The organism is Nocardia anaemiae NBRC 100462 (assembly GCF_001612725.1).
GTDB classification, from domain to species: Bacteria; Actinomycetota; Actinomycetes; order Mycobacteriales; family Mycobacteriaceae; genus Nocardia; species Nocardia anaemiae.
On record NZ_BDAZ01000017.1, the window covers coordinates 288,358 to 345,346 of the forward strand.

59 protein-coding genes and 1 pseudogene (1 of these 60 cut by a window edge) are annotated in these 56,989 nt (G+C 65.5%); 27 read left to right on the plus strand and 33 right to left on the minus strand.

What is annotated here, in order from left to right:
- On the minus strand, positions 1-293 hold the 5' portion of the coding sequence (locus tag NA5_RS12200) for a DoxX family protein (RefSeq protein ID WP_062985067.1). It extends 145 nt beyond the left edge of the window; the window shows 293 of its 438 coding nt (coding positions 1-293); the start codon lies at positions 291-293; its stop codon lies off the left edge, out of view.
- 98 nt (positions 294-391) lie between these two features.
- On the opposite strand from NA5_RS12200, the gene NA5_RS12205 reads away from it, so the two are divergent.
- The 7 genes from NA5_RS12205 (at position 392) to NA5_RS12245 (ending at position 5,627) form a co-directional block, all read left to right on the plus strand.
- Positions 392-955, plus strand: a complete 564-nt coding sequence (locus NA5_RS12205; RefSeq protein WP_062985068.1) for a TetR/AcrR family transcriptional regulator — start codon at positions 392-394, stop codon at positions 953-955.
- A 37-nt stretch (positions 956-992) separates the two neighbouring features.
- A complete protein-coding gene (locus tag NA5_RS12210) occupies positions 993-1,355 on the plus strand; it encodes an SUKH-4 family immunity protein (RefSeq protein ID WP_062985071.1) in 363 nt (120 codons plus the stop codon).
- A gap of 1,672 nt (positions 1,356-3,027) precedes the next feature.
- Positions 3,028-3,360: a hypothetical protein gene (locus NA5_RS12220; RefSeq protein ID WP_062985074.1), complete on the plus strand. Its 333-nt coding sequence runs from the start codon at positions 3,028-3,030 to the stop codon at positions 3,358-3,360.
- On the plus strand, positions 3,357-3,575 hold the full coding sequence (locus NA5_RS12225) for a hypothetical protein (RefSeq protein ID WP_062985076.1): 219 nt from the start codon (positions 3,357-3,359) through the stop codon (positions 3,573-3,575). Before NA5_RS12220 ends, NA5_RS12225 begins: the two co-directional genes overlap by 4 nt.
- A 45-nt stretch (positions 3,576-3,620) precedes the next feature.
- On the plus strand, positions 3,621-4,139 hold the full coding sequence (locus NA5_RS12230; protein WP_062985078.1) for a hypothetical protein: 519 nt from the start codon (positions 3,621-3,623) through the stop codon (positions 4,137-4,139).
- A gap of 33 nt (positions 4,140-4,172) precedes the next feature.
- Entirely contained in the window at positions 4,173-5,276 is a 1,104-nt protein-coding gene (locus NA5_RS40305) for a hypothetical protein (protein WP_157110349.1), read from the plus strand.
- 21 nt (positions 5,277-5,297) lie between these two features.
- On the plus strand, positions 5,298-5,627 hold the full coding sequence (locus NA5_RS12245; protein WP_218020081.1) for a hypothetical protein: 330 nt from the start codon (positions 5,298-5,300) through the stop codon (positions 5,625-5,627).
- Between the two features lie 19 nt (positions 5,628-5,646).
- Here NA5_RS12245 and idi read toward each other — a convergent pair whose 3' ends face one another.
- From idi to NA5_RS12285, 8 genes are all read right to left on the minus strand, one after another.
- The gene (idi, locus tag NA5_RS12250; protein ID WP_062985086.1) at positions 5,647-6,255 is read right to left on the minus strand and encodes an isopentenyl-diphosphate Delta-isomerase; all 609 of its coding nucleotides are present in this window, start codon (positions 6,253-6,255) and stop codon (positions 5,647-5,649) included.
- A complete protein-coding gene (locus NA5_RS12255; protein ID WP_062985088.1) occupies positions 6,252-7,271 on the minus strand; it encodes a UbiA prenyltransferase family protein in 1,020 nt (339 codons plus the stop codon). The genes idi and NA5_RS12255 overlap by 4 nt, the downstream gene beginning before the upstream one ends.
- A complete protein-coding gene (locus NA5_RS12260) occupies positions 7,271-8,083 on the minus strand; it encodes an SDR family oxidoreductase (RefSeq protein WP_062985090.1) in 813 nt (270 codons plus the stop codon). Before NA5_RS12260 ends, NA5_RS12255 begins: the two co-directional genes overlap by 1 nt.
- Before the next feature lie 2 nt (positions 8,084-8,085).
- On the minus strand, positions 8,086-9,051 hold the full coding sequence (locus NA5_RS12265) for a DUF1702 family protein (protein WP_062985098.1): 966 nt from the start codon (positions 9,049-9,051) through the stop codon (positions 8,086-8,088).
- Positions 9,052-9,091: 40 nt separating this feature from the next.
- Positions 9,092-10,168, minus strand: coding sequence for an enediyne biosynthesis protein (locus NA5_RS12270; RefSeq protein WP_062985099.1), 1,077 nt, complete (start codon positions 10,166-10,168; stop codon positions 9,092-9,094).
- A 29-nt stretch (positions 10,169-10,197) separates the two neighbouring features.
- Entirely contained in the window at positions 10,198-12,135 is a 1,938-nt protein-coding gene (locus NA5_RS12275; protein WP_371856403.1) for a CRTAC1 family protein, read from the minus strand.
- Positions 12,136-12,203: 68 nt separating this feature from the next.
- Positions 12,204-13,583, minus strand: coding sequence for an aminotransferase class I/II-fold pyridoxal phosphate-dependent enzyme (locus tag NA5_RS12280; protein ID WP_062985101.1), 1,380 nt, complete (start codon positions 13,581-13,583; stop codon positions 12,204-12,206).
- Positions 13,580-19,915 carry a type I polyketide synthase gene (locus NA5_RS12285; RefSeq protein WP_062985253.1) on the minus strand — a complete coding sequence of 2,112 codons (6,336 nt, stop codon included), beginning with the start codon at positions 19,913-19,915 and terminating at the stop codon, positions 13,580-13,582. Before NA5_RS12285 ends, NA5_RS12280 begins: the two co-directional genes overlap by 4 nt.
- 271 nt (positions 19,916-20,186) lie before the next feature.
- Between NA5_RS12285 and NA5_RS12290 the strand changes: the two genes are divergently transcribed.
- The gene (locus NA5_RS12290) at positions 20,187-20,726 is read left to right on the plus strand and encodes an ester cyclase (RefSeq protein WP_157110351.1); all 540 of its coding nucleotides are present in this window, start codon (positions 20,187-20,189) and stop codon (positions 20,724-20,726) included.
- Here NA5_RS12290 and NA5_RS12295 read toward each other — a convergent pair.
- The 6 genes from NA5_RS12295 to NA5_RS12325 form a co-directional block, all read right to left on the minus strand.
- Complete coding sequence (locus NA5_RS12295) at positions 20,710-21,432, minus strand: TetR/AcrR family transcriptional regulator (RefSeq protein WP_084484064.1); 723 nt, start codon at positions 21,430-21,432, stop codon at positions 20,710-20,712. The two genes, NA5_RS12290 and NA5_RS12295, sit on opposite strands and share 17 nt — an antisense overlap.
- A gap of 27 nt (positions 21,433-21,459) precedes the next feature.
- Positions 21,460-23,094, minus strand: a complete 1,635-nt coding sequence (locus tag NA5_RS12300; protein WP_062985106.1) for an MFS transporter — start codon at positions 23,092-23,094, stop codon at positions 21,460-21,462.
- Positions 23,095-23,309: 215 nt separating this feature from the next.
- Positions 23,310-23,660, minus strand: a complete 351-nt coding sequence (locus tag NA5_RS12305; protein WP_062985108.1) for an HPF/RaiA family ribosome-associated protein — start codon at positions 23,658-23,660, stop codon at positions 23,310-23,312.
- A gap of 132 nt (positions 23,661-23,792) precedes the next feature.
- Entirely contained in the window at positions 23,793-25,061 is a 1,269-nt protein-coding gene (locus NA5_RS12310; RefSeq protein WP_084484079.1) for an MFS transporter, read from the minus strand.
- A gap of 315 nt (positions 25,062-25,376) precedes the next feature.
- Entirely contained in the window at positions 25,377-25,754 is a 378-nt protein-coding gene (locus NA5_RS12315) for a P-II family nitrogen regulator (protein ID WP_062985112.1), read from the minus strand.
- A gap of 364 nt (positions 25,755-26,118) precedes the next feature.
- Positions 26,119-26,703: a TetR/AcrR family transcriptional regulator gene (locus NA5_RS12325; protein WP_062985115.1), complete on the minus strand. Its 585-nt coding sequence runs from the start codon at positions 26,701-26,703 to the stop codon at positions 26,119-26,121.
- Positions 26,704-26,794: 91 nt separating this feature from the next.
- Here NA5_RS12325 and NA5_RS12330 point away from each other — a divergent pair, with 91 nt between their 5' ends.
- A complete protein-coding gene (locus NA5_RS12330; protein ID WP_062985116.1) occupies positions 26,795-27,514 on the plus strand; it encodes an SDR family oxidoreductase in 720 nt (239 codons plus the stop codon).
- Positions 27,515-27,577: 63 nt separating this feature from the next.
- On the opposite strand, the gene NA5_RS12335 is transcribed toward NA5_RS12330, so the two are convergent.
- Positions 27,578-27,724, minus strand: a complete 147-nt coding sequence (locus NA5_RS12335; RefSeq protein ID WP_063813334.1) for a DUF1059 domain-containing protein — start codon at positions 27,722-27,724, stop codon at positions 27,578-27,580.
- 125 nt (positions 27,725-27,849) lie between these two features.
- Here NA5_RS12335 and NA5_RS12340 point away from each other — a divergent pair, with 125 nt between their 5' ends.
- Positions 27,850-28,056, plus strand: a complete 207-nt coding sequence (locus tag NA5_RS12340) for a hypothetical protein (RefSeq protein ID WP_062985254.1) — start codon at positions 27,850-27,852, stop codon at positions 28,054-28,056.
- Positions 28,057-28,493: 437 nt separating this feature from the next.
- Here NA5_RS12340 and NA5_RS40310 read toward each other — a convergent pair whose 3' ends face one another.
- From NA5_RS40310 to NA5_RS12360, 5 genes are all read right to left on the minus strand, one after another.
- Entirely contained in the window at positions 28,494-28,658 is a 165-nt protein-coding gene (locus tag NA5_RS40310) for a hypothetical protein (protein WP_157110353.1), read from the minus strand.
- Between the two features lie 80 nt (positions 28,659-28,738).
- A complete protein-coding gene (locus tag NA5_RS12345) occupies positions 28,739-29,506 on the minus strand; it encodes a 3-oxoacyl-ACP reductase (RefSeq protein ID WP_062985120.1) in 768 nt (255 codons plus the stop codon).
- 10 nt (positions 29,507-29,516) lie between these two features.
- Positions 29,517-30,875, minus strand: a complete 1,359-nt coding sequence (locus NA5_RS12350; protein ID WP_062985121.1) for an aldehyde dehydrogenase family protein — start codon at positions 30,873-30,875, stop codon at positions 29,517-29,519.
- Entirely contained in the window at positions 30,872-31,612 is a 741-nt protein-coding gene (locus NA5_RS12355) for a gamma-glutamyl-gamma-aminobutyrate hydrolase family protein (RefSeq protein ID WP_062985123.1), read from the minus strand. Before NA5_RS12355 ends, NA5_RS12350 begins: the two co-directional genes overlap by 4 nt.
- A complete protein-coding gene (locus NA5_RS12360; RefSeq protein ID WP_245672198.1) occupies positions 31,593-32,957 on the minus strand; it encodes a glutamine synthetase family protein in 1,365 nt (454 codons plus the stop codon). The genes NA5_RS12355 and NA5_RS12360 overlap by 20 nt, the downstream gene beginning before the upstream one ends.
- Before the next feature lie 377 nt (positions 32,958-33,334).
- Between NA5_RS12360 and NA5_RS12365 the strand changes: the two genes are divergently transcribed.
- The 5 genes from NA5_RS12365 (at position 33,335) to NA5_RS12385 (ending at position 39,623) form a co-directional block, all read left to right on the plus strand.
- Positions 33,335-34,171, plus strand: coding sequence for an SDR family oxidoreductase (locus NA5_RS12365; RefSeq protein WP_062985127.1), 837 nt, complete (start codon positions 33,335-33,337; stop codon positions 34,169-34,171).
- Between the two features lie 70 nt (positions 34,172-34,241).
- A complete protein-coding gene (locus NA5_RS12370; protein WP_062985129.1) occupies positions 34,242-35,291 on the plus strand; it encodes a 3-oxoacyl-ACP synthase III family protein in 1,050 nt (349 codons plus the stop codon).
- A 3-nt stretch (positions 35,292-35,294) separates the two neighbouring features.
- Positions 35,295-36,206, plus strand: coding sequence for a beta-ketoacyl-[acyl-carrier-protein] synthase family protein (locus NA5_RS12375; protein WP_062985131.1), 912 nt, complete (start codon positions 35,295-35,297; stop codon positions 36,204-36,206).
- A 105-nt stretch (positions 36,207-36,311) separates the two neighbouring features.
- On the plus strand, positions 36,312-38,456 hold the full coding sequence (locus NA5_RS12380; protein WP_169811283.1) for a LuxR C-terminal-related transcriptional regulator: 2,145 nt from the start codon (positions 36,312-36,314) through the stop codon (positions 38,454-38,456).
- Between the two features lie 132 nt (positions 38,457-38,588).
- Entirely contained in the window at positions 38,589-39,623 is a 1,035-nt protein-coding gene (locus NA5_RS12385) for a DUF4389 domain-containing protein (protein WP_062985135.1), read from the plus strand.
- Between the two features lie 4 nt (positions 39,624-39,627).
- Here the strand turns inward: NA5_RS12385 and ligD are convergent, their stop codons facing one another.
- The gene (gene ligD, locus NA5_RS12390; RefSeq protein ID WP_062985137.1) at positions 39,628-40,581 is read right to left on the minus strand and encodes a non-homologous end-joining DNA ligase; all 954 of its coding nucleotides are present in this window, start codon (positions 40,579-40,581) and stop codon (positions 39,628-39,630) included.
- Positions 40,582-40,781: 200 nt separating this feature from the next.
- Entirely contained in the window at positions 40,782-42,125 is a 1,344-nt protein-coding gene (locus tag NA5_RS12395; RefSeq protein WP_062985256.1) for an MFS transporter, read from the minus strand.
- Positions 42,126-42,253: 128 nt separating this feature from the next.
- Between NA5_RS12395 and NA5_RS12400 the strand changes: the two genes are divergently transcribed.
- Entirely contained in the window at positions 42,254-43,135 is an 882-nt protein-coding gene (locus NA5_RS12400; RefSeq protein ID WP_062985141.1) for a LysR family transcriptional regulator, read from the plus strand.
- 104 nt (positions 43,136-43,239) lie between these two features.
- Positions 43,240-43,770: a phenolic acid decarboxylase gene (locus NA5_RS12405; protein WP_062985143.1), complete on the plus strand. Its 531-nt coding sequence runs from the start codon at positions 43,240-43,242 to the stop codon at positions 43,768-43,770.
- A 5-nt stretch (positions 43,771-43,775) separates the two neighbouring features.
- Here the strand turns inward: NA5_RS12405 and NA5_RS42165 are convergent, their stop codons facing one another.
- Complete coding sequence (locus NA5_RS42165) at positions 43,776-44,300, minus strand: cytochrome P450 (protein WP_245672199.1); 525 nt, start codon at positions 44,298-44,300, stop codon at positions 43,776-43,778.
- A gap of 255 nt (positions 44,301-44,555) precedes the next feature.
- Here NA5_RS42165 and NA5_RS42840 point away from each other — a divergent pair, with 255 nt between their 5' ends.
- The gene (locus tag NA5_RS42840; RefSeq protein WP_062985147.1) at positions 44,556-45,005 is read left to right on the plus strand and encodes a hypothetical protein; all 450 of its coding nucleotides are present in this window, start codon (positions 44,556-44,558) and stop codon (positions 45,003-45,005) included.
- Positions 45,006-45,150: 145 nt separating this feature from the next.
- Here NA5_RS42840 and NA5_RS12420 read toward each other — a convergent pair whose 3' ends face one another.
- The 3 genes from NA5_RS12420 to NA5_RS40320 all read right to left on the minus strand — a co-directional run bounded on the left by NA5_RS12420 (position 45,151) and on the right by NA5_RS40320 (position 47,252).
- Positions 45,151-45,759 carry a SanA/YdcF family protein gene (locus tag NA5_RS12420; RefSeq protein WP_062985149.1) on the minus strand — a complete coding sequence of 203 codons (609 nt, stop codon included), beginning with the start codon at positions 45,757-45,759 and terminating at the stop codon, positions 45,151-45,153.
- A gap of 24 nt (positions 45,760-45,783) precedes the next feature.
- Positions 45,784-46,803, minus strand: a complete 1,020-nt coding sequence (locus NA5_RS12425) for an ArsR/SmtB family transcription factor (RefSeq protein WP_062985151.1) — start codon at positions 46,801-46,803, stop codon at positions 45,784-45,786.
- 299 nt (positions 46,804-47,102) lie between these two features.
- Positions 47,103-47,252: a hypothetical protein gene (locus NA5_RS40320; protein WP_157110355.1), complete on the minus strand. Its 150-nt coding sequence runs from the start codon at positions 47,250-47,252 to the stop codon at positions 47,103-47,105.
- A gap of 78 nt (positions 47,253-47,330) precedes the next feature.
- On the opposite strand from NA5_RS40320, the gene NA5_RS12430 reads away from it, so the two are divergent.
- Complete coding sequence (locus NA5_RS12430; RefSeq protein WP_157110356.1) at positions 47,331-47,675, plus strand: cupredoxin domain-containing protein; 345 nt, start codon at positions 47,331-47,333, stop codon at positions 47,673-47,675.
- A 4-nt stretch (positions 47,676-47,679) separates the two neighbouring features.
- Here the strand turns inward: NA5_RS12430 and NA5_RS12435 are convergent, their stop codons facing one another.
- Positions 47,680-48,267, minus strand: coding sequence for a hypothetical protein (locus NA5_RS12435; RefSeq protein WP_245672200.1), 588 nt, complete (start codon positions 48,265-48,267; stop codon positions 47,680-47,682).
- 160 nt (positions 48,268-48,427) lie between these two features.
- Between NA5_RS12435 and NA5_RS12440 the strand changes: the two genes are divergently transcribed.
- The 4 genes from NA5_RS12440 to NA5_RS12455 all read left to right on the plus strand — a co-directional run bounded on the left by NA5_RS12440 (position 48,428) and on the right by NA5_RS12455 (position 50,468).
- Complete coding sequence (locus NA5_RS12440) at positions 48,428-48,586, plus strand: ribbon-helix-helix protein, CopG family (RefSeq protein ID WP_062985155.1); 159 nt, start codon at positions 48,428-48,430, stop codon at positions 48,584-48,586.
- A gap of 20 nt (positions 48,587-48,606) precedes the next feature.
- On the plus strand, positions 48,607-48,951 hold the full coding sequence (locus NA5_RS12445) for a VOC family protein (RefSeq protein ID WP_062985157.1): 345 nt from the start codon (positions 48,607-48,609) through the stop codon (positions 48,949-48,951).
- A gap of 4 nt (positions 48,952-48,955) precedes the next feature.
- The gene (locus NA5_RS12450; RefSeq protein ID WP_062985159.1) at positions 48,956-49,804 is read left to right on the plus strand and encodes a class I SAM-dependent methyltransferase; all 849 of its coding nucleotides are present in this window, start codon (positions 48,956-48,958) and stop codon (positions 49,802-49,804) included.
- 181 nt (positions 49,805-49,985) lie between these two features.
- Positions 49,986-50,468, plus strand: coding sequence for an MspA family porin (locus tag NA5_RS12455; protein ID WP_169811284.1), 483 nt, complete (start codon positions 49,986-49,988; stop codon positions 50,466-50,468).
- A 30-nt stretch (positions 50,469-50,498) separates the two neighbouring features.
- Here the strand turns inward: NA5_RS12455 and NA5_RS40325 are convergent, their stop codons facing one another.
- The 3 genes and pseudogenes from NA5_RS40325 to NA5_RS39235 form a co-directional block, all read right to left on the minus strand.
- Positions 50,499-50,834: a hypothetical protein gene (locus NA5_RS40325; RefSeq protein ID WP_157110357.1), complete on the minus strand. Its 336-nt coding sequence runs from the start codon at positions 50,832-50,834 to the stop codon at positions 50,499-50,501.
- Positions 50,835-51,408: 574 nt separating this feature from the next.
- Positions 51,409-51,981, minus strand: a complete 573-nt coding sequence (locus NA5_RS12465) for a hemerythrin domain-containing protein (protein WP_062985259.1) — start codon at positions 51,979-51,981, stop codon at positions 51,409-51,411.
- Between the two features lie 171 nt (positions 51,982-52,152).
- A pseudogene (locus tag NA5_RS39235) lies at positions 52,153-52,508 on the minus strand (Rv2640c family ArsR-like transcriptional regulator).
- 96 nt (positions 52,509-52,604) lie between these two features.
- Here NA5_RS39235 and NA5_RS12475 point away from each other — a divergent pair.
- Positions 52,605-53,114, plus strand: a complete 510-nt coding sequence (locus tag NA5_RS12475; protein WP_062985168.1) for an ArsI/CadI family heavy metal resistance metalloenzyme — start codon at positions 52,605-52,607, stop codon at positions 53,112-53,114.
- A 4-nt stretch (positions 53,115-53,118) separates the two neighbouring features.
- On the opposite strand, the gene NA5_RS12480 is transcribed toward NA5_RS12475, so the two are convergent.
- Together NA5_RS12480 and NA5_RS12490 are read right to left on the minus strand one after the other, a co-directional pair.
- Positions 53,119-54,054 carry a MaoC/PaaZ C-terminal domain-containing protein gene (locus tag NA5_RS12480; protein ID WP_157110358.1) on the minus strand — a complete coding sequence of 312 codons (936 nt, stop codon included), beginning with the start codon at positions 54,052-54,054 and terminating at the stop codon, positions 53,119-53,121.
- A gap of 63 nt (positions 54,055-54,117) precedes the next feature.
- Positions 54,118-54,699 (minus strand): helix-turn-helix domain-containing protein, encoded by a 582-nt coding sequence (locus tag NA5_RS12490; RefSeq protein WP_062985261.1) that lies wholly within the window; start codon positions 54,697-54,699, stop codon positions 54,118-54,120.
- 87 nt (positions 54,700-54,786) lie between these two features.
- Between NA5_RS12490 and NA5_RS12495 the strand changes: the two genes are divergently transcribed.
- From NA5_RS12495 to NA5_RS12505, 3 genes are all read left to right on the plus strand, one after another.
- Positions 54,787-55,284, plus strand: coding sequence for a DinB family protein (locus NA5_RS12495; RefSeq protein WP_062985263.1), 498 nt, complete (start codon positions 54,787-54,789; stop codon positions 55,282-55,284).
- 21 nt (positions 55,285-55,305) lie between these two features.
- Positions 55,306-56,322 carry an alpha/beta fold hydrolase gene (locus tag NA5_RS12500; protein ID WP_062985174.1) on the plus strand — a complete coding sequence of 339 codons (1,017 nt, stop codon included), beginning with the start codon at positions 55,306-55,308 and terminating at the stop codon, positions 56,320-56,322.
- A 308-nt stretch (positions 56,323-56,630) separates the two neighbouring features.
- On the plus strand, positions 56,631-56,828 hold the full coding sequence (locus NA5_RS12505; RefSeq protein WP_062985176.1) for a hypothetical protein: 198 nt from the start codon (positions 56,631-56,633) through the stop codon (positions 56,826-56,828).
- The last annotated feature ends 161 nt before the right edge of the window (positions 56,829-56,989 follow it).

The window sequence follows — 56,989 nt, forward strand, 5'->3', positions numbered from 1 at the left end:
CCCGCGGCGGCCAGTTTGGCGACGGGCGGGATCAAAAGGCCGATGGCGCCGCCGATTTCGAGCAAGCCGGTCAGGGTGACCCAGCCCGCGGGGTTGGGCAGCCGCGGCGGAACCATGGCGACCAGTGCGCCGCGCTTCGGTTCGATGAAGTGCGCGCTCGAGGTGAGGGCGAACATCGCGGCAAGTCCGAGTGCGGCGGCATGCGGCCAGGAGTCGAGCCAACCGAGGTTGCCGAGCCAGCCGATGAACCGAGCGAGTCCGGCGATGACGATGAGTACAACCAGCGGTGCCATCAGAGTCTCCTGGGGTCGAACACCTAATCTTGACAGTGGCTAGATTAGGTCGCAGCTGGAAACTTGTCAATGACTAGATTTTCGGCGACCATCGAGACATGGCGAAGAGCGGCTATCACCACGGCGATCTGCGGGCCACCATCCTGGCCGCGGCCGCCGATCAGATCGCGACCGATGGCGTCGACGCGGTATCCCTGCGTGGGTTGGCGCGCCGGGCCGATGTTTCGCATGCGGCCCCAGCGCACCACTTCGGTGATCGTGCAGGGCTACTGACCGCACTGGCCATCGAAGGTTTCGACCTGCTCGCCGCGCAGTTGGCCGCGGCCGGTCCGGACTTTCGCGAGGTCGCGGTCGCCTACACCCGCTTCGCCCGCGACCATCCAGGACATTTCGATGTGATGTTCCGCCGCGGAGTCCTGCACGCCGACGACGAGCGCCTGGTCGCCGCTCGCACCGCCGCCGGTGCGGCGTTGCGCTCCGGGGTCTCGGTCATGCAGCCCGACAACACCGACGAGCAGCACCGAGCCACTCGCCTCGCCGCCTGGTCGCTGGTGCACGGCTTCGCGGCACTGTGGCGCGAAGGGGCACTGCAGGATTCGGCGGACAGTGCCGATCCCGAAGCCCTGGCTCGCCGGATGATCGCCACCGTGCACTTCGAATGACCACGGCCCGTTGGCCTTTGGCCGTAAGTTCTCTGGCATGGATATCCACGCCTACCCCACCGAGGCGAGCACCCCGGTGGATCTCTCCGAGGCACAACGCCTCGCCGACCACTACCTGTCCACCGAGGACGGCATCAGCAACATGCTCACCGAATTCGAGGGCGGCTTCACCGTCGTCGCCATCTTCTCGCCGCCGACGGGCATCGACCCGCACAACCCTCCACTGCCCCCGACCATCGGCGGCTCGGTCTGCGTCATCGACAAACCCACCGGCGCCATCTCCTACTGGCCCACCTACCCCACGGCGGTAATTGCCGAACAGTACACGCAGGCAAGGCAATCCGGCCGACTGATCATCGAGGATGGTTGGCCGGACGACGACGCGCCTGAAGTCGACTGAGGCGTACCGCCAGCCGGGTCAAGTACTGCACTTCTCCGACGCCCCGACGATCGAGCGACTTGGCCCGCCGATCGCCGCGACCGCTGGGGTGCGGTGACCGGGAGCTTTTCGGCTTCAGTGGGATTCGGTCGGGGGCTACAGCCGCGGGCTAGGCAAAATGGGAGGCGATGGTGGCGCGGTCGGATTCGGTGGCTGGAAGTTGCATCCACGCGAACCAGCAGGCATCCGCATCGGAAAATCCGTTACCGGAATAAGGATTCAGAAGAAGGGGTGACACCGCCGGGTCGACGCCACAGGCGCTACACCCGCGAAAAGGATTCGGTGACAATGCAAGCGCTGTATCGCGCGGGGGCCGCCACTAACACGTATCGCTCACAAACAAGACGGCACCATCGAGCATACCCTCACCCGGACACTAGCCCCATCGGAGCGAAACCGATTGTGTACCAACAACTTCCGGTCAATGACCGGAAGGGGCGGTTTACCAGCCGCCGCGCCCGCTGAGCATCAGCTCAATCTCAACAACCCGCCGCTCCAACCGCGCCGAATAAATACCATCCGCAGCCTTCCGAGCGGCACCGATAGTCTCCTGCGCCGCGTCGAAATCTCGGTTTCGCGCGTACGACTCCGCCAGCTGGAGAAGTGAGTTTTGGCCGCGACAGCCGACAGGCTGACCCCTTGTGATTCGCGGGCCAGCCGATGCAGTGAGCCGGGCTTATCCATGGATCTGCGGCACCGATCTGTGGACGCTAGTGGACGCTGAACTTCTTCTGTGTCAAGCCTTCTGACACGAGACTACTACTCAGTGCACGTCAGCCGACGTTTCATCAGGAAGCCCGACGACCGTGCACCGCGCCCATAGCCCGGATATCGGCCGATTCTCATGCGTTCATCGGCACGCCAACATTCGGGACGGGTGCAACTAGTCGCCGTACTGAGGGGGTCACGATGTCCAGACCAGATCTACCGCACCGCCCAGCATTCGTTGGCCCGCCGATCCCATGGCCGGTCGACCGCCGTTGCGACGTTATCGAGCAGTGCATCAACGCTCTACACGAGTGGCAACCCGAGCAAACCCACACCGAACCCGACGCAGAGGTCTAAACCGATGGACCGCATACCTTTTGGCGATACCGCGATGTCCCGCTGCCATTTTTACAGGCGGGCGTGTGATCTGCCCGCGAACATCGACCCGCCTCAGCTCGGCCGAATCGTGATGAAGGTCGAGCACGTAGGGGCGCTGACCATGCCCGCTCACCTCGGTAAGTCAGTGAAAACCCATATGCAGCAGCGAGGTTCGGACGTTGGCCCGGTCTGCTCACACCCACGCCAGAACAGGTGGACATTCCTCATTCGACCGGACATCCCGGATGATGTACGCCTGTTCGCCGAGATGTACCGCCTCGATGTCCAGGTCATACGAGCGGGCGGCACCGTGGCGTTACCGTCGCCAGCCGACCAAGGCACACAGTTCCGACGCTGGATCGAACCGCCACGCTGCACGTTCCGGCCGTCCGGGCTCGCGGTGGTCGACGCGATCCGGGCGTGCTCAGGCCAGTACCGGCCCGTACGGAGGTGGGCTGCCCATGTCTGAATGCGACTGCGGGCCATGGCTCAAACACTTCACACCTGATGACTCCGCCCCGGTCCCCCCGACACAGGCGCAGCGGCCATGACAGTAAATACCCTGGCGCCGAAGGCGATCGGTGTTCTTTCCCTCGATCTGAGCGGCCCGCACCGGTTGCGGGACGAACGAGTGATCACCGAGTTGGCGCAGCGACGCGGTTTCGCGCTGACTGGTTTGGTGACCATCGGTGACGACACGTTCATGCCGACAGCTCTCATTGTCGGGACGGCACGCAGCAAGGGAGCGGCAGCGGTTATCGCGCCGAGCATGGCCCACTTCAGCAGCCGCGTCCGGGCTATCGCTGTGGCGTGTGACTTGATCACGCCGACAAAGTTCGTGGCCTGCACCAGCACCGGCCGATTACGGGAGACGTCATGACGGAACTGGTTTCCCCGCGACCGGACGTACCCGACATGCATCTGAGCGTGTTTGTGCACGGGGTGCGGATGGACTTCGCCGCATGTCGGACCGCCGCACTGACTTTCATCGAGGAGCATCGGGCACGTCACTACGTCGACGCGGTAAATGTGCTCCCTGGCGACACCACCGGCCTTCAGCGCCTACCGAATGAACGTCTCTACCTTTCACCGTGAGATGAGAGACTGACCGGGCACCGACAGTGACGACCATATGGAGGGATGATCGGCGTGGGAAATGACGAACAGATCGGTTTCGATATCGAATTCGATGACAAAACCCAAGCGTTCTTGGATTGGGTTGCACCGGAGCGGATGGAATCGGAGATACGAGCTTTCCTTACCGAAACAACGCCCGGCGTCGCTGATTATGCTGATACATGGTGGAAACCGCCAATGACGAAAGAGATCTTGGAGGCGGTCAAAGAATTATTCCGCGACCGCGAAGGGTTCTTTGCACTCGCAAATCGGGAAGCTGCGGACCGATTCATCCGATTCTACGGTGAGTGCTTTGTTCGACGTGCCGGGATGAAATGGACCAACCGCCCCGAGTGGAGTGGCGCACCACTGTATACCGATTTCAGTCCGGCCGTAGACGACGGCAACGGCGAGGATGTTAGAAGTCTGGTCTCCATGTCGGATTACTTGTTCCTCGAAGATGATGGTCCAGACATGGCGGATTACGTGATCACGTCGGCTGCCCGCGACATGCGGGGAGCCCGAAAGCGCACAAAGAACTGATCTAACACTGCATAAACGGGGGTGGGTACAGCCGTGCCCGACGAATACGATGCCATCCGATCAGAGCTGTCCAACTACGAAAAGGGTCTGTATTTCGAACTCGGGCGGGCACATATACGCGGCGAAACCCCTGAAAAAGGATGGGTGCGGCAATTCAAGATAGAAACCGGCAAAGGTGCTCGTATTCTGGATTCGGCCCGGACCGAAGGCCGAGGCACGCGCGGTGTGGAGCGCAAATCCGGACGGGTCAATGAGCGGGATGCACGAGAGCAGTTACAAAAGGAGCGGGCAGGACTCGACTCCAGGCAGCTGACTCACAGCACATGGGAAACGGTCGAAGGTGAAAAAGTCCCGGATAAAGTGCGCGAGGACATGCACGCATTGGAACGTGACTTCCCCGGCAGGTTCCGTCACGAGATCGTTTCCCGCGCCGATGCGGCGCGGGCGATACGACTCGGGCAATCCCTCGTGTCCCAACAGCTCGAATTGATCAGGGCTTACGAGCTGGTGCGTGCCGACCGTGCACGTAAACGGTTAGGGAAGATCCGGGAACTCGTGCGAGGGCGGGAGGCCAAGGCGAAAGACGAACGCGCTCAAGAGAAAGAGCCTCAGCATCGAGGAATAACGAAAGAGCGGGACGAACAGGTACGGGAGAACAAGGCGCGAGACGAACGCGCCAGGGTCGAACCCGAGCCTGCCACACGGGTAGTGCGGGAACTTCCGACCTGGGCGCACATACTCACCCGAGAAGACAACCGAGATACCGCGCAACCGCCCACCCGTGCTGACCGTGACGCGCAAGCGCTGGAGATGCCCAGCCTTGAGATCAAACCGGGACGCGCCCAAGAACCCCCGGCACCGCCACCCGTCCCGCAACGAACGCCGGAGCAGGAACACGAAAGCGCCCGAGCACGAGCTATACAGGAACGCAACAATGCGCGAGCACTAGCACGAGAGAATGGGCTATCACCGCAGATAATGGGCATCCTCGGACTCAACAGCAATGAACCGCCGAAGATGATTAACGTTGACCAGGCCCGAGCACACGCCGAGTCCGAACGGGACCGGTCGATACATCAGCAGCGCGAACGGGAACGGGCTGAACGCGAACGTGAGGGTCGACACCGTGGCGAGTAGCGCTGGAATACAAGCCCCGCTGTGCCGGATTCGGCTACCCCGATCCCGGAACCCTGCGTGTGGGTTGCCTGCCGGGTGCGTCGCGGATCGAGCGGGCTTACCGATCAGTCCCGCGAATGGGCGGCCTTGGACGGCGTCTACGGCGTGTTCCTGATGCTGACCATGATGACCGGCGCGCACATCACCGCAGAGGGCATCGCGGCCGAAGATCGGCGGGGCAAGGTAGCAAAAATGTTCAGCTACTTGAACGAGCGCCCCGACGAACCACTGGACCTCGTGGCGCTACGCGCGGACTATCCGAAGCTGATGGACCTGGCAACCTGGCTGCGCGAAACAAACTGGAAGCCATGAAAACCCCCTCTCGCGTAGGTTAAGAAGACCCGCTGACCGAGCCCTCGGTTGAGGACCTTCTTGTTGTCCGTATCAGTGAATCAGCTGCACGCGTGGCGATCTCGAGGACACCTCGCAGCCAAGGGGTGTAGGAGACAGGTGCCGTTGAGATACGTCCGAGCAGCTCGGTGGGGTCGACCCAGGCGCATTCGGAGACCTCGGCCGGGTTGGGGTGGGGCAGGTCGCCGGATATGACGCCGATCAGCACGTGGTCCCACTCGTGCTCTACCTGATCGCCGCGTGGATCAGCGGCCCGGTAGCGGTAGATGCCCGCCTCGGTCAATTCCGTGACGGTCAGGTTCAGCTCCTCCATCAGCCGGATCGATGCGGCGGTGATCACGTCCTGGCCCGGTGCGGGATGGCCGCAGCAGCTGTTCGAAAAGCGTTGTGGGAAGCGGGTTTTGACTGCCGCTCGACGCTGTAGCAGGGTCCGCCCTGACGCGTCGTACAGCAGTACCGAGAAGGCACGGTGCAGCTGCCCGGGCGGGCGGTGTGCCTCGGCCACCGAACGTGCTCCGATCGCGCGGCCGTGCTCATCGACCAGCTCGACGAGCAGCGCCTCACGATCGGGGCGAATCTCGGTGCTCATAATGATCGTTGGCAGAAGACGGCGGCCGCGGGCACGACGGCTGCCCAGGCAACGAGCGCGACCATATATACGAACAGTTTCGCCTGCGATCGGACCAGCGGCATGGCCTCGTCCAGTGGCTTGCCCCAGGTGCCGAGCTGGGTCCGGCCGAGGTAGCCGATGACGATCAACACGCCGATGGCATACACGAGCAATGTCGGGGTAAATCCCACCATGGCGACGACGGCCCCCGCCACGAGTGCGGCGCCGACGGTGACCCTCGTCATCGACTCGAACAGCGAGAGGCGCAGACCCAGCGCAACCACCGAGGTCCGGAATCCGTGCTCGGTGTCTTCCGGAATGTCTTCCGCGGTGTTCGCGACGAAGACTCCGGTGGTGGTCAGCCCCAAGCCGAGAATGGCGATGAGCGCGGGTATTTCGATCGGCCGGTCGTAGAGCCGGAGCACGACCACGCCCGGAAAGACCATGGTCATGATGTAGGTCCAGGGGATCTGCCAAAATCCGGCTGCCTTGAAATGCCATGGCGGCAGCGAATATTCGAGCAGTAACAGGGTGCCGACCGGAATGATCAGCAGCAGATCGAGATGCCCGGTCGCCACGGCGAGGTAGACGGCCGCCACGCCGATACCGGCGGTGGTGAGGTAGATCTGCCAGGCCACGAATCGCACACCGAGATCTCGAACCATGCGGGAGAACTTGGATTTGTATTCGACGTCCACCCAGCGATCGGCCAGGCAATTGGCGACGTGCAACAGTTGTATGGCGGCGGCCAGCATCACCGCGGCAACGATCATCGGCGCCGACCAGATCTCGGCTCCGGTGTGCGCACTGAACAGCACATCGGCCACCATGACCGCACCGGACATCGGCGCGATTTCGGGCCGGGTCAGCCACAGCGCGTAATTGATCTTCGTGCGCAGCGGCAGCGGACGCCCCTGCTCGCCGGGGCCCGCGGTGAAAATGCGGCGCAACTGCGCACGCAACGAGGCTTGCCCGCCGGTGGCTGTGGTGGACATCAGGTGTGCTCCTGGCGTGCTCGTTGCCGTGCGCGGGCAATACTGCGGCGGAAAAACGGCCGGGACAGATCCTCCGGAAGATTGGCCCACCGCATGAAGAAGGTGGTCAGCGGATCCACGGTGATGTGATGGCGGCCCCGCTCCAGCCCGCGCACCGCCGCTTCGCCGACCTTGTCGGCGGGCATCGGCTTGATCGAACCGGTAATGGCCTTGGTCTCGGCCGGTTTGCGCAGGTTCTCCCTGGCGAGTCCGGGAGTGTCGGTATCGGCCGGGTACAGCACCGATACCGTCACCCCGTCCGGCTCTACCTCGTAGCGCAGGCACAGGCCGAGCTGACGGACGCTCGCCTTGGTCGGCCCGTAGCTCGAATATCCGGGGATGCCGAGGAAGGCAGCCGTCGAACTCGTCAGCAGGACATGGCCTTCGCCACGTTCGACCATGCCGGGCAGTACACACCGAATGGCATTGACCGAACCGAGATAGTTGGCATCGCTTTGGATGCCGAACTCATCGCTGTCGATATCGAGGAAGAGGCCGGGCAGGGTGAGGCCCGCGCAGCAGGCGATTACCGCGCAGGCTCCGTTGCGTTCCTCCAGTTCCTTCACGGCGATCGCCAGCCCGGCTCGGTCGGTGACATCGGCGGTGCGCCAGTCTGCCCCGATCCGCTCGGCGGTGGCGCGCAGCGGCTCCTCCCGCCGGGCGATGACCGAGACGCGCGCGCCGCGCAGTGCGAACGCGGTGGCCACGGCGGCTCCGATGCCGTCGGAGCCGCCGGTGACGATGACATGCCTATCCGTCCAGCGCACAGTCATTTTCAGCTCCCGCCGGGTACGGCGAGTTCACCGAGACGGTCGCGCCAGGCGTGATAGCTGGCGGCCGTCCCGTCCTCCGGTATGCCGACGAAAGCCTTATCGATCAAGGCCGCGGCCTCGTCGATGGTGCGGCCGGTGTAGGTCCGCACGGCGACCTCGGTATGCGGAGTAGCGCTGTCGGCCTGCTGCCGGATCTTCGCGACCATGGTCGATCCCGCCGCCAACTGCTGATGGAACTGCGGCACCAGGGATCGAATCGCTTCCAGGTCTTCGACTTCCATACCACCGGCGAAGGTGGTCGCGATGCCGATGCCGTTCCACAGGTCGGCGTGCCTGCTCGGGTCGAATTCCGCGATTCGCGATGCGACGCCGCCGACCGAGCCGCCGCCGATGAACCAGAGTGCGCGCCCGATGCCCTGATCGGCGGCCCGTTTCAGCGGTGCGGTGTCCCCCATCCAGGACGGGTACCGCTCGTCGACGTGCTGGCGGTCGATGTATTTCTCGGTGCGGAAGAAGGCGTTGTAGAAGCCGTATCCGTCGATCGCGAGCCAGCGGTACACCGGATGCTTCGGAAAGACCTTCTTCCAAATCGGTTTCGGAATCTTGCCCATCGCCAGACCCACGCCGACATACATGGTCAGGTCGTGTTTGGCCGCAGGTCCGGTGAACAGGTCCGCGGCGCGATGGCCGAACGGGGTGATCGAATCGACCGCGGCCAGACCCGTCGCGGCGCCTTCGAATGCGAAGCCATGGTACTGCTCGGGCAGCTGTTGGATCTGCTCGATCAACTCCGCGTTGTTCTTACTGCAGACCGCGAGATGGATGCTGGTGGACAGGTGGGTGGCGACCCGCTCGAGTTCGGCGGCGGTCGCGGGACTCGGCGTCGCGAAGCCGGGCCGTTTCATCGGTTCCTGCTGGATGCGCGTGCCGAGCAGGGTGGAGCGAAGTGGCCCGATCAGAGATGGCATATGATTCTCGATTCTCTTGCGGCGGTGTCGGTTCCGGTTGTCATGACCGCACCGGTTCCTTCTCCGGTTCGACTTCGTCCGGCTCCGCTGCCGTCGCAGACTCCTCCGCTTCCGCAGGCTCGTCCGCCGCCGCGACTGCCTCGTGCACGTCCACCACCGCGACGGTCGCGCGATTGGCCAGCCATTCCCGAATATTGCGGGACCACCAGAACATTCCGCGACTCGCGCACACGATCACCAGCGCGAAGAACAAGCCGAAGGAGACGTGCAGGGCCATCAGCACGCCGTACATCACGCCGACCGAGGCGCCGAAGATGATCTGGTCGCGCTTGGCGAACGGTGTCGTAGCCGGGTCGGTGATCATGTAATTGGTGTAGAGCACGAAGGCGATACCGGTCATCGGCAGCAGCGCCGCGATGATCGAGATGTTGCTGTCCAGCAGACCGCGCACCACCGCCTGCAGCACGTACGCACCCAGCCAGGCCATGATCAGCGGTGTCTTCTTGGTCAGCTTGGCGTTGAGCATGGTGCCCGCGCCGAGCAGACCGAGCACGATCAGCGCGTCGGCCGGACCCGAGACGTTCTCGACGAAGTGATACGGACCGACCACGGCGATCGTCGGGAAGACCAGCAGCGCGACCACGATCCCGAAGTTCGACGGGTTCATGAAGTGCTTGACCTTGCCGTTGATCTTGGCCCGCAGCACCCATTTCGTGCCGACCGCGACCGTGATGCCGAACATGATCGGCAGGAACTGGTCCGCCGCGTACATCAGGAAGTTGAAGGCGACGCCGGTGATGTGCGCGGGCAGCAGGAAGACGATCAGACCGCGAAGTCCGTTGCCCCGGTAGCCCGCCGGGCGGCGATAGGCCCATGCCGCAAGCGTTTCCAGGATCATCTCGACCGCATACGCGGTGCCCGCGCCGAGGAAGGGCCACAGCCACGGCTGCTCGAATCCGAGCCACAGGAAGCCCAGAATATTGAAGATCGTCAGCGAGGCCGCGAAGTTGCGCAGCGCGAGATAGCGCGGATCACGTCCTTCGATATTGATGCCCAACCACTTTCGCCGCCAAGCTTGCGCCGATGTGGGCGCGGCGCCGTTGGTGCTTTCTACCACGGCTGTTCCGTTCGAATGTGCTTGAACACTCACTGGTGCACCTCCCGGGCATCGGAGTCGAGAACGAGGGTGTGTTGCCCCGGTCGCAGCTGCAGCTGCTGGGTGTGCACGGCGCCGTGGTTATCGCGCCACGCGAGTTGTACCGACAGTGCGGTCGCCGGATCGATATCGCCGAGTCCGACGTGGATATCGGTGGACCGCTTGCCCGCGTGCCCACTGCCGCCATCTACCTGGGCCACATGGGTTTTGCCGTCCGGCATCGTCACGGTGACCTCGGCGCCGAGGGCCGGAGACCCGAGCACGGGCTTGCCCGCGACCGTCGTCTCGCCGGCGGCAGCGGTGCTCGGCGGGGTGAGCAACCGCAGGCCGAGGTACTGCCCGGGATGCGGTGCGTCGTTGCGGTAGAAGACCGGAGCTTCCCACTGCCTCGCGACCGCGAAGCTGAGGTTGCCGGTTCCGGTCGAGTCACCGACCGCGATGCCGCGGGTGGGTGTCGCCGCGAAGGTGTCCAGGGCGGGCGAGATATTGGTGAACTTGCCGCTGTCGTCCTGGGCGAAGAAACCGATGCGGTTATTGCCCGCCAGGTCGGATTCCTCGGTGAACTTCGGCCAGGCCCACGGGTACTTGGTGAAATCGTCGTTCATCGTGGCCATTTCCTGCACCTGCGGCCACCGGGTGCTCGAACCCTTGAACATCCCGTTGGTCTGCACGATCTGCGGTCGGCCGCTGTTGTCGAAGTCGGCGACCTTGGTATCCCAGCACCAGCCGTCCCAGGCGATGCCCTTCTCCACGGCCCGGTTCTTGAACGGTGCGATACCGGACTCCAATTGCGCCGCAGCTTGTTTCGGATCGGCCGCGGTGTTGTAGAAGGCGAGGTTGGCCTCAACGATGCCCCACCGCTGCGCGATATTGCTGACGAACAGATCGGGCATACCGTCGCCGTCGAGATCGGCGAAATCCGCGCCCATGCCCTTGAACGAATCATGGCCGAGCACAAAGGACTTCGGGTCGGTCGGGCCGCGTTCACCTTCGGCGAGGCCGAAGCTGATGTGTCCCGGTGTCGACTTGTTCACGAACAGGCGGTCCGGGCCCATATCGTTGGCGACATACAGTTCGGGTAGTTGGTCGCCGGTGAGGTCCTGGGTCGCGGAAGCGAGTGTCCAGCCGTTCGCCTTTCCTTCCGGGAGCGCGTTGACGACCTCGCGGTACACCGCGGTCGGCTCGGCGCCGCCGGTGCTCTGCTGGAAGGTGAGGATACGGTCGGTACCGGCATTGGTCGCGGTGGAGAACGATTCGTTCAGCGTCAGGCTGTGCTGACCGTCCGGACCGATGAAATCGCTGTCCGGGAAGTAGTTTCCGAGGTAGACATCCGGGTTGCCGTCACCGTCGAAGTCGGCGACGGAGGCGGCCAGGGTGAACCAGCGCGCGCCCTGATAGCTGCCGTCCGCGGTGGTCGGTGGCTCCACCATTTCCACCGGCCGGAAGGCCTTGTTGTCCAGGTGCTTGGCACCCGCGCGCGGCAGATACAGGATCGGGGTGCGCCCGCCGTAGTACACCATCAGGCCGATGCGCCCCGAGTGGTCGAAATCGCCTGGGACACAGCCGGTCGGGGCCATCCGGTCGTCGGTCGGCAGCGGCGCCGGATCGAGCACGAACGGCGCGTAGCGGCTGGTGTCGCTGTCCGGTGTCGGCGTCACGATCACCGTATCGGATCGAGAATCGACCAGGCACAGATCATCGGCGCGGCCGTTGCCGTCGATATCGTTGATCGCCGCCGCGGAGTTGACCGACGACATCCAGGCGACGACATGCTCATACCGCGGCTCGATATGCCGGATCTTGTGCTCGGGCAAGCCGGGTGGCAGCGCGATCGGCATCTCGGTGAAATGGAACCGGCTCGCCAGCGGGCTATTCGGATCGGTCTCGACCGGGGCGATCATGGCCGAGTGGGCCGGTACGAACAGCACCGCCATCAGCGTTACCGATGCCAATGGCACCAACGCTTTTCGCAATAGAGAAGAACTGACCGGCAATTTCACGAGTGGTGACTCTCTTCCGTGGGGAGACCGTCGAACACCGACCGCAGGGTGTCCAACGCATGATCGAGCTGCGCCTCGGTATGACGGCAGTTGATGAAGAACCGCAAGCGCGCCTCGCCCTCGGGCACCACCGGATGCCCGATGGCATTGGCCATCACATTGCGCTGCAGCAGTTCCATCGAGGCGCGCACCGCGGGTTCGTTCGCGCCGGTGATGATCGGGGTAATCGGTGTGGCCTGGCCGTTGCCGGTGTCGAAACCGAGTTCGCGGGCCCGGCGGTGGAAGTACTCGGCGTTGTGCCGCAGTGTCGCGACGCGTTGCGGCTCGTCGTGCAGCACGGCCAAGCCCTCCAGCGCGGCCGCCGCCGCGGACGGCGCCGGTGAGGCGGTGTACATGCTCAGACCGGCGGCGGAGTATTTGAACCCTTCGACGAGTTCGCGATTGGCCGCCAGATATCCGCCGACGCTGCCGAGCGCCTTCGACAGTGTGCCCATCCAGACATCGACGGCGTCGCCGGGCAGATCGAACAGCTCACGCGCGCCGAACCCGCGCTCGCCGAGAACACCGAACGAATGCGCTTCGTCGATCATGATCGAACAGTCGTATTTCCTTGCCACCTCGATGATTTCGGGTAGCCGGACCACATCGCCGTCCATGCTGTACACGCCCTCGATCAGCACAAGGGCCCGATCGAAGCTGCGCCGCGACATCGCCAGAATCGCGTCCAGCGATTCGGGATCGTTGTGCCGGAAGGTGACTCGTTTGCAGCCAGCCCATTCGGTGCCGGAGACGATGCTGTTGTGGATCAGCGAGTCGCACACCGCGATATCGCGCTTGCCGAGTAGGAAGGCGACCGCCGCCGCGTTGGTGAGGAAGCCGCTGGCCGTCACGATGGCGGCCTCGGTGTCATAGATCCGCGCGAGCTCGCGCTCCAACTCCCCGTAGAGCGGTAACTCCCCCGCGACCATCCGAACCGCGGCCGCGGATGTCCCGTAGCGACCGATCGCGGCAATGGCGGCGGCATGGACTCGCGGCTCGGCGGCCAGATCCAGATAGCCGAAACTGCTGAAGTTCAGCATGTCCCGATTGGCGAAGCTGGTCACCGCCCCGCTGATGCCGTCGTGCGGCAGGTAGTAGGGATTGAGTACGCCTGCCTCGCGCGTCCAGGCGTCGAAGGCGGCGAATTTCGCATTGGCCTCGAGCACACCCGGATGATCACGGAAGGAGGTCTGCGGGCTCGGACCGCGAGCGGTCCGCACATCGGCCGAACCGCGGTCGTGTCCGGGCGCCGTCGCAGTGGCCGCACCATTGCCCGCATCGTGCTTGGCCATCAGGGCACGGGCGAGCGCACGGGGATCGATGCTCTCAGTTGTCATGCGGTAGTCCTCACGCTGCTGTCGGTGGCGGTACTTGCTTCTTCGTGCGCGATTTGCGCGGCGATCTTGACGCCGAGGCCCGCCAGCGAAAGTCCGGCCCCGATCGAGAGGACCGACATCTTGACGCCGAGGCTTTTGACCACGCGCGCACCGAATTCCATGGCCATCAGCGAATCGAGTCCCAACTCCATGGTCGGCGTGGCCAGATCCACGGTGTCCGGGTCGACGCCGAGGACCACCCCCAGTTGTTCGGCGAGCAGACAGGCGACCACCTCGCCGCGGAATTCCGGGTCCAGCGCGAGTATTTCGGCCCGCAGTGCGCTCGTGCCCGCCGCGCCACCGCCCGCGGCGGTGACCAGTTCGACGAACCGAGGCGCGCGCGCCGACGAGCGGTGCGCGAGGGCCCATTGCGCCCAGTCGATATCGAGCAGAGCGAGCTGGGTGATGTCGAAACGCAGACATTCCCGCAGCAGCACGGTCGCGAAATCCATATCCAGTGAGCCGTATCCGGTCATCTCGGCATAGCGCGATACCGCGCGGGAGTCGGCCATACCGCCGTCGCCGCGCATGAATCCCCAGTCCACCGACAGCGCGGGCCTACCCTGTGCGCGCCGGGCCCATGCGAGCGCATCGAGCGCGGAATTGGCTGACGCATAACCCAATTGGGGCGCGAGCCCGGCAATGCCGCTGGCCGAGGAGTACAGCACGAACAGGTCGAGCTCGACGCCCGCGGCGGTGGTGGCCCGATCGAGATTGGTCGCGCCGAGCACCTTCGGATCGAAGATCTCGCGCAGGGACTCGGCAGTGACCTCCGGAATCTCGGTGTTGTTGACCACGCCCGCGGCATGGATCACACCGCGCAGCGGCGCACCGCTGGCCTGAATGCGCGCGATGAGCTCGGCGACCGCGTCGTAGTCGGCGACATCGACGCGTTCCTCGCGCACGTCGACACCTTCGTCGGCGAACCGCGCCAACTGTTCGCGCGCTGCCTCGGTGCCGGCGCCACCGCGGCCGACGAGCACCAGGTGACGCACTCCGGCGCGCACCAGCTGACGCGCGGTGGCCAGGCCGAAGGCACCGAAGCCGCCGGTCACCAGATAGCTTGCGGCGGGGTCGAATTCGAATTCACCAGGGATGTGGCGCACCGCCGGTTGCTCTTCGCGCAGATCGAGCACGACCCGACCGATCTGGGCGGAGCGCGCCACCGTTTCGAAGGCCGCGGTCAGCTCGTCGAGTGCGAACGGTGTGTTCGGCAGTGCGGTGTACTCGCCATGGAACATCGCGTCCACCACGCGCCGGGCCGCCCGGCGAACCTGCTCGGGTCGTCGGGCCAGGATGCGGTCGATGTCGACGGCGAAGAATGCGAGATTCCGGTCGAACGGGCGCAGGTCGATGGTGCCCGAGCCGTAGATGTCGGCCTTGCCGATATCAACGATGCGGCCGAATTCGCCCGCGACCCGGAAGTTCTGCTGCAGGATCTCGCCGGGCGCCGAACTGTAGACGACGTCGACGCCCGCATCGTCGGTCAAGCGCAGCACCTCGTCCACGAACCCGATCGACCGGGAACCCAGCACCGCGTGCGCGCCGAGCGCCCGCACCTGGGCGCGCCGCTGCTCGGTACCGGCGGTGGCGATCACCCGTGCCCCCATCCGCAGCGCGACCTGGACGGCGGCCATACCCATACCACCCGCCGCGCCGTGGATCAGCACCGTTTCGCCCGGTTGCACCCGAGCCAGCTCGCCGAGCCCGATTTCGGCGGTGAACAGCGGCATGACCGAGGTGCAGTGCAGCGGGTCGAAGGTGCCGGGCGGGAAGATATCCATCCGGGTGGTCGCGCCGGTGTCCGGCCGAATCGTCACATAACGCTGGACGATTCCGGGCGCCACCACCGAAATCTCGTCTCCCGGTGCGATATCGGTGATATTGCCGCCGACCCGGGTCACGACGCCGTAGCCGTCCATACCGATGTCGGTGCCGAAAAATGTTCCGTCCAGCTCCTTTTCGGTGAGCACCCCCAGCACCTTGAGGGTGTCCTTGTAGTTCAGGCCGACCGCTTGCATCCGGATCTCGACCTCGTCCGGTCCGGGAGCGACCCGATCGCAGGTGCGCAGTGCGAGTTCCGGCAGCAGCCGCGAGCGTGGGATATCGAGTCGGAACGACTGTTCGGGGTCGGTGAGCGGCCGGGGCACATCCCAGCCCGCCAGCCGGTCGGTGAGGGTACGGCGCCAGCGGATCGTCCAGCGCGCGCCCGCGCGCAGCGCCACCTCGTCGATGGTGGTGTCGGTGTAGATCTGCTCGAGGATGTCGGCCGCAGCGGAGCTGGGTTCGGTATCGACGAGCCGCCACTGCCCGGCCGGAAGTTCGTTGAGCAGTTCGCGGCGCGCGCCGGTCAGTGCGGAATGCTCGAGTCGAGCGAACCGGTCGATCGGCAGGCACAGCGCGTATTCGGTGACCACGACGGCGTGGATCACCAGGGGCAGCTCATCGGAAAGCAGCCCCTTGAGCGCCTGCGCGACCTGGGCCAGTCCATACACATTGCGCATGCCGTCGAGTTCGGATCCGGCGACGACAACGAGCCGCAGGCGCTCGACTTCGGGTCGGGCGTGCGCTGCGCGCAGTAGTTCGAGCAGCTGTTCGCTGTCGGCTGCCGAGGCATGCTCGCCGACCGTCACCACCTCGGCCCGGATCCGCACATTGGCGATTTCCTTGGCTCGCTGGGCGATTTCCGCACCGAGGTTGACAACGAGCAGGAACTCCTCGTCACCGGGCAGGTCCTGCATCGCCGGTTCCGCGGTGTCGGTCACGATCTCCCACACCGGTTCGTAGAACAGGTGGTCGAGCTGCTCGGAGAGCGCCGACTGCGGTGTGAGTGCGCGGAATCGCACCCCCGACATGGTCAGTGCGACATCGCCGCTCGCGGATGCGATGTGGATATCGGCGCGCAGCGGATCTCCCGGTATGCGTGTGAGAACCACGACCGGATCGGCCGGAATCGGCCCGGTCCAACGGATCCCGTTGATCGAGGACGGCACAACCACCTCGGCGTCATTGCCGGAATTCGGCTGTGTCGCAGCGGTTCTCGCGAACAAGGCGGCAAAGCACTGTAGTGCCGAATCGACTATGGCCGGGTGAGCGAGATGCCGCTGACCGGTGGTTGCCGACGAATCGAGATGTGCGACAACGCTGTCCGCGCCGACCCAGACCTGGCTGAGCAAGCGGAATGCCGGGCCGTAGCGGAGTCCGTGTTCGGCCATGCGCGCGTAGAGCTCGTCGACGGCGACTTCGACAGCGTCCGCAGCGGGCGCGACGGCGACGGTGGTGGCGTCGGTGTCCGCCTCGATGAGACGTCCGTGCGCGTTGAGTGTCCATCCCCCGCCACCCGCGGGCCGGGACTGGATGGTGAACCGACGAGTGCTCTCCTCCACACCGATCCGCACTACCGGCACATCGTGCGCGTCGATGACCAGCGGACTGACGAATTCGACGGATTCGAGTCCGAACGAATCCCGGCCGGTGCGCACCGCGATGGCGCTCATGGCGGCGTCCAGGTATGCCGCCCCCGGCAGCACAACGGCACCGGCCACGACGTGATCGCGCAGCCACGGCAGGTTCGAAACCGACAGTTGGACTTCCCATTCCGTTGCCACCGACCCGATGCGATCGCCGAGCAACGCGAATCCGTTCGGGGTGCCGATTCGATCCAGCTCCGTTTCCGGCTCCTGGGTCCAGACGAACCGGCGCTGCCAGGGATAGTGCGGCAAGTCGACGTGCCCGGCACCCGGATCGATCGCGCCCGGCAGGCGATCGCCGTCCAGTGCACCCGCCCGGTACAACTCACCGATCGCGGTGCGGATCTTGTCGCGGTCGTCACCGCCACGCGTCAGCGTGCTGACGGCGACACCGGTAATGCCCTGCTGCACAAGGATTTCCCTAATGCTGCCGCTCAGCACCGGGTGCGGGCCGACTTCCAGGAAGACGCGATGTCCGGCATCGAGCAGCGCACCGATCGCGTCCGCGAACCGGACCTGGTCTCGGACATTGCGGACCCAGTACTCCGGACCCCAATCCTGTTGCGTCGCTTGCATACCGGTGACCGTCGAGTAGGCGCGAACAATACTCTCTTCCGGTGCCAGCGTCGCAAGTGCGGTGCGCAGATCATCCAGGATCGGATCCATCAGATGGCTGTGGTAGGGAACTTCGACCCGCAGCGCCTTGGCGAATACGCCGTCGGTGGTGAGACGTTCGCCGAGGGCCGCCAGCGCCTCGCTGTCCCCGGCCAAGGTGACCGCCGACGGACTGTTCACGGCGGCGATACACACACCGTCGATATCGGTCAGCAGTTCGCGTGCCTCGGCTTCGGCCAGACCGACCGCCAGCATGCCGCCGGTCCCGGCTGTGCTGGCCTGCAGTCGGGACCGGTGGTAGCTGACCGTAACCGCCTCGGTCAACGACAGCGCACCGGACACGTAGGCCGCCGTGACCTCGCCGACGCTGTGTCCGACCGTGATGGCGGGTCGAATGCCGAGCTCGGCGAGTTCGGCCGTCAGCGCGGCCTGGAGCAGGAAGTTGGCCGGTTGCGCGATTTCGGTGCGCGAAATCCGGGAGTCCGCCTCGTCGCGGCCCATCTCCTCGAGAATCGACCAGCCCGCGAGTTCGGTGAACTCCCTATCGATTTCGCGCGCCAGCTCGGCTGCCGGACCTTCGCCCGCGAGTAGGCCGCGCCCCATGGCCCACCACTGCGGTCCCATACCGCTGTAGACGAATACCGGGTCGGTGCGTCCCTCCGCGATGGCACGAGCGGGCGGCTGGCCACCGCCAGCGGCGAATTCGGCAAGCAGGGAGCGTAATTCGCCGACATCGCGGTAGCGGAAGGCGGTGCGCAGCGGGTGATGCGCGCGGCGCACCCAGGCTGCCTCGGTCAGGGTGTCGAGCGGTTCGGTGTCAGCCGCAGCCAATAGTCCCGCGGCGAGCGTGCGCAGTGCCGGTTCGCTGCGCGCCGACAGCGGCAGGACCGGCAGGGTGTTCTGCCGCATTGCCGTTGCACCAGAACGGGTTTCGTCGGGCGCCGGGCCGATGAGTGCGTGCGCATTGGTGCCGCCATAGCCGAAGCTGTTTACCGCGACCAATGGCCGGAGCAGCGGTTCGGCCACCATCGGCACTCGCAGCCGCAACTCGTCGAACGGAATCGCGGGATTGAGCCGATCCAGCCGGGCCTGCGGTGCGATCGTCCGGTGGTGAACGGTCAACGCGGCCTTGATGACTCCGGCAACGCCCGCCGCCGCCTCGGTGTGACCGATATTGTTCTTCACCGACCCGACCGGCAGCGGCTCGGTCCGACCATCGACCGCGCCGTACACCTTGCCGAGGGCCGTCATCTCCGCCGGGTCGCCGACCGGGGTCCCGGTACCGTGCGCCTCGACGTAACCGATCTCGTGCGGCCCGATGCCCGCGCCGGTGTGCACACGGCGGGCAAGGGCTTCCTGCGCATCGGGATTGGGGACCGGGATGGCCAAGGTGCGGCCGTCCTGGTTCACGCCGCTGCCGCGGACCACCGCATAGATGCGGTCACCGTCGTGTACCGCGGCCGCGAGCGGCTTGAGGATCACCACACCCGCACCCTCGCCGCGGCCGTAGCCGTCGGCTGCGGCGTCGAACGATTTGCAGCGACCGTCCACGGACAGGAATCGGCCCTTGCACATGGAGATGAAGGTTTCCGGCTGCAACATGGCATTGGCGCCGCCCACGATGGCGGCGCTGCATTCGCCGAGCGCGAGCGATTGGACGGCCTGATGCAGTGCCACCAGCGACGACGAGCAGGCGGTGTCGATGGTCATGGTCGGCCCGTGCAGGTCGAGCAGGAATGCGATGCGGGCCGAGAGCAGGGTGTGCGAAGAGCTGGTCGGGGTATGGCTGTTGATCGCGGAGCGAACCACATTGCGGCCCACCGCGTTATCGTTCATGAAGCCGCCGACGAAGACGCCGATATCGCGTCCGGCGATCCGCCCGGCCATCCCGCTATCGTCGAGCGCCTCCCACGCGACCTCGAGCAGCAGTCGCTGCTGCGGGTCCATGATCGAGGCCTCGCGCTGGGAGATGCCGAAGAAGTCGGCATCGAACTCCCACAGCGACTGGGTCAGGAATCCGCCACTGCGGGTGTACATCCGGCCGGGCGCGTCCGGATCCGGATCGTAGAACTTGTCGAGGCTCCAGCGATCCGACGGCACCTCGACGATGCCGTCGCCTTTGCCGATCAGGAAATCCCAAAAAGCGCCCGGACCATCGATTCCACCCGGAAATCGACAGCCGATACCGACGATTGCTGCATCGGACATTGCGCGGTCCTCGATTTCTACCCTGAGCATTGAACGGTAGGCAGCATACTTCGATATTCGATCGGCAGCGCGAATTAACCGAAACCTCTTGCGATGACGGCTATCCGGGTCCACATAGTGAAATTACGCTGTTATCGGAACGGCTATGACATTGTTATTCCGAGGCTGACACTGTTATAAGTTTCGGCCTCCTCTCGAATAACAATGTCATGGGTTCGGATTACATTGTTATTCGAACCCATGACATTGTTATGCAGGTACGGTGTCCGCCATGAACTCTGGTGAATTCGCGCTCGATCCGGCCGCCGAGCCCATCGAGGACACCGACTGGCTGCGCGAGTTCGTCGAGCGCTATATCGCCGGTTGGAACACCGGCGACGGCGACGCCGTGGCGGCCTGCGTCACCGAGGACACCCGTTGGCTCGACCCATCCGAGAGCGAGCTGATCATCGGCCGCGCCGGGGTGGCGAAGTTCGTGCACGACACCAAGCGCGCATTCCCAGATGTCAACTACACCACCGTCTTCGAGCCGGTCGTCACGGCGGACGCGCTGGCGGCGATCGTGCCGTGGCGGATGACGGGGACCCACCTCGGCATGATCGATCCGCCCGGATTCGCCGGAACCAACAAGAAATTCGACCTGTTCGTGGTCGACATCTGGCAGTTCCGCTCCGGACTCATCTGGCGCAGCAAGGCCACCTGGGATCTGAACGAGCTACTGCTGCAACTCGAATTGCTGCCCAAACGCAACGGTTTCGCCGAACGCGCCATGGCAAGCGCCCAGCGGCTCGCCGTCAAACTTCGTGGCTGATCACGTGCGGACCGGTCAGCGCGGCCACCTGTTCGAGGGCACGCGCCACCGACCGCTCGATCGTCGCGCGTTCGGCGCCCATGCCGATCAGGATGTTGACGATCGAGGGCAACAGCACCTCCGAAACCCCTTGGTTGCCATACAGGCCCGCCATATCCAACTGGATGAACCCATACAGCCCGGTCCAGAACTGCGCCGCTGCCGAGCGCTCATTGGTGCTGCGCAACAGCTTCGCCTCCAGCGCCCTCCGGGTCGCGCGCACCACGAAATCGAAGCTCTCCGCGAAGTTCTCGAAGTCGGAATCGCCGCCACCGGCCAGCACATTGCCGCGGTGCATCTTGACCTCCGCCTTCGGTGACTCGGTGGCGAACATCAGCCGGAACAGCTCGGGTTTGCGCAGCGCCTCATCCCGAAAGATGAAGCCGAGCACCAGGATCTCGGCGATCGGATCGTCGGTGATCTCGCATTCGGCCAACCGCGCGACCAATTGCGCGAAACCTTCCGAGCCGACCGCCTGGATCAAGCCGGGCATTCCGCTGAAGTTGGAATAGATCGCCATGGTCGAGACCCCACATATCCGAGCCACGCGACGCACCGTCATCGAGGCGAGTCCTTCGGTCGAGATGAGTTGAATTGTGGCCGCTATCAGGCGATCGCGCATCGATCCGGTTAGTGCGGGCTCCAACGCTGTTGCAGTGTCGATCATTACCTCACCTAGCAGTGCTCGTGCTTGCTATGCCGCCGCGACGCCCAACTCGTCGGCGGTGATCTGTTCCAGTGACTTGCGCCGGGTCTCGACGATGAACCCGACGGCCACCACCGCCGCGATCGCGATCGGCGCCGCGCTGATCAGCGCGGTCACGGTGATGGACGGGGTGGCCACGGCGAGCACCACCAGCGCGATGACCAGAACACCGCCCGCCTTGGTCATGGCCGCCGCGACGCCGCTGCCGCGAGACCTGATCCGGGTCGGGTAGACCTCCGCGCCGTAGGCCACGATGACCGCGACCACCGAGCTGGAACCCCAGATCGGTACCACCAGAAGGGCATACAGCAGCGTGGTGTTGTCGGCGACGTGATCGCCGAGGATCACGAAGCCACCGAGCGCGGCGGCGAGCAGCGTGCTGAGCGTGATCAGCGTCCATTTGGTGGAGCGGTGGTAGCAATAGGCGACCAGGAAATTCAGTGGGAAGCCGATCAGCGCGGAGTCACGCAGGATCTTGTCAGCGGTGACACCGGTAAATCCCAGGCCGCGCAGATTCGTCGGCAACCAGAGCTGGAAGCCGTAGGTGACCAGTCCGACGCCGAGCCCCAAGAGGGCCAGCACGATAGTCATTCCGGCGAACGGGCGGCGCAACAACTGACCGAACCCGCCTTGCAGACCATCCTCGGCGGCGGCTTCCGGCCGCTCGACCACGACGACCTCGGCGTTGTAGGTGCGCAGCACTTCTTCGGCCTCGCGGTGCCTGCCGATGGCCATCAGGAACCGCGGCGACTCCGGAATCCAGCGCACCAGCAGCACCAGCAGCAGTCCGGTGGGCAGGCCGATCAGCCAGAGGCTGCGCCAGCCGTAGGTCTCACCGATCGTCGAGGACAGCCAGCTGGTGATGACGTATGCCCCCGCGATATCACCGCCGATCAGCACGAGCAGCCAGCCGCGGTGGCGCGCCGGGATGGTCTCCGAGAGCAGCGTGAAGGCGATCGGCAGCATCCCACCCGCGCTCAGGCCCATGATGAAGCACATCGCGACATTCAGCTCGAAGCTGGGCATAGCGCCGCAGATCGCGGTGCCCACGAAGAAGATTCCGGCCAGCAAGATCGCCGCCTTGCGGCCGATGCGGTCGCCGAGCCAGCCCCACAAGAACGACCCGAGCACTGTGCCGGTGATGCCGGACAATGGCAGCAGCGCCACCGGCAGCGCGTCCAGGTGCGGACTCGCCGGTGTGCGCAGGTGGTACTCCGCACCGACACCCGGAACGACGAAGGCCAGCGTTGTCGGCTTCATCACGTCGATGGTGATCGCGGCGGCCATGATCAGCAGCAGCACCACGTGCACCCGGTTGATCGGCGCGTCGTCGAGTGCCCGCACCCGCAGCCCGGCCACGGTGTCGGGCACCGCGCGCTGGGGGAACAGGCCGTAAGTGGTGACGCCCAAACCGATCACGATCAGGATCATCCCCGTGATCATGGGGCCGTCCATCGGCATGCCCGCCATCCGATAGCCCATATCGCGGGCCATGACATACATCGGAAGGTGCAGCGCGGTGCCGAGCACCGTCAACACCAGACCGAACCAGAAAGCTCCCGTACGCCGACGGTTGATCGGACTCTCCGATCGTTGCGCGATATCGACGGCGTTCACAAACATCACCGAACCCTCATCAGCCCCCACACACCAGTTACCGATCGGTATTACACACCAGTTCGGTGCCGGTGTGGGCCTTTTAATCTGTTCGGCATCAACAAGTTCGGGTCGCGGCGGATTTACCTATGAGAATGGTTGCGGCTACGGTCGGCTGGGTAATCTGCTGCACCGATTTCACGGCCACTTCCCACTGCTGGAAATATGGTCGATGTCGACTACTATTCGCCGCCCACGTGCCTGATGGATTCTCCACCTTTCGTGTGGTGCAGCCGGCCGAAGCGACTGTCGAGCAGGTTGATCATGGCGTCGGCAGCGCCGGTATAAGCCTCTTCGACCGTGTCCGCGCGGTGGGTTACCGCGACCGGCGGCTGACCGGATATCCGGGCCTCCAGTACGCATTGCTTATCGTCTGGACCGCCTTTTTGGGCGTTCAGATCGGTCAGATGCACTTCCAGCCGAGTGACCTGCTCGGCGAACCGGTCGAGTGTCGCGGAGAGCGTCGATTCCACGCGCTCGGCCAGCGATGCGCCGCCGTGGATATTGCTGCCGGTGTTGACCTGAATCTGCACGAGCCTCTCCAATCCGATAGGTGCGGACAGCACTGTCTGCCTACGGTTACCGACCCGCGGAGCGCGAACTCGGCAATCCGTCGGCAATGCCGACACTACCCGCGTGGGTGTGCGCTCAGCAGATTCCCAGGCTCAGACCGGCTGCGCCGCGATCGGTGACTCCAGCTTCTGGGCATCGGGAACCACAGTGCCGCGCAACGAGGTTCCCGCGGTCTCGCGCAGGAACGACCAGGCGAGGAGTCCGATCAGGCTGGCGCCCACCATATACGCGGCCGGGAACAGCGACCAGCCGGTCGATTCGATCGCGGCCTCGTTGACCAGCGGCGCGGTACCGCCGAATGCGGCGGTGGAGATGTTGTAGCCGAGAGCGAAACCCGCATAGCGCACATGCGTCGGGAAGATCGCCGGAAAGGTCGAGCTGATCGTCGCCAGCTGAGGCACGTACAACAGGCCGAGCACGACGAATCCGGTGATGGCCCAACCGGTTCCCTGCCCCATCAACCAGTACATGGGCAGCGCGAGTATCGCGAGACCGACCAGCGAGACCAGCCAGAGCGGGCGGCGGCCCACCCGGTCCGACAGCCTGCCGAAGAACGGCAGCACGATCATCATCACCAACTGCCCGATCAGCATCATGGCGGTGGTGGTGGATTCGCCGACGCCGATGGTGTTCTGCAGGTAGGTCGGCTGATAGGTGAGCAGGGTGTAGTTCACCACGTTCAGGGCGACCACCAGACCGATCAGCGTCAGGGTTTCGCGGCGATAGGTGGTCAGCACCTCCCACACGCCGCCCGGCGGGTGCGGTTTATCGGCCACCTCGGTGAATACCGGCGATTCGTCCAGATGCGAGCGCAGGTACCAGCCGATCAGGCCGAGCGGCACCGCGAACAGGAACGGCAGGCGCCAACCCCAGTCGTGCATGGCATCCGACCCGAAGATCACCTGGCACAGCAGCACCACTGCCGAGCCGCCGACGAATCCGCCGAGGGTGCCGAATTCCAGGAAGCTGCCGAGGAACCCGCGCCTGCGATCGTTCGCGCATTCGGCCAGATAGGTTGCGGCACCGCCGTATTCACCGCCGGTCGAGAAGCCCTGCACGACGCGAAGGGCGATGAGCAGAACCGGCGCGAACCAACCGATCTGGGCGTGGGTCGGGAGCAGACCGATGCAGCCGGTAGCACCGGCCATCAGCAGAATCGTGGTAGCCAGCACCACTTTTCGGCCGAGGCGGTCGCCGAGCGGTCCCCAGACCATGCCGCCGAGCGGGCGCAGCAGGAAGGAGATGGCGAAGCCGAGCATGGTGCCGAGGGTGCCGAGTTCGCCCGGGAAGAACGCGTCAGTGAGGTAGGTGGCGGTCGCAGCGTAGACGCCGTAGTCGAACCATTCGGTGGCATTGCCCATCGCGGAGGCGGCGACCGATCGGCGTAGCGTTTTCTTCTCCGATTCGCGATCCGTCACGTGCGCCTCCTCACCAGCCCAGGTAACGGGCCTCGATTCGTTCGACCGGCCCGACCCGGATTTCGGATGCAGGCACGGAACTAACCGGTACCCACGTTCCGAACCGGGCAAACAAGCGGCGGTCCAACCACGCCGGTGACGGGGCCGCCGCCACCTGCGGGATCGACGGGAAATGTGAGCATGGTCACACTGGCGATTTCGTCGACTGCCGCGGCCCCCACCCGACCGATGACCGCCCGGATCGCGACCGCGGCGCAATCACAGCGAGCGAGCGTCGATCATCCAGATCTGAATTCTGGACGGCCCGGCATTCGCACCGATTCGATCGATCAACCGAACCAGATCCGCGACATCGTCATTCTTGGCCAGCAATTCGATGCGCAGCCCCGCCTCGACATCGCTGACGAACTCTTGACCCCGATAGCGCTCGACTCGGCTGCCCCGGTCGTCCACCCGGTAGACCTGGCAGACCACCATCCGCCGCACGCCGAACATGGCAAGCGACTGCTTGATCTGGTCGAAGAGGGCCGCGGGCAGCACCAGCGTGATGAGCTTCGCGTCGACGCCGTCACCTGGACTCATCGGGTCATCGATGTCGTGCCCGACACTGCCCTGAAGGTGGATGGTGGCATTCACGTGGTCGCCTGATTCCCGGGCGCCTCACCCGATGGTTTGTCCGGCGCCAGCTTGGGCAGGGCGGGCGCAGCAGGGAACATCCCCGCAAGGGCGGAGACCCGGGTCTCGTATCGCCGGTCTCCAGTACATGGTCCGGCATGCGCAGACTGGTGAACAACCCGAGATCTTCACCGATCACGGAGGTGGCGAACGCATTCCACACGATCATGGTGGCCGCGGCACCTGCCCGCCGGAGCAGCTGTTTCGGCTGATTCAGGCCGAAAATGCCACGCTGGCAACATCATTGCCATCGCCGCGGTACATGATGATCCGCGGATCGGCGAGTACACCGAACAGTCGGGCCAGGCCGTGTTAAATCTGGATCTCATGGCGCGAGCATGGTCGCGATGCTGCTCGTGACATCCTTCGCGAGCGCGCCGTTCACGGGGGCGTGGCGGCTGAGCAGTCGGTACCACATCGCGCCGAAGACGAAATCGACGACGAGATCCAGCGGAACCGCCGGAGCCAGTTTTCCAGCGTCGACACCGCGTTGGAGCAGTGCGCGCAGTGTCGCTCGGCGCGGGCCGATCACGGTGTCCTGCAATCGTTCGGACAAAGCTGGATCACGCTGGGCGTCCGACATCAGACCGACCAGCGCCTGACCCGTCACCTTTTGCGCAAGTTCGAAAGTGGCCGTGAGCAGACGTTCGACCGCGATGAGCACATCCACCGATTCGTCCGAAACATGCAGTGCCGCATGCTCTTCGGCCAATCCGATCAGCGCCTCGATCAGAATCGAGGCCTTATCCGGCCACCAGCGGTAGACCGTCTGCCGTCCGACGCCTGCCCCGTCCGCGATGGCCTTGATGGTCAGGTCCTGGTAGCCGTCCCGCTCGCAGAGCTCCAGCGCCGTGTGCAGGATCGCGCGCCTGGCGTCCTCGCTGCGGGGTCGACCTCGGGCTCCTGTCATGCGAGCCACTTTACAAGACACTGTGCCTCGAATATATTAACGAGGCACGGTGGTTCGAAAATCATCGTGATTCGTACTTCAGGAGGATCTTGTGAGCAACAAAGTGGTCATCGTTGGCGGAACCTCTGGAATCGGCCTGGCGACCGCTCGTCGACTCGCCGCGAACGGCGCGGAGGTCGTCATCGCCGGACGCAACGAAGAGCGACTGACCGCCGCATTGGCCGACTTGGGACGGCGGGTGACCGGGAAGGTCGTCGACGCGCGTGCCGAAAACGAACTGGCACAACTGTTTTCGGAGATCGGACCGGTCGACCATGTGGTGGTGACCGTGACCGGACCGTCCGGCACCACCCCGTTCCGCGAACTCGGCCTGGACCATCTGCAGGCCCACGTCTCCGGCAAACTGCTGCCGCACGTCGCCACCATTCAAGCCGCGCTGCCCCATCTCGCGCAGGACGGATCCATCACGCTGGTGTCCGCCGCGTCCGCGGGCGGCGCCATGCCGACAACCGCCGCACTGGCCGCCGTCAATGCCGGTGTCGAGGCCATCGTCCCCGTCCTCGCGGTAGAACTGGCACCCGTGCGCGTGAACGCCGTGTCCCCGGGCGTGATCGACACCGAATGGTGGAACTTCCTGCCCGAGGATGCCCGCGCCGAGGCGTTCGCCGGAATCGCGGCGCAGACCCCGGTCGGCCGGATCGGCAGCGCGGACGATATCGCCAAGGCCATCGAATTCCTCACCGACAACACCTTCACCACCGGCGTGGTGGTTCGGGTGGACGGCGGCGCTCGCCTCGGCTCCCCCAAATAACCCCACCGCACCCGGCGTTTTCGTCACGGTCGGTGCGCGTGACGAAAAGCCGGGCGGGGTGGATCAGTAAGCGATGAACAGAATTTCGTCCCGGGAATAGTCGTGCCCCGGATGGTTCGCGGCAAGATGCGCCTTGGTCTTCTCGACCAGGTCGTCCTCATCCGTCCCGACGATCTGTTCGCCGCAGGGGCAGTTCAGATTTCGCTTCATCAGCGGTCCTTCCTTCTCCCCCGTCAGTCTAAGCACGCGCCCCACGCCCGAGCCGGTGCACACCCTATCCGGGCCGCACTCGGCATCGCGCTCGAAAGGGCGCAGAATGGGGGAAGGAGGTCATGATGCAACTGCTAAAGGGCCTGCTCGGCGTGGTGTTGGGGCTCGTGACAGCCGTGCTCGGCACGGTAGTCGGGATCCTCGCGGCCGTGGTCTGGCTCGTCGGCGCGGTGCTATGCGTGACGCTGATCCTCATTCCCCTGGGGCTCCCCGTCATGCGGCTCGCCCGCCGCCTGTTCACGCTCGCCGGGCAGCTGATGCACCTTCCCTGAAGACCGTCCAGGGTCTTCGACATCGGAACGCGCCGCCCATTCTCCGCGTGCGGCGAGAGATATCCGCATGCCTCGGCCGACGCCTTCCCCAGACCCGACTACCGAGATCGCACAACCGCGCCGATGTCACTCTCAGGCTGGCCGCATGCCCGACGACAGTCACGATCTCGCCACCATGGTCGTCCGCAAACCCCGGTCATCGCGAATCTGTCATGCATATGCCGGGTCGGCCGGGGCTTCGGGCTGTTTCGGGGTGGCGGGGACCCAGCTGCGTAGTGACTGAATGATCCGTAAAGGTGTCGGTTGCCGAGGTGACGCTGCACGGATGCGTCGACCTCGATCTCCGACTCGGTGTGCATGGGTAAACGCCGTCGCGCACCCATGCCGTTGCGATCGTTGTGGGCGTAGCGCCGCAGTGGGTCCGGCGCTACGCATGCTCAATTCCCTTGGTCCGGTTGGGGATAGGAACCGGGTGCGCTGCCGTCACTGCGGCTGAAGACGGGGCGGAAATCCGCACCGCCGGTGTCGGTTGCGACGGACGGCTCCGTCGGCAGGGCGTCGTGGCTGAACAGCCCGGGCGATCGCCCATCTTCCGTACTCATCTCACGAGCCTCTCTCTGATCGGCGACGTAGGGCGACCTCTGGCTTGCTGCTCAGCGGTCCGCCCGAATCAACCGTACCTTTACAACGGTGTGACGTATGCGCCGGAGATGCCACCGTCCACCAGGAACTGCGATGCGGTGATGAACGAGGAGTCGTCGCTGGCCAGAAATGCGACGGCCGCGGCGATCTCCTCCGGCTCGGCGAAGCGTCCGACGGGGATGTGCACCAGACGCCGCGCGGCACGTTCGGGGTCCTTCGCGAACAGCTCCTGCAGCAGCGGCGTATTCACCGGGCCGGGACACAGTGCGTTGACCCGAATGCCGTTGCGCGCGAACTGCACTCCGAGTTCACGGCTCATCGCGAGCACGCCGCCCTTGGATGCGGTGTAGGAGATCTGCGAGGTCGCCGCGCCCAGCACGGCGACGAACGACGCGGTATTGATCACCGAGCCCTTCCCCCGCTCCAGCATGTGATTGATGGCGTACTTGCTGCACAGATACACCGAGGTCAGATTGACCTCCTGCACCCGACGCCAGGCCTCGATGCCGGTGGTCAGAATCGAATCGTCTTCCGGCGGTGAGATTCCGGCATTGTTGAAGGCGATATCGAGTCCGCCATAGGTATCGACGGCGGTCTGGAACATGGCCTCGACCTGGGCCTCGTCGGTGACGTCCACCTTCACGAACAGGCCGCCCACTTCGCTGGCCGCGGCCTCTCCGGCGGCGGCATCGATATCGGCGACGACGACCTTGGCACCTTCGGCCGCGAACCGGCGAACGGTGGCGAGGCCGATACCGCTGCCGCCACCGGTGACGACGGCGACTCGATCCTGTAAGCGCTGCAACACATCTCCTTAACTAGGTGGCGATGAAGACGTTCTTGGTCTCGGTAAAGGCGAGTGCCGCATCGGGTCCGAGTTCGCGCCCGAGCCCGGACTGTTTGTATCCGCCGAACGGCGTCCAATACCGCACCGAGGAATGCGAATTCACCGACAGATTCCCGGCTTCCACACCGCGCGACACCCGCAGCGCCCGACCGACATCATTGGTCCAGATGGAGCCGGACAGACCGTATTCGGTGTCATTGGCAATGCGCAGGGCATCGGCCTCGTCCTCGAACGGAACCACCGCGACCACCGGCCCGAACACTTCCTCGGTGAGCACCCGATCCGATGGTGCGTCGGGCAGCACAACCGTTGGCGGATACCAGAATCCGGGCCCATCGGGCTGCGTCCCGGTGAACGCCACCTTGGTCGACGGCTCGACGAACGAGGCCACCCGGTCACGATGCGCGGCCGAAATCAGCGGCCCCATTTCGGTGGACTCGTCACCAGGATCGCCCACCCGCACCCCGTGCACTGCCGGTTCCAGCAACTCGAGGAATCGGTCGAAAACACTGCGCTGCACCAGAATCCGCGACCGTGCACAGCAATCCTGTCCGGCGTTGTCGAAAACACCGTAGGGCGCGGTCGCCGCCGCACGCTCCAGATCGGCATCGGCGAAAACGATATTCGCGCTCTTACCGCCCAATTCGAGCGTCACCCGCTTCACCTGGCGCGCACATCCGGCCATGATCTCCTTGCCCACCTCGGTGGACCCGGTGAAGACCACCTTCCGCACGGCGGGATGGGTCACGAACCGCTGCCCAACCACCGAACCCTTGCCGGGCAGCACCTGGAAGACACCTTCCGGCACACCGGCTTCGAGCGCGAGCTCACTCAACCGGATCGCGGTGAGCGGCGTCAGTTCGGCAGGCTTGAGCACCACGGTGTTCCCGGCGGCCAGTGCGGGTCCGAACCCCCATGCCGCGATCGGCATCGGGAAGTTCCACGGCACGATCACCCCCACCACGCCGAGCGGTTCATGGAAGGTGATGTCGACCCCGCCCGCGACCGGAATCTGATTGCCGAGCAGGCGTTCCGGAATCCCGGCCGCGAAATGCAGCACATCGCGCACATTGCCCGCCTCCCAGCGCGCATTGCCGATGGTGTGTCCGGCATTGGCGACCTCGAGCTGGGCCAGCTGCTCGAGATTCGCATCGACGGCCTCGGCGAAGCGGCGCAGCAGCCGAGCCCGATCTCCCGGCGCGACCGCGCGCCAATCGGCCGCGGCCCGCTGCGCCCGCTCGATGGCCGCATCGGTCTCGGCCGCGCCCACCAGCTCGACTGTGGTGACGACCTGCTCGGTCGCCGGGTTGACCACCTGCGTTGTCGTCACGAATTCCGTTCCTTTCGATAGCTGGCGGCCGCCTCGACCAGTGCCCGCATCAGCCGCGTATCGATCGCGTCCGCCTCCGGATGCCACTGCACACCCACCAGGAACGGACCGTCGGTCGCCTCCGCCGCCTCGATCGTGCCGTCCGAGGAATATGCGGTCGCGGTCAGCCCATCGGCCAGGATGGCGACGGCTTGGTGATGGTGGCAGTTCACCTTCACCTCCGGTCCGGCGATCGTGGCGACCACGCTGTCCGGCACCGTGGTGACCCGGTTCGGGTGGAAGCCACCCGGCGTACCGGAATGGTCGTCGTGGCCGAGTAGATCCGGCAGATGCTGGATCAGGGTGCCGCCGAACGCGACATTGACCAGCTGCAGGCCGCGACAGATCGCGAGGATCGGCAGACCGGCCGCGCGTGCCAGAGCGAACAGCTCGAATTCGGAATCGTCGCGGTCGCCTCGGAGCGGTCCGAGGGCAGCATCCGGTGGCGCACCGTAGCGGGCCGGATCGATATCGGCGCCGCCGGTCAGCACCAGACCGTCGAGCCGATCCACCAACTCCGCCCGCGCCACCCCGGTGGGTGGCAGCAACACCGGTATGCCGCCCGCGCGCTCGACCAGCTGCAGGTAATTGTGCGGCAGTACCGCACTCGGTACATCCCAGGCGCCGAACCGGGTCTGTTCCAGATAGGTCGGCAGGCCGATGACCGGACGGATCTGCTCAGAGCCGCTCGAAACCACGGATTCGCTCCCAATCGGTGACCGCGGCGTCGAAGGCGTCCAGCTCGACCTGGGCCGCATTCCGATAATGGTCCACCACGTCGTCGCCGAACGCTGTCCGTGCCACCTTGCTCTCGCCGAACAATTGCGCCGCTTCCCGCAGCGTACGCGGCACCCGCGGGCGCTGGGAGCGGTAGGCATTGCCGTGGAACTCCGGCTCGAGCGGCAGCGCGTGCTCGACACCGTGCAATCCGGCGGCAATGGTCGCGGCGACGGCCAGATACGGATTCACATCGCCGCCCGGGATCCGGTTCTCCATTCGCAGGGACAGGTCCTCGCCAACCACGCGCAGCGCACAGGTCCGGTTATCGCGGCCCCAGGCCAGTGCGGTCGGCGCGAAACTGCCGGACACGAATCGCTTGTAGGAGTTGATATTCGGCGCGAGCAGGTAGGTGAACTCGCGCAGGCAATCCAGTTGCCCGGCAAGGAAATGCCGCATGAGTGCCGAAGTGCCGTGCGGACCGTCGCCCGCGAATACCGCCGCACCCGAATCGGCGCGCAGACTTATGTGAATATGGCAGGAATTACCTTCGCGCTCATTGTATTTCGCCATGAAACTGAGACTGCGCCCCTCCTGGGCGGCGATCTCCTTGGCACCGTTCTTGTAGATGCTGTGGTTGTCGCAGGTCACCAGCGCATCGTCATAGCGGAAAGCTATTTCGTGCTGACCCGGATTGCATTCCCCCTTGGCCGATTCGACATACAATCCCGCACCGGCCATTTCATTGCGAATGCGACGCAACAGCGGCTCGATGCGCGCGGTCCCCAGCATCGAATAGTCCACGTTGTACTGGTTCGCGGGCCGCAGATCGCGATAGCCGGAGTTCCACGCGTCCTCGTAGCTGTCGTCGAAGACCAGGAACTCGAGTTCGGTCCCGACATAGGCCCGCAGCCCATGCTCGGCCAGCCGTGCCAATTGCGCCCGCAAGATCTGCCGCGGCGAAACCGTGACCGGCTGACGTGCCGGTTCCACGTGCTCGACATCACACAGCACCAGCGCGGTTCCCGGCTGCCACGGCACCAGCCGCAGGGTGTTCAGATCCGGCCGCAGCACGAAGTCGCCGTAACCGGTTTCCCAGGACGAGATCGCATACCCGTCGACCGTGGCCATATCGACATCCACCGCGAGCAGATAGTTGCACGCCTCGGTCGCGTGCCCGATCACCTCGTCAAGGAAAAACCTTGCCGCACACCGCTTTCCCTGCAAACGGCCCTGCATATCGGTCATTGCCACCAGCACCGTGTCGATCTCCCCCGCCTCGACGAGCGCCCGCAACTGCGCCAGCTCCAGCATCCCCGTACGCATCGATAACCCCTCTCGGCAGCAACCGTGCCAACGCTAGAGCAAAAGGGTCGAGCGCGTGCCCCGACACACAAAACCCAATGGTCGGTTGGTGTTGAACGGCCTGGTGGACGACTCGCGGCAGCTGATGTGTGCGGTACGCGACCGACCCGAAACGGCTCAAATGGAACGACCAACCCCTATTGCCCCCTATCCACAGTCATGCACGACAGCTACAACTACGGCGCAGCATCATTGGACCGAATCAGGCACGCGGGTGCTGATCTGCTCGATCGGTCGATCGCCTGCGGCCACTTGGTCGTTCGCACACATCGGGCAACTCGCCGAAGCCACCCCGAGAGCGGATTTCGGACACGCCATCGATGGCAAGGTAGTCGGGCATGAAGACGATCCTGATTACGGGGGCGACCTCGGGCATCGGTCTCGAAGCCGCGCAACAGCTCGCCGCGGGGGGCGATCGGCTGGTGTTGGTCGGCCGGAATCCGCAGAAGCTCGCCGACAGTGCGGAATTGGTAAGGGCCGCGGGTGCGGGGGCCGTCGATACGCTGGAATGCGATATGGCATCGCAGTCGTCGGTGCGCCAACTCGCCAAGGCGGTCGAAACCGCCTACGACCGCATCGATGTACTGGCCAATAATGCGGGCGGCTATCACCAGACGCGTACCGAAACCGAGGACGGTATCGAGGCCACCTTCGCAACCAATCACCTCGGCGGATTCCTGCTCACCGAACTGCTCGTCGATCTGCTGGTTCGCAGCGCCCCCTCGCGCATTCTGTTCACCTCCTCGGTGATGCACTACGGCGCGACCCTCGATTTCGACGATCTCGGGTTCCGCACCGGCTATTCCGGCGAAAAGGCGTACAGCCGATCCAAATTGGCCAATGTGCTCTACACCCGCGCACTGGCCGATCGGCTGGCGGGCACCGGCGTGACGGTCAACGCGTTCCATCCCGGCGCGGTCGCGACCGGTATCTGGAATTCGCTGCCGTGGTTCGGGCAACCGATAATCGCGCTCGGCAAACGCCTGTTCTTCATCACCGCGGCCGAGGGCGCCGCCGCGCTCACCTTCCTCGCGACGGATCCGAGCGTCGCCGAGGTGACCGGCGCCTATTTTCGCAAGACCCGCGAGCGCGAACCGTCGCGGCTGGCCCGCGACGATGCGCTGGCCCGCCGATTGTGCGAGGTAAGCGCGAGTCTGGTCGGCCTGCCCGAATAAGGCCACCTACGACAGCGCCGTCGAACTCCTGGCAAGACAGGGAAATCACGCGAGACAGAAAGCAGGGGTAATGCTGCGCACACGTTTCGAGTCCATCGGCTCGTACACACCATCCACCGTCCGTTCCACCGAGGAGATCATCGCCGGACTGGCGGTGCCGAGATCCCTTGACCTGGAACGGATTACCGGTATCAAGAATCGGCGGGTCTACGACTCCAGTGACGAGGGCTACGAATCCTCCTTCGATCTGGCACTGCGCGCCATCGAGGACTGCCTGGCCCACTCCGATTACGCCCCCGATGAGATCGATGTGGTCATCTCGGCCTCCATCACCCGCACCCGCGGAAAAGAAATCTTCTGCTACGCACCGTCTTTCGCGGTCATGCTCGGTAAGGAGATCGGCGCGACGAAGGCCCGCCACTTCGATGTCTCGAATGCCTGCGCGGGCATGATGACCGGCGTGCTGGTGCTGGATCGGATGATCAAGGCCGGAGTGGTTCGCAATGGACTCGTGGTCAGCGGCGAACAGATCACCCCGATCGCCGAGACTGCCGCGCGGGAGATCAACAAGCCGTACGACCCGCAGTTCGCCGCGTTGACCGTCGGCGATGCGGCGGTCGCGGTAATGCTCGACGATCGCGGCGACGATGACGACGAAATCCACTACGTCGAACTCATGACCTCCGCCGACGGCGCCGAACACTGCATCGGCATGCCGAGCGATCAGACCTCCGGAATCGCGCTCTACACCGATAACCGTGCGATGCAGAACGAGGGCCGCTATATGCAGGCCATCAACCGCCTATCCACCTTCCTCGAGGAGACCGGGCGCACCTGGGAGAGCGAGAAGTTCGACTACTGGATCCACCACCAGTTCAGCGCACCCGCCATCGAGTACATCTCGCATCTGACCGAGCGGCACTTCGGTACCCCGATGCCCCAAGCCCTCAATGTGCTGCACGACTTCGGCAATACCGCGTCGACCTCGCATTTCGTGGTCCTGCACGAGTATCTCGCGCAGCAGAAGATCCCCAAGGGTTCCAAGGTGCTGATGATTCCGGCGGCATCCGGCACCGTTTCCGGACACCTCGCCGCCACCATCTCCCGTCTGGAGGCCTGAGCCATGCCGACCACCATCCTCGCGGCCACCGTCAATGCCGATCTCGATACCGGGAGCTATTTCGAACTGGCGTCCCGCGCCGCCACGACCTGCCTCGAGCAGGCCGGTGTTGCACGGGAGCAGGTCGGGATGCTGATCAATGCCGGTGTCTTCCGCGATCAGAACATCTCCGAACCCGCGGTATCGGCGCTGATCCAGAAGCGTGTCGGCATCGGTCTCGAATACGCGCCCGGCCGGGTGCCCGCATTCTCCTTCGATCTGATGAACGGCGGGACCGGACTACTGCACGCGATCGCGACCGCCGAATGCTTCCTGGTCAGCGGCGAGGTGTCGTATGCGCTGCTGGTCGCCGGTGATACGCATCCATCGACCGAACGCCATGTCGACGGCTTCCCCTACAGCACAAGCGCCGCCGCGGTCCTGCTCGGAACATCCAGCGCCACAGGCGGATTCGGCGCACTGCACTGCACCGACACCGCCGAGCCCGCCGAGCCGACCGCCTGGGTCGCGATGGGCGAGGTGGGCGCGAACGGCCGCTCGGCCATGAGCACCAAGGCCGGTGCCGACGATCCGGTCGCATTGGCCGCAGCGGCCGTGCGTGACTGCCTGAGCGCCGAAGGGTTGGACGTCACCGATTTCGCCGAGGGCCGCGCGGTGCTGCTCGCACCCACCTGGACCCTCGCCTTCCGTGCCCGCCTGGCGGCGGCGCTCGGGATCACCCCGGAATCGATCGTCGGGGTCGATCCCTCGGTGGACAATCCGTACTCCGCGGCGCCGGTGCACGCGTATGTGAGCGCACGCGACAGCGGCGCTCTCGCCGCGGCGCGCACGGTGCTGTTCCTGGCCGCCGACGACACCTCGGCCGCCTGTCTGGCCTACCACCAGCACGTACTCGCGCACGCCGGGAGTCGATGACACGAAAGGCATTGAAATACCTCATATTCCGTAGGTGTCATCAGTTGTCGTGACAGGATCGGGCGGGCGAATTAACCTGTGTTCACCGGCTGGATCATCGGGCGCGTGGACGCGTCCTTCCCGCTGCGACGATGCCGCATCCTCAGTGCACCAGAGCTGCTCGTATTCGATGGTGCTCTCCCCACAGTCGGGCACACCACCTCGACGAAGGGCCTTGCGAGAATGTGTCAGCCTGTCCCACACAGCGACCACCCAGCGCTCCGCGACCACTGGGCCGACTTCGCCAAATCCCGGGTCGGTCAGGCCATGGCCGTGCTCGGCGCCGCGAGCACGGTCGGCTTGGTCGCCGAGCTGCTGGAGGTGGACGAGGCCGGGGTGCGGACCGTCGTCGGGCAACTCGCCGAAACCGCGCGCTTCGAACATGCCGAGATCGGCGAGCGGATCCTGCGCAACACCCCCGACGAGCTCCGGCGGAAATTGCACAGCCGGGCCGCGGAACTGCTGCACCACCGGGGTTTTCCGGCGAGCACCGTCGCCGACCACCTGGTCGACGCCGATGCCGCCGGTTACCCGTGGGCGGTCGAGGTACTGCGCACCGCCGCCGAGGATGCGATAACCGATGACCAGATCGAGCCCGCGGTCGATCGGCTGGAATTGGCCTATCGCGCCACCAGGGACGCGGGCGAGCGGGCCGCCATCGCGATCCGGCTGGTCTGCCTCGAGTGGCGGATCAACCCGTCGACCCGTTCGCGCCAGTTCACCCGGTTGAAGGCGGCATTGCGCGCGGGTCGGGTGCCGCACCACGAATTGCCCGCCGCCGCCATGTATCTGCTGTGGCACGGGCAGGTGCCGCAGGCCGATCACGCACTCGGCCAGCTCAACAGCGGCAAACCGGACGAGGCGACGCCGGAGATCGACTTCCTGCGTGCCTGGCTGCGGTACAGCTATCCCCCACATGTGCAGCGCCATCCGCGACTCTTCGCCGCCCCCGCCCGGCCACCCAAGGTGCGCGCCGACCAGCATTCACCACATCGACATGGCGCCGAGCTGCTCACCGGCCTGTTCACCCATCCGCTCGACGAGATCGCCACGCTCGCGCAGCGACTGCTCACCAGCCACCGCCTCACCTCGACTACCATCGAACCGCTGGTCGCGGCCGTGCACTGCCTCATCTACAGCAATCGGCTCGATACCGCGGCCGCCTGGTGCGAATCGCTGCTCGCCGAGGCCGATGCCCGCCGTGCCCCGACCTGGCAGTCGATCTTCGCCGGACTGCGCGCGGAAACCATGCTGCGCAAGGGCAATATTCGCGATGCGATCAGCGATGCGGCGCTGGCGCTGAATTATGTGCCCGCCGAACACCTCGGACTCTGGATCGGCACGCCGATCGCCGCGATGGTGCACGCGCTGACGATCTCCGGTCGGCATGCCGAGGCCGCGACCCAACTCGAAAGACCGGTGCCCCGAACGATTTTCGAATCCCGCTTCGGACTGCCATATCTGGCGGCGCAGGGCCACCATCAGCTCGCGCTCGGCCGCGCCGACGAGGCATTGCGCAGTTTCCGCCGCTGCGGCTATCTCATGGACCGGTGGAATATGGATTTCCCCTGGCTGGTGCCGTGGCGCAATGACATTGCCGCCGCCCATCTCGCACTCGGCGAGCACCGGCAGGCACAGGAGTTCGCGACCAGACATTTGGAACTGCTCGGGGCCGCCGACCGGCACCGCTCCGGTGGCGTCACACTCCGACTGCTCGCCACCACCGGCGATCGCTATCAGGCCTTCCGCTTACTGCGCGAATCCGCCGCGATCGCCCGCACCGGCGGTGACGACGTCGAATTGGCCACGGCCCTCGGCGAACTCGGCAAAGCACACCGCGCGGTCGGTGACCACGAGCGATCCCGCGCTTTGATCCGCGATGCGGCGCGTATCGCGGAAGCCTGCGGCGCCGAGGTGCTGCTGCGCGATCTGCTCGATGGCAAACCCCAAACCGCGACCGAGCCCATGCCCGCACTGCGCCCGATTCCGGGCGGGCTCGCGACGCTGAGTCCCGCCGAGCGCCGGGTGGCCGAGCTTGCGGCCCGCGGCAAGGCCAATCGCGAGATCGCCGACAAACTCGCCATCACCACCAGCACCGTCGAACAACACCTCACCCGCGTCTATCGCAAACTCGGGGTGGCCCGGCGCAGCGAGCTGTATTTCGTCCTACCGATCGGTCCGGCTGATACCGCGGTCTCGGCCGCCGGGTAACTCACAAGGCTCGCCGGCTGCGGGGCCGCCGAGGTCGGCGCGGTTACCGATCTATCGGCAACCCACGGGCTACATTCGATCCCACACATCCGAGTTCCGCTGGACGAAGGAAGTGAGTGGGTCGCCGTGGTAATGAACGAGGCAGCACCGACGAGTCGCGAAGCATTGGTCGAACTGGATGTCTTTCCGCCAGAGCAACAACGCCGCTGGACCGTTCTGCTGCGGCTGCTGTTGGCAATACCCCAGCTGATCGTGCTCGGGTTCCTGAGCATCGCGGCCTTCGTGGTGATCGTCTGCGGCTGGTTCGGCGCACTGGTACTCGGGAGATTGCCTGCCTGGTGCGGTGAGTTCCTTCGCGGCTATTACGGCTACACCGCGCGGGTGTACGGCTACCTCATGCTGCTCGTCGACGACTACCCGCCGTTCGCCTGGACCACACCGGATTACCCGATCCGCCTGCTGTTCCCCGCGCCGACGCGGTTGAACCGGCTCGCGGTGCTGTTTCGGCTGATCCTGGCCTTCCCGATCCTGGTGCTGTCGGCCTGGTTCACCACCGGATGGGCGACCATCTCGATCGTTCTATGGCTGATCGTCCTGATCACCGGGCGGATGCCGAAGGCGATCTTCGAGGCCAGTTCGGCGGTGCTGCGCATCGAAATGCGGGTATCCGCCTACGCGAACCTGCTGACACCGGCGTACCTGAAGGGCGTTTTCGGCGACAAGCAGGTCACACCATCGCGTCCGGTATACACCGGGTCGCCGAGTGGTCCGATGGGAGACATCGGTCGGGTCACCGGTGGACCCGAACCGGCTCCGCGATCCGCGACCCGCCCGCTTGTGCTCTCCAGCGGCGGCCGGGCTCTGCTGCTCGTCATGCTCATCATCGGCATTCTCGGCAACCTCTCCGGAACCACGGTGGACCGCGATGACGATAACGACACCGACGCGATCTCCGGTTCACAGCTCGCCCGGCAGGTCGCCATCGACTTCACCGACCAGACCGGGCGCACTCCGCAGTATGTGCACTGCCCCGATTCCCTCGGCGCCGATATCGGCGCGACGGAGGTCTGCACGGTCACCTACGACGGCATGCAGTTCCGGACCCTGGTCACCGTCGACGCGATCACCGACGGGGCGGCGCACTTCCGCACCGTCATCCAGCTCTGAAAAGCTAACTCTGCCTGCGGGCCCGGGCCCGGCGCTTGCCCTCGTGCATCGCTTGGACCCGGGCCACCGGAATGGTGTGGCCCTCCTCGATGAGGTCGGCGGGCAACGCCTGCGGCTCGGGCATCTCCCGTGCCCACGGATCCCGATCACCCAACTGCTTCGGTGCGGTGCGCACGGTGAAGTCGCCTGGACTGATATCTGCGAGCTGAGCCCATTCGATCGGGAAGGACACCGGCACCCCGGGACGCACCCGCGGGCTATAGGCCGCGACCACTGTCGCACCGCCCGCGCGTGTCGAATCGAGAAAAACCTTGCCCGCACGGTCCTCGCGGATGAATGCGGTAGTGGCCAGATCGGGATCGATGCGTTCGGCCCTGGCCGCGATCGCCCGGGTAGCGGCGGCGACATCCTCGATCGGAATGTGCGGCCGGATCGGCACGAAGACGTGCACGCCCTTTGCGCCGCTGGTTTTCACCGCGCCCGCGAGTCCGTCGTCGGCAAGCGCCTGCTTGATCAACTCGGCGGCCGATACGACCTGCCGGAAGTCTCCGCCCTCGGGTGGATCGAGATCCAGGATGAGGTGGGTCGGGCCCTCGGCGTGATCGGCCGGCAGCAGTGTCGGGTGATACTCGACCGCGCGCTGATTGCCGAACCACACCAGGGTGCGCACGTCATCGCAGAGGGCATAGGTCACTTCACGTTTGGATGTCTCGGCCCACACCGTCACCCGACGCACCCACTCCGGTGTGTACTTCGGCAGATTCTTCTGCATGAACGGTTCCTGCCCCGGCCGGATGCGCACCACCGAAAGCGGACGGTCGCGCAATTGACCGACCAGCCGATCACCGACGAATTCGAGGTAGTCGATCAGATCGCGCTTCGTCGCGTCGGCGCCGTCGAACAGCGGTGCGTCGAGATTGGTCAGCTCGACACCCGCACGAACCTCTTCCCCGCTCATCGGCCAACCATGCCCCGCCGCTCGGGGCACCGTCAACCTTCGACACCGCGCGTGGCGGACCGGTCGGCTCACGAAGCCGGTCCATCCTGGCGTCTCCGTGTCGCCGACGCGGATCCATGGGACGGAAATCGTGACAGCCTTGTCCGCATCAGAGTTCGAGTGGTGTCAGAGCGTCGCTGAACCGATCCGCTTCGGCAACTTCAGGATTCGGCGGCGCGGTACGAGCCGAAGATGATGCAGGCGAGGGCGCAGGCGGTCGCGGAGGTCAGTAATGACCAGCCGATGCCGGGGGTGACGAGTGCGCCCATGATCGCGACGCCGAGGGTCGCGCCGACTTGGCGGACAGCGTTGAGCAGGCCACCTACCGCGCCCGCCGTCCCCGGTGGCGCCACGTTGACGATGGCGGTGACCAGCGCAGGCAGCGCGAAGGCGACACCGAATCCCGATAGCAGCAGGCCGACCGCCAATACCGGATAGGCGAGGCCCGCGAATGCCGCCGCGGCCAGCACCACACCGCCCGCTGTCAGCATGGCCAGTCCGGTCAGGATCGGGCGACGCGATCCGACGCGGGCCACGAGTTTGCCCGCGAGCGGCGGGATGACGGCGAACGGCACGGTCAGCGGCAGGAAGGCGAGGCCGGTCTGCAGCGGATTCAGCTGACGCTGCAACAGCAGTGGCAGGACGAACAGCGCCCCGGTGAGCGCGAAATTCACCGCGGCACCCACCAGCAACCCGGCACGCACTCGGCCCGCGCGCAATAGTTCCCGATTCAATACCGGTGCGGCACTGCGTCGTTCGAGATATGCGAAGACAATTGCCGCGAGCACCGCGCCGCCGAGCGACCATGCCGTGTGCTGCCACGACCGCGCTCCCGCCGCGATCACCGCATCGGTGCACAGCGCCAGCGCTGCGGCCGCGGTGCACTGCGCCGCCCAGTCGATGCGGCGATCACCGCGCGCGCAGCTCACCGCAGGTCCCATGGTCAGCCCCAACACGACCACCGCGACGGGGACATTGACCACGAATATCGATCGCCAACCGGCCGACCCGACCAACGCACCACCGACGATCGGACCCGCGGCGACCGCAGCGCCGCTGATCGCCGCCCATGTCGAGATCGCCCGAGCCCGTCGACCGGGATCCGGGTAGAGCCGAGTGATCATCGCCATCGATGCGGGCACACACGCCGCCGCCGCGACACCCAACAGCACCCGCAACACGACCAATACCCACAGATTCGGCGCGAAAGCGCTCAGCAGCGAGACCACACCGAAAGCCGCTGTGCCGAAACGGAATACCCGATGCGCACCATGGCGATCGGCGACCGCGCCCGCCGAGAGCAGCAGTGCGGCGAAGGCGACGGTGTAGCCGGTAGTCGCCCATTGCAGTCCGGCGACCGAAGTGTGCAGGGACGCCGCCAGATCCGGCTCGGCGACCGATAGCACCGTCATATCCAACAGCACCATGAAGTAGCCGAGGGAAATCCCCAGCAGGGCCCTGGTCGACGCGGCGGACGTACTCGCCCGCGATTGCAGAATGCTCATCCGGTGCAACAGCTCCTCGGCTCGGTGATGACGCGACCGACTCTCGTCGGACGGGCACAACGGCTCCACCGGCTCCGGCGCATACCGCATTCGGAATATCCGAATGCTCGGCCGCTGTTGGCCAGGCCATGGAGTTACGTCAGCTGCGGACCTTCGAGGCCGTAGTGCGTCATCGAACGGTCACCGATGCCGCCGTCGCGCTCGAGCTCGCGCCGTCATCGGTGTCCCAGCAGATCCGCACGCTCGAAACCGCGCTCGGGGTGGCGCTTTTCGTGCGCGATCCGAAGGGCATGCGACTCACGCCCGCGGGTCAGCGGCTCACCGGCTGGGCGCGGCGACTGCTCGAACAGGCCGACCAGGCGGTGCGCGACGTACGGGAGGAGCGGCCGGTGCTGCGCCTCGGCGCGTTGGAAACCCTGGCGGGAGCGTATGTGCCGCAGGTGCTGGCGCGGCTGGCCGAGCGACGGCCCGATCTCGAGGTCGAGGTGCGCTCGGATCGCGCCCGCGACGGCCTGCTCGCCGATGTGGTCGGCGGCGATCTCGATGCGGCGCTGCTGCTGGATTCCGGTGGCGCCGTTGGTGATCTGGGGTTCCCCGCCCCCGCCGAACCGCTGGCCTTCCTAGACCTGGATCCGGTGCCGCTGGCCCTGGTCGCCGCGCCGACGCATCCGCTGACGGCGCGATCCGGCTTGACGCCCGCCGACCTCATCGATGAACGGCTGCTGGTCAATGTGCCCGAATGCTCGTTCTGGATGGCCGGTGAAAAGGCGCTCGGCTCGGGTCCGCGGCGGGTCAAGGCCGGTGCGGTCCCAGTCATGCGGGCCTGGACCGAACACGGACTCGGCATTTCGCTGCTACCGGAATTCGCGGTCGCCGACGGCCTCGCACACGGCACGCTGGTCCGCTTGGACTTCCCGGTGCCCGAGCTGAGTCTGCGGTTGGTGTGGCGGGCGGATCAGGAAGCACTGCCCGGGATGCGCGAGGTGCTCTACGCGGCCGCGCGACCATGATTGCGCCGTTCGGCGGCAAACCGGCCGCAATGGCCGCTCCAATGATTAGGCTGACGACAAAGACGCAGGTCCCGACCGCGTTGGTCCACCGAGAGGAGTTACCGATGAGCGCGCAGCAATCAGCGATCACGGTCTCGGCACTAACCGGCGATCTCTCCGGAATTGTCGGCAAACACCTCATCTACGCCTATGAGAACGGCTGGATATACGAGCTTTACGTGCGAGGTCCGCAGACGATCGAATCACGATGTCTGATGGGACCGATGTTCGGGCGCTGGTCCAAGAATCAGGCGGCGAAGCTGGTCCAGCTCGATGACGATCTGTACAAAATCGCCTGGGTGGAGCCGACCGGAACCACCGTCGTGCTCATCATCTGGCTCGGCGACCGTCGGGTGCACACCACGATCTCCTACCCGCAATGGATGCTCGACTATCCCGACAGCACGCTCACCTGCTGCGAGGACAATCTCGATGCCATCATTGCCGCCCGCGACAAGGGACCGACCTACCCGCTGACCCTGGTCGCCTCATCCGGACGCATCACCTTCCTGGAAACCAGGGAGCTCGACGACGATACGGTGATCGACTGTCCGCCGCAGAAGCTGCCGCTCGGATACGCCGCGCGAACCAACTGAGCGCGTCAGGCGAGATACACCGGGAAGGCCACCAGGTCGTTCTGGGTGAGCACGGGCAGATTGCGGATCTCCTCGACCGGCACCGCGAATCGCAGCTTCGGAAAGCGCTCGAACAGCGCAGGCAGACCGATCCCGGCCTCCATCTTGGACAGCGCCGCCCCCGGGCAGATATGCGGTCCGTAGCCGAAGGCCAGATGACGGTTGGCCGTTGGGCGGGTGATGTCGAAATCGTCGGCATCGCTGCCGTGCACCGCGGTATCGCGACCGATGGCGCGATAGGACATGACCACGCCCTGCTTCAGATTGCCGACGACCTCCTTCTTGGTCAGCGGCGCACCGCCGTCGGCGGCGAAGATAAGCGCGGCGGTGAGATCGTCGGCGGCTTGACGGTCTTCTCGCGCACCAGATCGGCAGCCGGGGGTCGGTGAGCAACTGCCTGGCGGCGGCGTACTCGGTGACGGTCCAGGCGGGTACGCCGAGTAGATCGATTCGGGCGAGCGGACCGGCCGTGCGCAGCCGACTGGTCTCACCCGCCAGATCACCGACCATCGGGTCGATAACGATCGGCTGCGCGCTGCGCGGACAAACCTGCGGCACGATATACCCCTCCAGCCCGGTGGGCTGGTGACTCGAACCCGCAGCCCATCAAGCGGTTTCGACTTCCGAACGAGCGGAGTCGCCCGGTGCGGAAGGGGACACTTCAGGGGTACGTGCTCGGAGAGGGAGGGCCGTCGGCTGATTCACCCGCAATCGACTGGGTACCGCTGTGCTGAGGAGGTTTGCGCATGACTCGTCCCGTGCCACCGAATCCGAGCCCCATCCCGCCGACGCCGATCCCGGACCCGGTGCCGCCGATGCCGATCCCGGATCCGGTGCCGCCGAAACCCGTGCCGGAACCGGTTCCCGGGCCCGAACCGCATCCCGAGCCGGAACCGTATCCGCAGCCGGAGCCGATACCTGGTCCGGCGCCGCAGCCGATTCCGCCGAGGCCCGGTCCCGAACCCGATCCGGTACCGCCGATACCCGCGCCCGACCCGCTGCCGGGTCCCGATCCGGATCCGGTACCGCCTGTCCCCGGTCCGGTTCCACACCCCGAGTCGCCACGGCCCGGCCCGAAACCGGAGCCACCGATCCCCGATCCTCGGCCAAGCCCGGATCCGATGCGACCGCCACCGATCCCGAATCCCGGCGGTCCGGTCGATCCGATGGATCCGGCGCTGCCCGACCCACAGTAGAGCTCGGATCATTGCGGCGACCATCTTGGGCGCAGCCGACTCTGCCGCGAAAAGTATTGCCCGCCAAGGTTGTTTGCTGACATTCAAGGCATGCGACGACGCCGTGGCGATGGATCCCGCGCGCCGGGCTCTCGGTAACGCGAGATCAGAGCCAGATCAGCGCGGCGACCGCTTTGGGTGCGGCCAACCATTCACGAATAGTATTGCGCACGAGTGTCTTTCGTTTGCAGTCACAATATGCCGTGACGCCGTAGCCATCGATGCCCGCGCCACGGCACAGCGCGACCGCCCGTGGCAGATGCTGGTCTTGGGTGACGATGATGGCGCGGTCGACACCGAATAAATTCTTGGCCCGCTCGCATGTCGCCCGGGTCGACAGCCCCGCGCCATCGCAGCGAACAACCGCCGGGTCGATGCCTTGATTAGCGAGATACTTTGTCATCGAGGCAATTTCGTCGCCGGATTCGCCCGCCGCATCACCGGACACCAGAATCTCGCGCACCTTTCCGGCCCGTAGCAGCTCGATGGCGATATCGAGTCGTCCGCGCAGGTAGGCCATCGGCGCACCATCGGGACCGACCTTCGCGCCCGGCACGATCACCACCGGGACGGTCGGCGCGGCCGCGGGTCCGGACCGATATCTGGCCGACACCAACCGCAATCGTAGATTGGCACCCGCGACGACCAGCGCCGCGGCGGCGACCAGTCCGACACCCACCCGGAGCACTCCCCGCCGGTCGGTTATGAGCTGCACCCGCCCGACGATACCGGCGCGGCGCTAAGCGATGCGCACGCCGCCGTCGAGATCACCGTCGAGCAATGCGATGCCCAACGTTGTCGCCTGATGCCGCATCGCATTGCGGTGCCGCCAGCTCTCGATGAGCCCGGCCTCGCGCAGTATCGATGCGTGTTCACTGGCCGTCGCGGGTGAAATACCCAGTCGGCGTGCGAGTTCGGTCGTCGTGCAACCCTCGGCGATCTCCTGTAGTGCGGCGGCGCGTGTCCGGCCGAGCAGTGCGGTCAGCGCCTCGTTGGTCGCGCGCGGACCCCATGCCGTGGCGAAATCGGCGATTTCGCGCAGCACCGGAACCACCAGCGTCATCGGCGCGTCCGTATCGATGGTGGACTTCAGCAGCTTCGGTCCGGGCCAGACGAACAGCGAGGGAATGATGACCAGGCCGCGCCCGTCGAGATGTTCGTCATGGCATTCCATCGGGCTGAGCACCTCGAGCGCGGGCGCCCGCCACCGCGCGAAGGGTGCAAGCCCCGCGAAGAACCGTTCGACGCCCTCGGTGGCAATAGTGCGCGCCATCCGCTCCGCCGCCACCTCCAGATACGACTGCACATGCGCCCACCGACCGGCGAATGCCACCGTATGAAATGCCTCGACGGCGCGCGCGACATCGCGGCGGGCGGCGCTGTCGCGGTCGGACAGATTGCGCGTCCACGCGGGGAGCGGGTGGTCGGTCAGCGCCCGCTGGCGATCGGCGTGCTGCACCTCGCGGCGGAGTTCGTCACGGGAGGCCAGATGCAATGCCTCGATCCCCGCCGACATCGACCGCGCACCACGGGTCGGCGTGATCAGATCCACGAAGTGGTGTACGCCGGGGAAGATATCGGCGAGCACGCCGAAGTTGTCCGGCATCGCGCGCCGCACCTGCCCGCGCCAGCCGTCGTACAGCGGCGCGTCGGTGCGTTGTACAACCCGGGTGGCCAGCATTGTTTCGGCCATCGCGCCGAGCGGCGCCCCGATCCGGATGCGGGTCAGATCCTCGGGTGTGCAGTAGATCCGCTTCATACGCTGCCCCGCATCGTCGCACTGAGGCACCTCACGATACCCGCCGTCACCGCGGGCCTCGCAACATCACCGCGAGGACTGGATCCATGCTGAGGATCTGATCTGCGGCCGACGGCGTGCTCGTCCAACGAAACCAGCTCGGCCGCCACTGTTTCCGCCACCCGGCTACGCTCGGCCATCCCAGCACCAGACCTATCGGCCGCGCCGATACCTCGTTCACCATCATCGACTCCTGAATTCGCACTGTTCAGCAGCCTAGGAACCAACGAGCTGGATCCCCATCATGTTTCGGCCGTGGCCTAAACACCGTCGAGCGGGATCGCCTTGCCTGCCGCCAGATTCGGCCCGCCGGGCGGGCGAGGACGACTGCGGGCGGATTCGCCGAAGACCACCTCGTCTCGCGGCTCGACCACATCACCAGTCGTCAACTCGTTATAGCCGATGGGCATGGTAGCGCGAATTGTGGGCAGCCGGTCTAGGTGAACAACACTCGAACCTCGCCTCGGCGATATCGAATCGTGCTCGGTTTGCTGACCCTCGCGTGGGCGGCAGGGTGCGGCTCCTCGGAGGAGAGCGCCCCGCCCACCTGGTCCGGACCCGCGCCGATACCCGCCGTCACCATCACCATCGAACACCAGAACTACACCGGCACGCCGCCGATCACGCCGGGCGCGGTGCTCACGGTGGTCAACCACGATTCGTTCAAACACAGCATCACCAGCAAACGCCCCGGCCTATTCGATCACGAGATCGGCCCGGGCCAGAGCATCACCTTCACCGCGCCCGATGAAGTCGGCTCGCACCCCTTCTACTGCCGGTATCACGCGAACATGGAGGGCGCATTGAGCATCCGGAAGTCCATTTCGCCATGACGGCCTATACGCAGTACTGGCAAGTCCCACTCGCGGGCAGCTGGATGAAGCACTCAGCACACACCGCCGCGCGGGCAGGCTCCGGCCTGACCTCCTGGTTAGCGGCGCTCGCGGAGCGGCGACCGGCGACCTTGGGCGTGAGCGGCGGTGCGGTCGGCTCCGCGGGCATGGTGGCGCCGTGCTGCTCGTAGCACTGCCACCTGGCGTAGGAGGCGTGCAACTCGAGATCCTTCGGAATCGGCAGCGCGGCCAGTTCCAGCACGTACTTGTAGGTGTCGCCGACGGTGTGGTTCTCCTGCACGCATAGCGCGGTCAGCGGCGGCTCGCCCGCGTTGTGGCAACGCCGCGCAACCTTGCGCAGAATCGCTTCCATCCACGTCCGCGTCGGCGCACCCGTATGCACCCCGGACGCTTCCTGCACCCGCGCGGCCAACTCGTCCACAGTGATGAAGTCCCCGTACCCCGTGGCGATCTCGGACAGCTCGGCATGTGCCGCGAAGGCCCATGCCACCGTCGCCTCCCGCAACGTCACCGGGACGCCGTCACCTGCCCGCCATGCCCCCGCCGTCGTGGATACCGAACTCTTGATCACCCGCTCAAGTTATCGCGCCGCCCCCAAGCCCACCGAATGCCCCCACATTCGCGCCCTGGTCAAGATCACCATGTATCGGTTGCGCACGCCTGTCGATGTTTGCCGCCACCAGCGCATGATGATCTTGTTACTAGCTTTCTAGGATGCTAGCATCGGGAAGGTGGGTGACGAGGATGTGAAGCAGTTCAATGTGTATTTGCCGGTGGGGTTGATCAAGCAGGTCAAGTTCCGGGCGATCGAGTCCGGCATGTCGCTGTCGGCATTGGTCGCGGAGGCGCTGCGCGGATACCTCGACGACACCCACGATCAGCAACCGTAAGCGCTAGAAGGAGAGACGAGATGACGACGCAGGGCATCGAAGGCGTATTCGTCGAGACGCACAACTGGGGCAAGTCGGCGCGGTTCTTTCAGGCGCTCGGCTTCGAACCCGAATTCACCACCGACCACAACTCCGGACTCTTTCGCAATGGCAATGGTCCGTATGTATTCATCGCCGAGGTCCCGCGCAGCCAGACCCCACAGACACAGCTCGTGCTGAAGGTGATCGAACCGGATGCGTTCCGGCCGAACGGTGATGTCGAGGTGGTCACACCATTCGAGGAAACCCATTACGGGACAAAGGAAATGACGGTACGCGACCCGGACGGCCGGGTGTGGAGTCTGCAGGTCGGAAAGGTCGGCTGAGCCCATGCAACAGGTCATCGGCCCCGAGAGCACGGCGGAGCGCGTGGCGCTGTGGCGCGCCTTGCACGTCGAGATCGATCCGGCACCACATGTGCTCGAAGACGAGATCGGTCTGCGACTGATTGATCCCGACAACCGATGGCGCGCCCGCGGGGATATGGATCCCGAGACGACCAGCCTCTCGCGCGCATGCGTCGTGGCGCGCGCCCGTTTCGTCGAAGATCTGGTGGTCGAACAGGCGGCGCTCGGTGTCGATCAGTACGTCATCCTCGGTGCGGGACTCGACACCTTCGCTCAGCGCCGACCCGAAATCGCCTCCGGGCTAACAGTATTCGAGGTCGACCAGCCCGGCCCGCAGGCATGGAAGCGGCAGCGGTTGGTCGAACGCGGGTTCGGCATTCCACAGTGGCTGCGGCTGGTTCCGGTCGATTTCGAGTCCGAATCCTGGTGGGAGCGGCTGATTTCGGCTGGCTTCGACCCGTCACGTCCCGCCGTGGTCGCCGAAACGGGCGTATCCATGTACTTGACCAGGGAAGCGAATATCCAGACGCTGCAGCGGATCTCGACGCTCGCACCCGGCTCGACCCTGGCCATGACCTTCCAACTCCCCCTGGACCTACTGGATGCCGAGGAACGCGCGATACGCCAGGCCGTCGAGAATGCCGCACGAGCCAGTGGAGTTCCCTTCCTGAGCCTGTTCAGGCCCGATGAACTGATCGAGCTGGCCGAGTCAGCGGGTTTCGCATCGGCGCAACATATTTCGACATCCACCCTGACCCAGCGCTACTTCGCCGACCGAACGGACGGCATGCGTCCCCCGAGTGCGGAGCAGTTCCTGGTGGCGACGACCTGACGCCCCGCCCGGTGACATCCACCGCCAGTGCGAGCAGCGCGAGAACCGCTCGACAGCAACCACACTGCTCATTCCCAGCTGTCGCTCAGGTTTGCGTGCGATATTCTGGACAGCTGCTGGCCGGTCGAGGATGAGGTTCGATGAGGGTGATCGATGGCGTCGACCGGTATCGGCGGCGGCGATGCGCCGTTCAGTCGGCGCCGCGATCATGACGTGCGCCTTCCTGCCCCTCGCGCTGACGACATCCGTTGCGGCACAAGCCGATACCTCGATCCCCCTCACCGACGGACACGACCGGTTCAGTACTCGCGACGGACTCGTCGTCGCGGTCGACCGTACCGGTGAGTACGCGACCATCTCCGGATCGATGGCCGCGAGCCCACTGTCACGCAATGCGTGGGTTTCCGGAGTGACCTCGGTGCACATCATCGTGCCCGCCGACATCACGGTGACCGGCGGCCAGATCGAGACCGGTTATCTCGTCGGCTGCCAGGTCGATCTCGGCACCGGCACATCGGGCATAACCCAGTACGTGGACCACACACTGTCGGTAGAAGGTTGCGCGGGCGCCGCCGAAGCTCGCGCCTACACCACGGTCACCGTGCACGACAATGTCATGGACGACTCCGAAACCCTTTGGGGCCAACCCTTCAGCCTCGGCTGACGTCATCGCGCGAGGTTCTGCAGAATCGGGCTAGGTGCGGTCCGGGTCGATCAGATCCGAGCGGCCGCGGATGAGCAGCGTGTGGGCGCGCAGTACCGCGGGGATTTCGTCGGCACGCTGGGCGTCGGTGACGATAGTGGTGGTTCCGTCGGGCCAGCGCAGTTCAAGGGTGTAACCGACGGGCCGGTCGATACATCCGAGTATTCGGGTGATGTGGTCGATCCGGATCCGGGTGGCGAGCTCCTCCAATGCGGCTGCGATCTGTTCAGGGGGCCCGGTGCGCGCGAGACTCCACCAGCGGTGGCCTCCGGCGGGCCAAGTGATCTCCAGCAGGCATTGCAGCTGGTCAGAGTGGTTGCGACGCACAGATTGCAGCTTGCCATCCGTGCTGGCCGAGGACCGCGAATCTCGTTCGCCGGGCGTGTGGCGGGGTCCGCCGCCGTTGTCAGGTCGGCCGGTGCCGATCCGAGCACAACGACGCTGCGCCGCCCGGCACTTCGGGCCGGGCGGCGCCCCCACAACGTCCACAAGGTGTTTCGGATACCGAGTCGACGACGACGGGTCGAATCACGCAGGCGTGACGGCTTGTGATGCCGCGCACCGCCATGGCGGCCGCATCCAGACGATCAGCGCATTGTTGCGCTGTTCGACCCGCCTGCGCCAGGCATGCGGCGCTCGCTGCGCTGACGGGTGATGGTGAGCGTGCACTCGCGCCACGTAACACAGGTGCCAGCCACAGCCCGCCAGATCCAGTGACAGCAACCGTTCTTCGACACCGAAATGCAGCAGCGGACGGAACCCGGCAGCCTGCAGGTACGCCTCCCTCCTGACGATCGCCGCACAGGCCAGGAAGCCGAGAACCGACCGCCCGGGCAGCTCGAGGTGATGCCCGAGCGGGCTTTTGCCATGAGTTCGTTGAGTGGCGACCGCTGATCCACGTCTAACGCTGTGGCTTGCTGATCATGTCTTTCGCTCGGTCCATCATCGCCGCGAACGGACCGACCAGAGCGTTTGCCATCGCGGACTCGACGCCGGGATGCGGCCGGGTCGGTGCCATGGCCTCGGCGAGCTCGACTGTTTTGCGCATCCGCTGCAGAGCCTCGGGATCCATTTCCTGACGCAGGCGATTGAACTCTTCATGCTCCTCGTGGTCGGCATGCGCCAGCACAGCCCGGCGCAACCGGTCCAGTTTGTCCTGGAACTCCGGCGAGCCGATGTCGACCGATTCGAGATCCGCCAACTGCTTCTTGGCCTTGTTCTCCTCCTCCAGCCGGGCATCCACGATGGCGGCACCGGCACCGTCACCGATCTCACGGCGGGCCCGTGGATGGATGATCTCCTCCTCTGCGGTTTCATGCACCGCCAGGAGTCTGCGCAGCTCGAAGAACTTGGCCTTGCGCTCCTCGGCGTCGACGGTTTGAGCGGTTTCGGTGAATAGTCGCTTGATCCGCTCGTGCTGTTCGACCAGGAAGTCCACGGCGTCCGAAGTCGAGTTGATTGTTGCAGGCGACATGTTTTGTGCTCCTTCCACCATTGCGGGCCAGCCGGGTGACGGTACGGAGGTAGAGACCGGCTGAGGGCGACATGTTCGATCACCTCCGCACCACCCGCATTCCCCCACCCGAGGGGACGAAACAGGGGCGCTCCATGCCGAACCGGAGCTGGCCGAATATCAGCGCGATGGTCAGGTGCAGCAGTTCGGATCGAGCACGACACACAGGGCGGAGAGGGCGTCGCGGCGGGCGCGATGAAAGGTGTTCATGCCACGGCGCTCGGATTCGACCAGTCCGGCGGTGCGCAGTTGGGCGAGGTGATGGCTGACGGTCGATTCCGACAACCCGACCGCCGTCGCGAGTTCGCCGCCGTTTTCCTCTCCGTGCTGGTGAGCAGCAGCGACATCAGCCGGACCCGGGCCGGATCGGCGATCGCCTTGAGTCGCAATGCGACCTCGAGAGCAGCGTTCTCGTCCACCGGGGCGGCCGCGACGGGAGCGCAGCAGACCGGGGCGGACATGTCGATCACAGGCAACGCTTTGGGCATACTTCGAATCTACCGACTCTGTTGACATATGTCGAAAAGGTGGCAGACTCGACCTAGTCAGCTCTTCGACATATATCGAATTCCTGGAGGTTGCCCATGTCCCGCGTCCAGCTCGCCCTCAATGTCGACGACATCGATCGGGCAGTGCAGTTCTACTCGACCTTGTTCGCCATCGAACCGGCCAAGCGCAAGCCGGGCTATGCGAATTTCGCGATCACCGAGCCGCCGCTGAAGCTGGTGTTGATCCAGAACCCCGGCCATGGTGGCAGCGTCAACCACCTCGGAGTCGAGGTGGAATCCTCTGACCAGGTGCACACCGAGATCGCCCGGCTGTCGGGCGCGGGGATGTTCACCGAGGAGCAGATCGCGACCACCTGTTGTTTCGCCACCCAGGACAAAGTGTGGGTCACTGCCCCCGACAACGAGCGATGGGAGGTCTACACCGTACTGGCGGACAGTGAAACCTTCGGCGTCGCAACGCAATTGAGTGATGCCGAAGCGGTGCAGGTATGTTGCGGGACGCCGGAGGAGGCAACTGCCGAGAGAGCGTGCTGCGGCAGTGCACCCAAGCAGCAAGCGCAAGCGTCTGGAGCTGACTGCTGCTGACCGACTATTGGTGCAGGTCGTCGAGCGCATAGGCGATGCGTCGATCGGCCAGCTCGTACCGCGAACTGCGCCCCTCCGGAACGGCACGATGTACTAATCGGTCAGAGCGACACTGGCTGCTGCCCTGCCCAATATCGTTGCCCCGTCGCAGTGCGCGGCGAGCGCTACCGTTGCGCGGGATGCGCCGGGATTCCACCGCCGCGACCGTGCCGGTGAATTCGATCGCGGCGGCTCGGCGTGTGGTGACGTGAACGGGGTGGGCGAAAACGGCGGAATAGTCGAGTATCGCGGTCGGCTGGCCGATCCAGGCGGTCAGCGCGGCGGCACCCAGGCCCATGGTGAGCATGCCGTGCGCCAGGACACCGGGAGCGCCTGTGGCGCTGGCGATATCGTCGCTCCAGTGGATCGGGTTGAGGTCGCCGCAGACGCCCGCATAGTTGACGAGTTCGCCGCGTGTCAGGCGAAAGGTCCGCGACGGGAAGCGCTGTCCCGCAGCGGTATTGCGTGACAGACCACCGGCTGGGCTCGACGGGACGGACGGATCGGCCGCCGAGGTGCCGGGCGGCCCCGGCTTTGGTACCGGAATATCCTGCAGGGCAATGTTTTTCGCAATCTCAGTGAGTCGTTCTCCCTCGTTCCCGCTACGCCCGGCGAGAGTGGTGTGCACGGTCTGCACCGGTCCGGTGTCGCGATCGCTGATCACGGTGGTCAGTGCGATGATGTCGCCGCCGGTGATCGTGCGCCACGAGTCCACAGTGATCTCGTGGGTGAGCCGGTCACCGACGACGAACTGCGCACGCTGCTCGGGTCCGCCGGATTCGGGGAGATTCACCTCACTCGCATCGACGGCGCCTTCCAGCTCGCCACCGCAGTCCGTCCCGCGGATACCTCCGACAGCACCGGCACCGAACCCGCGGAACATCTTCGAGACGACTCGCACGCGTAGGACTCCAGCCGCCCATCGTCGGCCGACCGGTTTCTCGCAGTCGGCGATGCCGGAAGCTCACCGATGCGGGTCGGCGCGGACGTGTGCACGCATCCCCTGCAGGCCGAACAGGATGAGTAGTTCCACCACGCCGCCGTCGGCGCTGCCCAGCCAGTGCGGCAGGGATGTGTCGAATTCGGCTGCCTCACCGGGCGGCAAGGTCAGGTCGCGCTCACCGAGCACCAGGCGCAGGCGTCCGTTGAGCACGTACAGCCATTCGAAGCCGTCGTGCGTCTGCGGAGTCGGTTCGAGCGGTTCCGGCCGCGCGGGAATGATCATTTTGAACGCCTGTATCCCACCCGGGCGCCGGGACAGCGGCACGAAGATCATCCCGGACCGTCGGATCGGTTTCAGGTGGATTCGCGGATCGCCGGTGCGCGGGGCGCCGACGAGGTCGTCGAGCGGAATGTCGTAGGTGCGGGCCAGCGGCAGCAGCAACTCGAGGGTCGCTCGGCGCTGCCCGCTCTCCAGCCGGGAAAGGGTGCTCTCCGATATCCCAGTGCTCGCCGCGAGGTCGGCGAGGGTGATGCCGCGCTCGCGCCGCAGCGCACGCAGCCGTGGCCCCACCGCGTCGAGTACATCGTCGGTTTCGCGATCCACGAGGCCATCTTGCCGGAACAGCAAGATTCGGTGCCAGATCGTGGTGTGCGTGGCGAAACTGAGCGGGTGCCGACGGAAGGAGCCTCGATGAACACCACGCGTCGTCAACGCCGCCGCGATACCGCGCCGCCGCGGACCGGGAGCAGCGAGACCGAAACCCTGCGCGGCTTCCTCGACTACCTGCGCGCCGCGATCGCCGCGAAGGTCGACGGCGCACCCGAACCACAGGTGCGAACAGCCGCGGTGCCATCGGGCACGAACCTGCTCGGCCTGCTCCAGCACCTGACCTTCGTCGAACGCTCGATGTTCCTCGGGGACAACGTCACCGACTGGCAGGCGACATTCCAGCCCGCACCGGCCGACAGCGTGGCCGATGTCCTCGCCCGCTACCGAGACGCGGTCGAGTGCGCCAACGAAGTACTCGACGGCTGCACCGATCTCGGCGCACCGGTCCCTCGACCGCGGTCGGCCCGTCCCGCTCCCAGCATCCGCTGGGCACTGATCCACATGATCGAGGAGACCGGCCGCCACGCAGGCCACGCGGACATCCTCCGCGAACTGATCGACGGCAGCACCGGCCGCTGACTTCATCCAGGACAGGACCACATGATCACCGCAACCCGGCCGCACGGCTTGCTCCACTCCACGCGCGCGGTCGCCACCATCGCACTCGCGCTCCTGCTCACGATGGGGACCGCGGCCTGCTCGACGACAACCCCCGCCATCCCCTCCTACGCCGCAGCCACGCACGGGGATACCAAGTTCGAGAACACTTTTCAGCACAAGTTCACCGATGTAGACGGCGTCCGCATGCACTATGTGACCGGCGGCCACGGCACGCCGGTGGTGCTGATCCACGGCTGGCCCCAGACCTGGTACGGCTGGTGGCCGATCATGCCCGCGCTCGCCGAACGCCACACCGTCTACGCCGTCGACCTTCCCGGACTGGGTGACAGCACCGGCGAACCGACCGGCTACGACAAGGCCACCCTCGCCCGGTACGTGCACACCCTGATCGCCGACCGGCTCGGAGTGCGCGACGCCCGGATCGTCGGACACGACTGGGGTGCCGCCATCGCGTTCGAGTACGCCGACCAGTTCGCTGCCGACACCGCTCGCCTCGGCTACCTCGACCTGCCGCTCCCCGGCCCGGCGATCGACGCACGCACCTACCGCACGCTGAGCTGGCACATCGCCTTCCACTCCCAGCCACGGGTCCCCGAGGCGATCGTCGGCGACCACGTCCGCGAGTACCTGGCCATGTTCTACCCGCAGGTCTCCTTCGGCGGCACGGCATTCGGCGGCACCTCGCAGCGGTCCCCGTTCACCGACGCCGAGATCGACGAATTCGCCCGCACCTACAGCAGGCCCGCGGCACTATCGGGCGGCTTCCAGCTCTACCGCACTCTCGACGAGGACGTCCGCGACACCGTGGCGGACCCACCGACATCCGTCCCGACCCTGCTCCTGACCGCCCAGGGCCAACTCGACGCGATCCGAGCCACCGTCTCTCCGCGCCTGACCAACATCGTGCGAGCCGTGGACGTCCCGCACGCGGGGCACTGGCTCGTCGAGGAGAATCCCCAGTTCGTCACCGCGGAACTCGAGCATTTCCTCGACTGACGACGCCAGGTCCGGCTCGCGGCACAGCCTCGAACTGGTCCGACCGTTCACGGCAAGCCGCGACCGCCAGCCAGGGAGGGTGCGGGTTTTCACCCTGGGGTGGGTGTTGCGCGATCCGTTCACAGACGAAGATCGACCCTGTCCACGTCGTAATCGATACCGCGCCCGGGGAAGTGATGCAGATGCCTCTTGCTGATCAGTTTCTGTCTGCTCGTCCCGAGACCGAATCGCGGTCAGAGAGGCCGACGTCTGCCACGCAGAGCTCGGATTCGAGCCACGAATCGATCCCTCGGACGTCCGGCAGGCGAATGTACTCGCGTGCCCGGCGCGGCATCCTGTTGTCGGTGGCGCTCACCGGTGGACTCATGCTGTTCGGCCCCAGCGTCTTGGGGGTGTCAGGGTCGCTGCCGCTACCGGCACTACCGGCCTCCGCGTCGCTGTTCGATGCCGCCTCCCAAAGCCACGGGCATCCGTTGATGCTCAGCTGCCGTCGCTTCGACTGCTGACTCAGTTCCCGACCGCGCCCGGGGTAGTTCTCCGAATCCATGGCCAGAGCCACCGCCCCCGGCTATGCCGGGTCTGGTGCGGTCGAACGGAAAGCCGCCACCGCCTGCACTGACCATGCCCGCGCGTCGAAGACCAGTTGGCTGCGTCAGTCCGCGTGACA

Bases quoted from the DNA above. Each gene is read 5' to 3' on its own strand.
- NA5_RS12205 (WP_062985068.1), top strand. From the start codon at position 392: ATGGCGAAGAGCGGCTATCACCACGGCGATCTGCGGGCCACCATCCTG.
- NA5_RS12210 (WP_062985071.1), top strand. From the start codon at position 993: ATGGATATCCACGCCTACCCCACCGAGGCGAGCACCCCGGTGGATCTC.
- NA5_RS12220 (WP_062985074.1), top strand. From the start codon at position 3,028: ATGACAGTAAATACCCTGGCGCCGAAGGCGATCGGTGTTCTTTCCCTC.
- NA5_RS12225 (WP_062985076.1), top strand. From the start codon at position 3,357: ATGACGGAACTGGTTTCCCCGCGACCGGACGTACCCGACATGCATCTG.
- NA5_RS12230 (WP_062985078.1), top strand. From the start codon at position 3,621: ATGATCGGCGTGGGAAATGACGAACAGATCGGTTTCGATATCGAATTC.
- idi (WP_062985086.1), bottom strand. From the start codon at position 6,255: ATGAGCACCGAGATTCGCCCCGATCGTGAGGCGCTGCTCGTCGAGCTG.
- NA5_RS12255 (WP_062985088.1), bottom strand. From the start codon at position 7,271: ATGTCCACCACAGCCACCGGCGGGCAAGCCTCGTTGCGTGCGCAGTTG.
- NA5_RS12260 (WP_062985090.1), bottom strand. From the start codon at position 8,083: ATGACTGTGCGCTGGACGGATAGGCATGTCATCGTCACCGGCGGCTCC.
- NA5_RS12265 (WP_062985098.1), bottom strand. From the start codon at position 9,051: ATGCCATCTCTGATCGGGCCACTTCGCTCCACCCTGCTCGGCACGCGC.
- NA5_RS12280 (WP_062985101.1), bottom strand. From the start codon at position 13,583: ATGACAACTGAGAGCATCGATCCCCGTGCGCTCGCCCGTGCCCTGATG.
- NA5_RS12285 (WP_062985253.1), bottom strand. From the start codon at position 19,915: ATGTCCGATGCAGCAATCGTCGGTATCGGCTGTCGATTTCCGGGTGGA.
- NA5_RS12290 (WP_157110351.1), top strand. From the start codon at position 20,187: ATGAACTCTGGTGAATTCGCGCTCGATCCGGCCGCCGAGCCCATCGAG.
- NA5_RS12295 (WP_084484064.1), bottom strand. From the start codon at position 21,432: ATGATCGACACTGCAACAGCGTTGGAGCCCGCACTAACCGGATCGATG.
- NA5_RS12300 (WP_062985106.1), bottom strand. From the start codon at position 23,094: ATGTTTGTGAACGCCGTCGATATCGCGCAACGATCGGAGAGTCCGATC.
- NA5_RS12310 (WP_084484079.1), bottom strand. From the start codon at position 25,061: ATGGGCAATGCCACCGAATGGTTCGACTACGGCGTCTACGCTGCGACC.
- NA5_RS12325 (WP_062985115.1), bottom strand. From the start codon at position 26,703: ATGACAGGAGCCCGAGGTCGACCCCGCAGCGAGGACGCCAGGCGCGCG.
- NA5_RS12335 (WP_063813334.1), bottom strand. From the start codon at position 27,724: ATGAAGCGAAATCTGAACTGCCCCTGCGGCGAACAGATCGTCGGGACG.
- NA5_RS12340 (WP_062985254.1), top strand. From the start codon at position 27,850: ATGCAACTGCTAAAGGGCCTGCTCGGCGTGGTGTTGGGGCTCGTGACA.
- NA5_RS40310 (WP_157110353.1), bottom strand. From the start codon at position 28,658: ATGAGTACGGAAGATGGGCGATCGCCCGGGCTGTTCAGCCACGACGCC.
- NA5_RS12360 (WP_245672198.1), bottom strand. From the start codon at position 32,957: ATGCGTACGGGGATGCTGGAGCTGGCGCAGTTGCGGGCGCTCGTCGAG.
- NA5_RS12365 (WP_062985127.1), top strand. From the start codon at position 33,335: ATGAAGACGATCCTGATTACGGGGGCGACCTCGGGCATCGGTCTCGAA.
- NA5_RS12370 (WP_062985129.1), top strand. From the start codon at position 34,242: ATGCTGCGCACACGTTTCGAGTCCATCGGCTCGTACACACCATCCACC.
- NA5_RS12375 (WP_062985131.1), top strand. From the start codon at position 35,295: ATGCCGACCACCATCCTCGCGGCCACCGTCAATGCCGATCTCGATACC.
- NA5_RS12385 (WP_062985135.1), top strand. From the start codon at position 38,589: ATGAACGAGGCAGCACCGACGAGTCGCGAAGCATTGGTCGAACTGGAT.
- ligD (WP_062985137.1), bottom strand. From the start codon at position 40,581: ATGAGCGGGGAAGAGGTTCGTGCGGGTGTCGAGCTGACCAATCTCGAC.
- NA5_RS12395 (WP_062985256.1), bottom strand. From the start codon at position 42,125: ATGAGCATTCTGCAATCGCGGGCGAGTACGTCCGCCGCGTCGACCAGG.
- NA5_RS12400 (WP_062985141.1), top strand. From the start codon at position 42,254: ATGGAGTTACGTCAGCTGCGGACCTTCGAGGCCGTAGTGCGTCATCGA.
- NA5_RS12405 (WP_062985143.1), top strand. From the start codon at position 43,240: ATGAGCGCGCAGCAATCAGCGATCACGGTCTCGGCACTAACCGGCGAT.
- NA5_RS42840 (WP_062985147.1), top strand. From the start codon at position 44,556: ATGACTCGTCCCGTGCCACCGAATCCGAGCCCCATCCCGCCGACGCCG.
- NA5_RS12425 (WP_062985151.1), bottom strand. From the start codon at position 46,803: ATGAAGCGGATCTACTGCACACCCGAGGATCTGACCCGCATCCGGATC.
- NA5_RS40320 (WP_157110355.1), bottom strand. From the start codon at position 47,252: ATGCCCATCGGCTATAACGAGTTGACGACTGGTGATGTGGTCGAGCCG.
- NA5_RS12445 (WP_062985157.1), top strand. From the start codon at position 48,607: ATGACGACGCAGGGCATCGAAGGCGTATTCGTCGAGACGCACAACTGG.
- NA5_RS12450 (WP_062985159.1), top strand. From the start codon at position 48,956: ATGCAACAGGTCATCGGCCCCGAGAGCACGGCGGAGCGCGTGGCGCTG.
- NA5_RS12455 (WP_169811284.1), top strand. From the start codon at position 49,986: ATGCGCCGTTCAGTCGGCGCCGCGATCATGACGTGCGCCTTCCTGCCC.
- NA5_RS12465 (WP_062985259.1), bottom strand. From the start codon at position 51,981: ATGTCGCCTGCAACAATCAACTCGACTTCGGACGCCGTGGACTTCCTG.
- NA5_RS12475 (WP_062985168.1), top strand. From the start codon at position 52,605: ATGTCCCGCGTCCAGCTCGCCCTCAATGTCGACGACATCGATCGGGCA.
- NA5_RS12495 (WP_062985263.1), top strand. From the start codon at position 54,787: ATGAACACCACGCGTCGTCAACGCCGCCGCGATACCGCGCCGCCGCGG.
- NA5_RS12500 (WP_062985174.1), top strand. From the start codon at position 55,306: ATGATCACCGCAACCCGGCCGCACGGCTTGCTCCACTCCACGCGCGCG.
- NA5_RS12505 (WP_062985176.1), top strand. From the start codon at position 56,631: ATGTACTCGCGTGCCCGGCGCGGCATCCTGTTGTCGGTGGCGCTCACC.